We start from the raw sequence: 49,334 nt of genomic DNA, 5'->3' as shown, positions 1-49,334 counted from the left end.
GCTGAACTGGATTTTGAGAGAGGACATAAGCAGTCGGGCTGCCATGTGAGTTGTCAAGCAAGAGGCAAAAATCCTGGTTCTTAAATCAAACCATATACAATTGCGGAAATAGAGATGATGCCCATTACGGTAATAAATACATTGCTTAGTTGATTGCTGTATTTTTTCATTGCTGGAACTCTGGCAATGGCATACATAGGCATAATGAATAGAAGAATGGCGATTACCGGGCCACCTAAGGTCTCTATCATTTTCAAGATGTTGGGATTGATTGTTGCAATAATCCAGCAAGTCAGAACCATAAACACTTCAATTATTCGTTGCAGCGTACTGGTACTGATGGTCTTTCCTGATGACTTCAGCGATTTGACAATAATGCCACTGAGGCCTTCTTTAGCGCCAAGATAATGGCCTAAAAAGGATTTAGAAATGGCAATAAAAGCAATCACTGGCGCAATATAGGCAATAACTGGCGTATTAAAATGATTGGCAAGATAGGACAAAATAGAAATATTTTGTCGTTTAGCCTGCATTAAATCCTGGGGGGAAAGACTAAACACGCAACTGAATACAAAGAACATTACGGAGAAAACCATCAGTAAATGACTGTATTTCATAATAGCGGAGCTTCTTTTATCCGCGTGATTCCCGTGTTTTTGTTTTTGACTTACGGCAAAAGAAGAAATAATGGGAGAATGATTAAAAGAAAATACCATGACCGGAATAATTAACCACAAGGTCATCAATAATCCATGTCCTCCATTGGCTTGTAAGGAGTTATTTTGTTGAAAAATAGCATTATTCCAATTTGGAATTAAGTATAAAGACAACAGTAATAAAATGCTTGCAAAGGGATACACCAGTACTGACATCGATTTGACAATAATGTCTTGGCCAAAACGCACCACAGCCATTAGCGCCAGAATTAATACAATGGCTAAAAGGGCTCTTGGTGGGGCGGTAATTCCCATTTGGTTAACAAGAAAGCTTTCAGTAGTATTGGTTATAGCCACGCTATACATGAGTAAAATAGGATAAATGGCGAAAAAATATAAAGCGGTAAGCATCTTGCCTGCAAAAGAGCCGAAGTGCTCTTCCACTACATCGGTAATGTCATTATGGGCTGCAGATCCAGACAAGACAAATCGGCATAATGCACGATGAGAGTAGTAAGTCATAGGAAAGGCCAGCAAAGCCATAATCACTAAAGGCCAGATACCGTTTAGTCCTGCATCAATGGGAAGGAAAAGAGTTCCTGCTCCTATTGCTGTTCCATAAAGACTTAACATCCAGACCGTATCTTGTTTTTTCCATTCCGAAATGTGTTCGTTTGATTGAGCTGGTGACATTGTTGCAGATTCATTTAAAGACATGAAAGAACATCCTCATTTCATTACTAATCCAGGTTAGAGGTATCCCTCTATGGTTGGTTAATATTAACACTATTGAGTTAACATTTCAACAGACCAGTCTTAAATCATATCCAACTGGATTTAACAAAGCAAGTCATGAACCGGCAAAATTGCCCAAAATTTGGAATATGATCGAGATATCAGGTATAATTGATTCATTTTTGATTCTTTAGTGCATTTTATGTCTTTTCATTCCAGCTATTTAGCATTTTTTCGACAAGTTTATTTAAAAATAAAAGGGACTACCTCTAATTCATTAGCTTTAGGTGCTTTATTATCTCAAATAAATAGTGAGGAGGCTCTTGTAGAAGTCGATGAAATAGAATCTATTTTAACAGAATTGCAACAGATCGATAATCTATTGTTCGACCTGTCTTTAACTGGTGAATTAAGTGAAGCGCGGAATAATCTGGATATTCTTCTTGCGGAAGAGTTAAAAAAGAGCCTGGAAAAAAATCAGCATCCAATTCCGGGGGCTAAGTTAGAGCGATGGCTTAAAGCGAATATAAAAACAGGGGCGTTCTTAATAAATCAGATTGGGGGTTCAAGCTGGCTTAAACAGAAACTCATAGAAAAAGAGACTTTATTTTTAGCGGCCAATAAAAAAATATTAAAAGCTGATTTACTTTCCATAGTATTAAATTACATGTTGAGGTTGGGAGACCTGCCCGCTAAAGAATGGTACCTGTCTCTAGGGGCCCTTAAGGCATTTGATTCTCATGATGCTGTATTACAATTGGCTTTTAATGATCTGCAGGCCTTTCAAGATCTTGATGCGCGATTTCCAGGGTTCTTGGTCCATGCAGTGAGTAGCTTCGAAGAGTTAAGTATTTTTTGTCAGTTATTGCCTAATACTTTTGAGCGTTTATTGCATGCTCCTCGGGTTAAGCCCTTTATTCCTGATGCGGTGCATTATGTGCAAATCCTTGATAAGTTAATGGCTTTACCTCGGCCCAGATTTTGTAGATTAATTGAATCTTATATTACTCAATTAGATGACTTGGTCGCTGTGGTTAATGCTTATCCCTCGTTACATCTACTGATTGCCGGGGAGAGGAGAACAGAATCATCGTCTAAACGAATATTAGCAGAAAGACCTTGTGCTCGATTGATTCAAACCAGAGCAGATTTACTACGATTTGATTTAACTATTCCCGAATTACTTATCATCATTCAGAAGCTCCCCAGATTTAGAGATTTGGTAGGATTGGCTAATACGTTTCCATTGGATGCGACCAAAAGCATAGTAGAACAAACAAGACACACCTCTGTACCAACAAGAAAGTCCATCGCTTATGGTTTTTTCCCTGAACGGTTACCTAAACCGTTCATCCCTTTTAGTGAGCAGGTTCTTGACGAGCGTTTTTTAACTTTGGGACAAGCCATTAATTGCATGCAATATCTGGACAATGCTGGCTATTACTCCAGTGGCAATATTGAATTTACTAGTGACACTAATAAAGAAGGGCATTTTCATACCGAAGCCAGTGAGGGACATGTGCTTGCCATCGCTTTAAGCCATAGGGCATTTCAAATTTGGTTGCAGTTGCCCATAGAGGATCAAAAATGTTTTGAAATCCTGGAGTGTGGCGCTGGAGAAGGGGATCTCTGCTTTAAAATGCTGAGCTTTATAAAGGCTATGGCTGTTGAGGATAAGGATTGGGCGGAGTTTGCAAAAGCCATCCATTACACGGTCATAGAAATTGCCTCAGCCCTTGTTGAGCGACAGAAACAAAAGCTGGATCATTTTATTAAACAGGGAACTGTAGAAGTGATCCAGGATGATGCATTAAAAATGACTCATTATAATAAAAAAGCAGCATTACATCTTAGTAATGAATTAATGGATATGCTGCCCTCGGAACAGGTAGTTATTGATGAAGAAGGACGATGCCAGGTAAAGATGGCTATTCCGGTATTACTTCCGGAAGCCTATAGTTATTTACAAAAGCATTATCCTGAAAGCGTTGCCGGATTAAAGGAAGAATCAGCACGGTTTAAGTTGTTCTTGACGCAGCAAAAGATGAATATCGATCATCAAGGATTGGTTATTACCGCAGCACGATTCAAAAAATTACTGGCAATTACTGCCAATAAACAATTTGCTGGCCCATCCAATTGTTTTCTCTTTTCCTATCCGGTTTTGCCATTAAATTTATTTCCTGATTTGGAGCAGTACCTAGCCAAACATGATGAGATTCTGGCTTCCATGAGACCAGGCGATAGTAAAATAATTTGTCCCTACCTGGATACTTATGCCCAGTTAATGGCAGATAAAGCTTTGGTCAGTATTGTTATTGATTATGGTGAGCTTTCATTTAAATTAAAAAATGTGGATTACCGTTGTTACGGTTCCTCGTCCCCTCTGTATAGAAATATTCCATTTAGGCAGCCAGGAAAGTTAGACATTACTTATGACGTTGATTTTAGTGCTTTGGTTACGGGTTTAAAACAGCGAGCAGCCTCGGGAAAAGCATGTTTGACTTACTTGGGTACTTTGTTGCCAGAAATTAACGTTCTTCCTCAAGATTACCAAACTCACTGTACCGAGGGAGAACAGCTTGAATTTAGAAAATCACCGTTTTTTGCGGTGGTTTTTGTCGCTCCAGGAGTGAACGTGGTCTTGAAGGATATTGAAAAAAAGGCTTTTCCAGTGGTGACACAGCATCAATTTTTTGCTTTAGCTTTACAGCGAGCTAAATCAATTGTGGAGTTTAATGTAATGGTAGAAGAGGCAAGGACCAAGATTTTTTTGTAATCCCCCTGTGATTGGACCCCTTAATCTCGAGTATCTCCATTTCGAATGTCTATACGTCATCTGGAGCGTTTCCACATCATCCGGAGCATCTCCACGTCATCTCGAGCGTCAGCGAGAGATCTCCAAGTCAAGCCCAGTGCATGATTGATGAGATCTCTCGCTGACGCTCGAGATGACGTGCAGGGGATGAGATGACGAATGGTGTTTACTTGTTAGAAATAATTTTATCTTCTGCCCCTTTTTTCATGACAATAATGCTGATACGTCGGTTTTCTGGATTATAGGGATTGGCCTTATCTAAAAGAACAGTAGAAGAAAATCCTGAAACCGTCATGACTTTATTTTCGTCCATACCTGCTTTGATTAATGCGCGACGCGCAGCGTTTGCCCTTTGCGATGATAATTCCCAATTGGTGTACTCTAATTCTTCTGGGTTATGATAGGGATTGGCATCAGTATGTCCCTGAATCGTTATTTTATTGTTTACGGAGTTAAGTAGTTTAGCGATATTAGCCAAAATCGGTTGAATTTCGGGATTAATTTTATCTGAGCCCACATCAAACATTGGTTTTTTCTGGTTGTCTATTAATTGAATACGTAAGCCATCAGATACTACATCCATCAATAGCTGTTTTTTTAAGCCGGCAAGCGAAGGATCTTTTTCCAAACTCAGATTGATTTCTGCTTTTAATTCTTCAAGTTTTTTTATTTCGTCTTTATTGGAGTCGGAATCCTCAGCTACTTCTTTTTTAGTTAAAGGCTTATCAGTAGCCGAAACCTGCCCCTCTATCGCTTCTACATTAGGGCCGCCACCTTTAACATTTAACTTTCGATCGCCGATACCCTCACCACCAACGAGAGCAACTTTTATGGGTTGTTTAAAATAATTAGCAATGCCGGCTTTTTGAGATTTATTTAATGAAGCAATTAACCACATAAGTAAGAAGAAGGCCATCATTGCGGTGACAAAATCGGCATAGGCAATTTTCCAGGAGCCACCATGATGTCCATTTCCTCCTTTTTTTACTTTTCTAATAATTGGGGCGGCGTTGGCTTTTTCTTTTTTATCTTTTTTTTCTTTCTTATCGCCTAAGTCATCCCCTCGCGCATCACTAATGTCATTTATTTCGCTCATGGATATGCTCTAACTTGGTGTTGGTTCAGAAGCAGCTGCTTCAGCTGAAGCAGCCGGTTTTGGATTTTTTATTTCATCGTTAAGCTCGTTAAAAGAAGGTCTTTGAGCAGAGAATAACACTTTACGTCCAAATTCAATCGCAATAATGGGTGGATTATTATGTAAACTGGATAATATAGTTACCTTGATACACTGAAGTAATAATTGAGACTGATTAGCTCGTTGTTCCATAGCAGTGGCTATTGGACCAATGAATCCATAGCCTAGTAAAATACCTAGGAAAGTTCCAACCAGGGCATGGGCAATTAAGACCCCTAATTCTGAGGGGGGTAAATCAATGGACTCCATAGTATGGACCACGCCAAGGACCGCGGCGACAATACCAAAAGCAGGCATTGCATCGGCGAGCTTGGTAATCGCGTGAACGGGGATCATTTCTTCTTCATGATGGGACTCAATCTCCATATCCATTAAGGCTTCAAGTTGAAAGGGCTGCATGTTCGAGGTAATGATGAGTCGTAAATAATCGCAAATAAATTCAATGACATGATGCTGGGCCATCAAAGAGGGATAATTAGTGAAAATAGGGCTTTTTTCTGGCTCATCAATATCATTTTCAAGAGACATCAGACCTTGTTGTCTGGCTTTATTCAACAAGCTATAGAGCAGGCTTAGCAAATCGACAGAAAGCGTTTTTACCGATTGCTGTCCACGAAAGGCACCAGGCAATGCTTTTAATACTGATTTCAATACAGTAGCGTTGTTTCCCACGATAAAAGAGCCTACAGCTGCTCCACCAATAATCAGTAATTCAATAGGTTGAAACACAGCGGCCAGATGACCGCCGCCAATGGCAAATCCCCCAAAAACACAGAATAAGATGACAATGTAGCCTATTATAATGAGCATTTTTATTTTATCCCTAAATCACTTCTCAAGAATTATTTGGCCAGATAATCATGCACCACCCGCCCATAAGGCAAGGTGAGATCTGACTGCAAGTGAACAGCATTCACGATTCGACGTACAGGTAGACTTGCTACCGGTGCCAAAGCATGATGAGCTAATTCAAGTTGTGCTGGTCCTTGCCAGGCTCCCTTTATGGTAATTTCAGCTAAATGGTACTCTACCAGTTCACAAATTCGCGTACTCCCATCAACATGAGGAATTATTTTAAGTAAATAATTTGGATAAGTCATTGATTCCGCAATTTTTTTTACATCAAGCGTTTCATATTTATAACCCATGGTTGCAGTAGCAATGCGACAAGGCCCATATTCTAAAGTACCAATAATGGTTTCGTTTACCACTTCCAACTTGGGGTTAGCCATTTTTTTGGGAAAGCCCCAAATTTCTCTGCCGCCGGCTATTGGTGGATGGTCATCGAGGTACATGGCATGAGTATAGCTACCCGTTTTGCCTTTAAAACGCACTGGAATCACTTGCCCTGATTCAGTGTAATCTCCAAAGCCGGTGGAGTCTGGCATCCGGATAAATTCAAATTTAACCAAAGGCTCTGCTACTTCCAAAGGGGCGGGAACAATGTCGCGCAGTAAGTCCATATCGGTTTCATAAGTAATAATCAAATATTCTCTATTGATAAAACGATAAGGTCCTCTTGGATAAGATGGATTGGAAAGTGGCATGGCAAACGCTTTTTGTTTCACTTCTGCTTCATTCATCTTCTTCCTCCTGCATATTTATATTTAAATGGTTTTTGGCGCACATATCATAGACGGCAACCCCTAAAGTTTGAGGTACTGGTTCAAGCCAAGGGGATTTCTTAATTGCATTTCGACCATCACGGTAACCATGAGCTATCCGTTCAGCTATTGTTGTTTTGGAAAATTCATAATCTTTCGAGGACAGCTCAGTCCTATCTGCTTCATATAGGAAACGTACCAAATTGATATTGGAATCTTTGCCTCTGGAGATGCATAGTTTCATTTCAGGACTTAATTTTTGATCTTTAGGAAGGTGTTGCGCCAATAGATGAATGCTGTTTTTTAGCGCATGAATTTCCTGATAAAGTTGAATCACCTTGGCCATTCGACTGGAAAATTCAATATCTTTTTTGCGTTGTAATATTTCATCAAGATTGGTGGGGTTTAAGCCATAGGAGTCGAATAAGTGTATTGCAAAACAAAGTAAATCTTTTGGGCATCGGTGAGATAAAACGTAAGTTGCAGGGGAGTTACTGGAAATTCCCCCATCCCAGTACAGTTTCCCATCTACTTCAACAGCGGGGAATCCTGGAGGAAGGGCTCCACTGGCCATAATATGTTCTGGACCAATTTTTCGTTCATCAGAGTCGAAATACTCCATTTGACCGGAGCTTATTTCCACGGCGCCAAGGCTTAAGCGAGTTGTATTTTTATCATTGATGCGATCAAAATCAATAAATTGTTCCAGTGTACTGCGTAGCGGGGAGGTATCGTAGTAACTTAACAAATCCGCACTATCATGCCAGCCTAATTCTGGAGGGGGAAAGCGAGGTCGAAAAAAACCAGGCTGCCCCATGAACAGAGAATATTGAGATGACAATAAATGTTGAATTTTACGATTTTCCGGATCTTTAAAAGCCATGAATGGATGAAATATTTCTGGAGTGGATATGGTGTCCCAGAATTGATGCATTTTTTCTACACGAATCTGGGGAGGATTTCCTGCCGCAATGGCGGCATTCATTGCCCCTATAGAAGTACCGACAAACCAGTCTGGAGCGTAGCCCGCCTCGTCCAGTGCGTGAACAATGCCAACCTGATATGCACCAAGAGCACCCCCACCCTGGAAAGAACAAGCAATGACCGTGTTCCTCAGTTTTTTCTTCTTGTCCTGTCGGGGCATGGTTTACTCCATGAACCATCCATGACTGACGATTAGCGATTGCCCCGTTAATGCATTTGATGCAAACGATGCAAAAAACAAAGCGGTCTGCGCTACATCATCCGTGGTGGTAAATTGACCATCTACCGTATCTTTAAGCATTACTTTTTTAACTACATCTTCTTCGCTGATTCCCAGTTCTTTAGCTTGTTCTGGAATTTGTTTGTCTACCAGAGGGGTTCGCACAAAACCCGGGCAAATCACATTGGCTCTTACATTGTGAGCCGCCCCTTCTTTAGCGACTACCTCGCATAAACCAATTAAGCCGTGTTTTGCAGTCACATAAGGCGCTTTCAATACAGAGGCTTCTTTAGAGTGAACCGAGCCCATATAAATAACGCTGCCTCCTTTACCTGAGGCATACATATGTTTCAGTGCGGCCCGAGTAGTCAAGAATGCCCCATCTAAATGAATAGCCAACATTTTTTTCCAATCAGAAAATGCGAGCTTGTCTACTGATTCTATAATTTGAATTCCTGCATTGCTGACGAGGACATCCACACCACCAAACTGTTTTGCTACGGCATCCACACCGTCATTAACTTGTTGTTCGTCGGTGACATTCATGGTTACTGCCATGGCTTGTCCACCCATAGATTTTATTTCTTCTACAACGAGGTTGGCTTGAGCAAGATTGAGATCGGCAATGGCTACTTTTGCTCCTTCCTTGGCATAGACCAAGGCAATTTCTTTACCTATTCCACTGGCAGCGCCAGTAACTATGGCTACTTTATTTTTTAGTCGCATGGCTACAATCCTTGTATTATTTTTTGTGTTTTCAACAGTATAGCAATGGAATTTTCATATTGCTTATGATTCGTTAACAATTTTTTTGAAGGACTGGAGAAGGGGATTTTCTTATGGGGGTTTTATTATTACTTTGATTTAACCCTTTCAAATAAAGAAAGGGTTAAATCAATCAAGGCAAAATTATTACATGATAAAGTGAGCTACATCGTATTAGTGATAGTAGTATCCATTACGATAATACCCACGGTAATAGCCATTATTATAATAACCTGCTCGATAGTAGCGGTTACCATAATAGGCGCGTCTGTCTTGATCTCGACCAATAGAATTACCTATCAAACCACCTGCGCCTGCACCGATAACCGTTCCTAAAGCTGAACCTCCAGAAACTGCATAACCTATCCCGGCTCCAGCAGCAGCTCCAGTTGTTGTTCCAACTTCAGTATTGGTACAACCAACCAGTGCTGTGGTTGATACCCCCAGGCAAAACACAGTTGCTATTATTTTTTTCATGGTTGACTTCCTCTTGTTATTTGTCATGGTTCATATGAAGAATAGTACAAAATAAGTGAAAGGTGTAAATAAAATAAACATAATTTATTGAGGAAGTCTTTTTTGCGAATTAAAATATTATCCTGATCCCAGTTTTAAAAATTTACTCGGACCCCATTTTTCCAGTAGTATAAGGGTAAGAATAAAAAAATAGAGGACAACATGTTTAAAGGAAGTATAGTCGCTTTAGTAACGCCTATGCAGGACGATCAAGTAGATGTTCATCGTTTGCGTGAATTAGTTGAGTTTCACATAGAGATGGGTACTCATGGACTGGTGGCTGCTGGAACTACTGGTGAGGCTGGTACTTTGTCACACGAGGAAAAACTCCTGGTGATAAAAACGGTGATAGAACAGGCCAAAGAGAGAGTTCCTGTGATTGCGGGTACCGCGATGAATGCGACCAGAGATTGTGTTGCATTAACTCAGCAGGCTATGGAATATGGCGCTCATGCGGTGCTGATTATGACCCCTGCGTATATTCGCCCTACTCAAGAGGGGCTGTATTTGCATTACAGCCAAATTGCCCAGTCAGTCCCCATACCCATTATTTTATATAATGTGCCTGGAAGAACGGTCTGTGACCTGTTACCTGAAACGGTAGCGAGGCTGGCTAAGATTTCCAATATTGTAGGCATCAAAGAAGCTACAGGGCAGATGACTCGTTTGCAGCAAATTTTGCGTCTTTGTGAAGGCAGTATTGATGTGTTTAGCGGCGATGACCTCACCGGAGCACAATGGATGCTTGCTGGAGCCAAGGGAGTCATTTCTGTAACAGCCAATGTTGCGCCCAAATTAATGGCAAAAATGTGTGATTTGGCTGTGGACGAAGATCATGCTGCTTGTTTGCGTTTACAAGACGAATTGATGCCTTTACATGAGTTGTTGTTTGTAGAAGCCAATCCTATTCCGGTAAAGTGGGCAATGAATAAAATGGGTTTAATTGGCGAGGAAATAAGATTGCCTTTGACCCAGTTGTCTGAAATGCACCACCAGGCTTTAGAAAAAGTACTTAAGAGTTTAGAGTTGATTTAATTTGGGGAATGTTGTGAAAAAATTGGGTTTTATTGTTCTTGCTATACTGGCTTTATCGGCCTGTTCTTCTCGTTATTCCAGTAATGGTGAGAACATTTATTTAAAAAGTCGTAATGGGGTGAAACTTGAAGTTCCCCCACCGTTAACGAGTTCCAATATAAGTACTTTTTATGATTTACCCCCGCAAACTCAGAGTGCACAGGTGAGTATTGCACCACCTGTGGAAGTAATCACTACATAAGGGTTCATTATGACGCCATCAGAATCAGGTGAGTTGCTTATTATACAGGAGTTATCGAAGCGTATTGTGGAGGCGCAACGCAAAATCAGGATTCTTGATAGTATCAAATGGGATAGTTCCATCAAACAGGAATTTTTCAAAAATAAAGGAAATAAACTTCCCAATGTCGATAAGTCATATTATGACAAAAAACCTTTGCCCTTTGAGGTTCATGAGAAACAAGAAGAGTTCCGGATTATTCTACGGGATGCCCAGAATCAATTGGGACAATACTCTACCTTAACCCGTTTGCTTAGACGTCAATGCGAAGAATACAGTCGCGCGGCCCAGATGTTGGCCGCGCGAGGTACGCCAGCTTTTAGTGAGTTGGCAATGGAACTGTATGGCAGCCCCAGTGATGTATTTTATGCAGGTGGCCCACGCATGAGTCAAATGGGAACCCTGTTGTTTGATGTATTAACTGATTTGAATGTGCAGTTACAATCAGAAGCTGATTTAAAACGTCATACCCCGGAACAAGCTCAAGAAATTCTGCAAGCTCGATTAGGACATTTCTTTGATAAACATCCTGGCAAAGTAACCGTTATGATTAGTGATGGGATGGTGGCGGATGCATCAGCCGGTGCGGATAGTATTAAATTAAGTCAGCAGGCGATGTTTAGCGACCGGGATTTGCGCTATTTGGAAGTTCATGAAGGGTGGGTGCATGTGGGAACCACTTTAAATGGCGCCATGCAGCCTAACTGTTTTTTTCTTTCCAAAGGTTCACCTTCCAGCAGCGTGATTCAAGAGGGATTAGCTGTTATTACTGAAGTGGTTACCTTTTCTTCTTATCCGGGGCGAATGCTGAAAATTACTAATCGAGTCATCGCTTTGGATAAGGTCACCCAGGGTGCTGATTTTCTTGATATCTATCGTTATTTTATAGAGTGTGGTTTGAGTGAAGACGACAGTTACAATCAAACCGTACGTGTTTTTAGAGGCAGTACTCCCACTGGCGGGCCTTTTACGAAAGATTTATCTTATGCCAAGGGTTTTGTTTTAATCTACAATTATATTCGCTTTGCTATTAGCCAAAAGCGGGTTGACTCCATTCCGTTGTTATTTACTGGAAAATTGGTTTTGGATGATTTGCCTTTATTAGGGGAGTTGAAAGAACGTGGCATATTAACCAATCCCGTTTATTTACCTCCACCATTTCAGGATTTGGCGGCATTAAGTGCCTGGATGAGTTTTTCCCTGTACCTCAATCAGTTTGACCTAAACGAAATCCAGAAGAACTTCCGTTTTTTGTTGATTTGAATATCCAAAGCAACCGGGCTACGTGTTTTTTTGTAATGTAGCCTGGATGAAGGCGCCAGCCGTAACCCGGGATTGAGTGGCATGTCCTCCCGGTGTACGACAGCGTCTCTACCTACGCTACGCAGATAGAAACATAATGGAGAAGGGCTGGAATGCACTTAATGAGTCTGCATTTCCCCCAAATGAAAAGGATAATCATGTCGGCAACGGGCGTAGGATGCGCCTATTTGTGATGGATTGGCATAAAAGGCATAGTGAGTCGCGTTATAGGCGCAGCAAGGCACCGAGCTGATAAAACAACCTCTTTTGGCGTTCCACACATACCCCACTTCTGACAGAGCCAATGTTCTTCCATCAAAACAGACATAATGAGGCTGAGAAGGGCGACCTCCGACGATGCAACCCTGAGCCTGAACTCCATTTGCCATAATTAGCCCAATAAGGATTATTTTTATTCTCATTTTTTCGCCTTAAAGTTGCTATACTTCTATTAATAAAGTTAGTTCATGTTTTTATCTATGCAAGGGACTGAGACTAAATAACGACAAAATTTAAGGATAAGTTAAGAAATAAAGCATAAAATGATTATATAACGATTCGCGGAGCATATTTATGGCTATGAATTTAGAGCTTTCCCAGGCGCTACAAAGCATTTATCAGGTAGCACAAGACCCTGATTTGTCACTACGTGCGATACGAGAAAAAATGCGTGATGACGCTTTAGATGCTATATTAAGAAGCGATCCTGGAAATGCTAGTGAGTTTAGGAACGCAATTATTGCTCACAAAGATTTTTGGTATCTTTTTCATAGTATGGCTAATGCCAAGTTGATGGATCAGAATGCTTTAGATAATACACAGTTTCTAGATCCCAACGATCTTAATCCGCAGGTATCATTCCAAAAATTACATCAAATGGCTGCTGAGCAACGAGTTCGAAGTAACTTATATAAAGTAGATAATAATGTGTTAATCGGAATTCTTGCTAATAATCCCGATGAGTGTCGCGCTTATCTGGCCGAAAAAGTAGAATTTGGTTTGTTAAAGGAGGCCAAAGGCTGGCAGCCAAATGTCATGGTTCCCGGCCCTACAGGTCCTGTTCCACACAATAAATCCGTCGCCGTTTTACCTGATACAACAGTAAAGCAAATTCAAGAGCATGCCAGTCAAATTTTATTATCCAGATTAATAGCAACTTCCACTGATAAAGTAGCCTTAAAACAGTTATTGGATGCGACCAGTCAGGATCAGCTAAATCGAGCCATGCAGGCCTTGGGCTATCCGCAAAGTGCGTCTATTCACATCACTCATCCATTAACAACCTCAGTACCAGGGATACATAATCAAGCCCTAGAACGGGAAACAGAAGTAAGGCAAGCCTGGGTAAAGGAAAATTTCGCAACCTATGTACTTAACCTTTCAGAAGAAGATCTTTTAGCAAAAAAAGATACTTTAGAGAGCAAGAAGCAATACTTCGCCGAAGGTTTAGACGAACCGTTTAAATCTGAGTGTCGTGACTTGTCTGAAGAGGAGATAGCAGAACTCAGAGGCATTTTAGGTGCTCGTTATTTACAAGTTGCACTCTCTATTACTGGGGGAGATGTACTGGATGCATTGAATGCATCTGACGACGAGTTAGAAGATGAGATAGATAATCTTTGGGGGACAGAGGAAGATCAAGACGGAGGATATCCTTATATAGAGGAAGCTGTAGCCTCCAATCCCGCTTTAATTAGACAAGGAATATTGCAAAATTTAATTCAGAATCTGGATACTAATCCGGCGAATTTAAAGATTCTTAGCGAAATTAACTCAGCACAAAATTTAGAAGAATTTAAAACAGGATTAGGAAAACTAGGTATCACCAATGTTGATTGGATAGAGGAAGAGGAATGGCGGGCGATGCAGGAATGGAGCCATGACCAGGCTTTGGATATGGTCCAAAATCAAATCCTTCATCTACCGAATAATCCCGTTAATCAGGGTATTTTAAAAGAAATTAATACAGCAAAAAACATAGAGGAGTTTAGGGCCGGATTAAAAAAAGCAGGTATTGATCCGGTTGATTGGATAACCCGTGCCGATAAAGACGATATTCAAGCAGTAATCCGTCCCCATGCTTTTAAAATACATTTAGCACAGGCTCAATTTGGCGCGGAGTTTCGTCCCGAATTACTTGCTGCTTTAGATAAATTACCTCCAGAAAGGCAAGCAGCTTTATTAGAAAAACCGGAACAAATACGTCATTTAGCCAATGCTAAAGATGCTAATGCAGTGAAGTTCTATTTAGGAAGAGATGCTGAGGGCATTGACGAAGTTGTAAACGAAAATGTAAGGCTGGCAGGTTTTCAACAACTTCATAATGTGCCCATAGCGAAAGCCTTAGAAAAGACCGGGTTTATTTTAGATAAGTCAAAAATTACAGCTCTTAATGATCTTATTGAAACTATAGGTCCTAATGATTTTACTTCAGTAAAGAAATATAAAGATCTGGTCGATGATATTAGTGAAAAATGTGGCATTCCTCCGGGTAACGCTATTGTTTATGACGCATTTGGGTTAAATCCTACAGGTACGGCTTATCTAGTAGACAACGATATAACAGCCTCTATAAAACAGCAGCGTGAGTTCAATGAGGAATTACATAGCGCAGCTCTTAATCCTCGTGATCGGAATAAAGAGTTAATAAACATCCTACTGCGCATAGAAAAAACAGCTCTTGTTACCGATGCTAATATTGCCAAGATAAATGATTACTTTAAGAGCTCCAAGGATCTTACAACATTTATTGGTAAGATTGGCAATGATTCCACTCTAAAAGGATTAAAAGCGGGAATGGAGCATGAATTAACGGCTATTGCGTTTAACCAGCTCAAAATTCAAAGTGTGGCAGCTCCATTGCGTGGAACTAATATGACCGCCTTTAATACCGCCATAAGCCAAATGGACGATTTAGTAGAGACTTTTAATAAAAAGCGTGAATCTTTTGGCGATACTGCGGCTAAATTGCAATTTGTCTCCGATGTTAATCCAGTTCATTTAGCCGCACCTCAATTTATAAGGGAGTGTAAGGATGATCCCAATGGCATGCGGGCCAAATTTGGGGATATGGCAGATAAATGTGATTCAATCGTGGATAGACTATTGCGCAACCAAGCCTTGCTTGAGGCACAGTTGGCCAGTATTCCCAAGGTCATTCCCCGAGGCCCTGATGAAGATGAGCGATGGGAACAGGCCAATGATTTAGTTGATAAAATAAAACAAGAACTGGAGGAAACCAAAAAAAGCCTGGCGATTTTTCGCGATTATCAGCAAAAACTGTCCGGCCCATCAGGAATTTTAAAAACTATTGATGATAATATTGCTAATAAGAAAAATGATTATTATGAGCCTGCTTCATTTAAGGCTACGATAGTAAAAGCGGGTAATACTATTACCACTTCTCCTCCTGTCGGAGCCCCTGCGCATCGAGCCGCTGCAACAATAGGTACATCAAGTAAGGTCAACAACTTTTTAACAGGCGATCGCTTAGGTCCTGGTGATAAGTGCGAGTACGAAATGGATCGTCCGGTAACCAGCGGGCAGCCACCAACTACTTTTAACGCCAAAGGCAAATTTGTTGAAAGACATGATACAGCTCCTCCCGCTCCATCTAAATTGAAAGACGGTCAAATTACGAAACAACAACAATGTACCTTTGTTGTCGAGGATCCTCCTCACCAAACCCAGCCGCCTGTCGGTCCACGTGGTCAACTCGATCCAAGACTGACTGACGCGAAAGTGAATTTTTACATGGGGATGGCGGTAGCTATATTGTCTCGTTTTGATCCTAAAAATCCACCTTCTAAAGACAACCCTATCCGTCTGAATGGTACCAGTGAAGAGGATATGCGTCATTTATGGACAGCGCTGGTTATAGTTGGCGAGAAAAATGCGAAAAATATGCGCTTTGGCCGGGATGCAATAATAGTAGAGTCTGGTCCTTTTAATCCGGCGAAAGAAAGAGGTCTTCTCGGATTTACAAAAGACTCGCTTTACACTAAATATAAAAACGATCATAGCGCTGCAATAAATGCAAAAGTAACAGATGCTCAAGGGATGGTAAAAAAACAGACCGATCATATAGACTCTGTGAAAGGCGCTGAAAAAGGCATAGACAAGTTCAAAAAAGGAATAAACGAGATTAAGGCGACTGTTGATGAGGCAGAAAAAACCAGGGCAGAGCAAGGGCCTGCGCCTGAGACTCCTTCAGTGGTATTTAAGCCTTAAAGTATTTAAGGAAGAATGAGATTAAGGTCTCTTGGCAGCAGGATATAAATGCTGCCAAGAGGCTTTTTTATTTTTAAAGAATACTCAATTCTGAGAAATAATGATTTTGTTGGGTCAAAATGACCCAACCTACTTGCTTCATGCTAAAATGAGCTTAAGACGTTAATGAGTGAACTAAAAACTGATGTGTAGCCTGGGTGAAAGCGAAGCTGTAACCCGGGATTGGGGGGGCACCTCATCTCAGAGTATGACTGCGTCTACATCCAGGCTACAATTAACCTAAATTCGGTGAGGCGACTGAATAATAAGGAGAATGCAATTGAATTCCAAGCAATTGGCGATTGGTGTATTTGATTCAGGAATGGGGGGATTAACTGTATTAAAAGCATTGCGAGCCCGTTTACCACAAGAGTCATTTGTCTATTTGGGTGATACTGCCCGTCTTCCTTATGGAACTAAAAGCCCTGATACCGTAAAACAATACGCCATGCAAATGGCAAGGCTTTTGGTTGAGCGTCGCATTAAAGCGTTAGTGATCGCTTGTAATACCGCTACCACCGCCGCCTTACCCCATTTACAAAGCATGCTCCCGGAAATTCCCGTGCTTGGGGTGGTGACACCTGGAGCATCGGCAGCAGTTGCCGCAACCCGCAATCAACGTATTGCTGTTTTAGCGACGGAAACAACTATTGCTTCCAAAGCCTATCAGGAGCTGATAACGCAGCAACTCCCGCAAGCGGTAATAACCAGTCGTGCCTGCAGTGTCTTGGTGGCTTTAGCGGAAGAAGGAATGGTGAATAATTCCGTTGCTCGTGAGGCTTTAAAGCATTATTTGGAAGACTTCAGTAATGAAGATGCTGTTTTATTGGGTTGCACCCATTTTCCGGTATTTAAACCTTTGCTCGAGAGTCTATTGCCTGCAGGCGTTGCTATTGTTGACTCCGCACAAGCTACTGCTTTATCTCTTCATGCCTTATTAGAAGAACAGGATTTACTCAACATTGATTTTGGTGTACCCACCAAAGTAAATTATTTGGTGACGGATTCCGTGAAGCGATTCCAGACCGTGGGCAAGATATTTCTAGGTGAAGAGCTTGCGATTCGGGATATAGAATTGGTCGATGCCAAGGGGTAATTCGTAGCCCGGTTGCTTGCAACCGGGAACACTTATTCTTCCTTGGGCGGACGACTCATTAAAATACCCACTGCTTGCTTGGCATTAATTTTATTGGCTAAAAGGGCGTTGATTTGCTCACAAATAGGCATTTCTACAAGCTTTGCTTGTGCTATAGCACAGACTTGGGCGGCATTATGTTTCCCCTCTACAACCTGCCCAATTTGTTTTTCTGCTTCTTCTATAGAAATATTACGTCCTAAAAGTAAGCCAAACCGGCGATTGCGAGATTGATCATCCGTACAGGTGAGTACCAGGTCCCCTACACCAGCTAAACCTAAAAAGGTATCCTGGCGTGCTCCCAGACTAAGTCCTAAACGACTCATTTCAGCTAAACCGCGGGTAATTAACGCCGCTTTTGCATTGGCACCATAACCAAGACCATCGCTGATACCACAGGCTATAGCTAAAATATTTTTAACGGCACCACATAACTGAACTCCAATAAGATCGTCACTTAAATAAACACGAACATTATGATGATGAAGGAGTTGATGGATGTTTTTTTGAAAGGCTAGATTATTGCCTGCTAAAGTCAGCGCAGTAGGTAAAAAACGTGCGACTTCTTTGGCAAAAGAAGGGCCTGATATAACTGCCACAGGAAATTCAGCTCCAAAACGCTGAAACACCAATTCACTTAATAAGTGATGACTTTGAGGATCCACCCCTTTGGTAAGCCAGGCTAAACCTTGTGGGGGCTGTTCCATTTTTGTGATGAGCTCAGCAAATGCATGGGAGGGTACAGCAATGATCACATAATCTGCTTCTCGAATGCATTGATTTAAATCTTCCACGGGAATCAGATTATCAGGAAAATGAATCTCAGGCAGATAGCTCAAATTAGCACGGTCTTTGGTCATAAGGGCGACATGCTGTGGGTTATGTCCCCACAGCAAAACGCGATGCCCAATTTGAGTTAAATGTATTGCAACTGCAGTGCCCCATGAACCGGCACCTAATACGGCAACAGTATGTTTATTCATCGTTTTAATGTGACGTTTCTTCTGCTTTAACTCCAGCCGCTTTTTGTTTTTCTTGCAATTGTTGCATGTATAACGCATCAAAATTTATTGGTGCTAAAACGAGTTGCGGGAAGCTGCCTCGAATCACTTGAGAGGTAATCGCTTCACGGGCGTAAGGGAAAAGAATACTTGGGCAGAAACTGTTGAGCAGATGATCAAGCTGGTTAGCTGCAGCACCTTGAATGGTGAAAATTCCTGCTTGTTTCACTTCAACCAAGAAGGCTGTTGTTTTTTTATTGGCAACGGTCGCAGTAACAGTCAATACTACTTCAAACACTCCATTTTCAAGTTGAGTACTGGTGGTATTCAGATCCAGGTTCAGCTCTGGTTCCCATTGTTGCTGGAATACAGCTGGGGTATTAGGTGTTTCATAGGATAAATCTTTCACATAGATTCGTTGAATCATGAATTGAGCTTCGTCATTTTGTTGTTCTGGATTGGTTTGTTCAGTCATGATATTTCTATCCTTTTAAAAGTTGGTTCAGTTTCCCCTGATTTTCCAGGGCATATAAATCATCGCAGCCACCAATAGCTTGGCCATTAATGAAAATTTGAGGCACCGTATGTCTGCCGCTTTTAGCAATCATTTCGTCGCGTAATTCAGGTTGTAAATCGACACGAATGTCAGTAAACGCAACATTTTTTTTATGTAATAACTCTTTAGCTCTAGTGCAGTACGGGCAATAACCAGTACTGTACATGATGACTTGCACCATAGTATTATTTTCCTTTAACCAAGGGAAGATCGGCATTTTGCCATGCCGCAATACCACCAGCCAGCACTACAGGTTGGTAGCCTTGAATGCGAATTTTGGCAGCCGCAGCCGGAGATTGCAAGCCACGAGCACAGACTAAAATGATATTTTTATTTTTATATTTCGTCATTTTAGGTTGTTCAAAATCTTCAACTGTCGCATTAATTGAATCAATTATGTGTCCACTTTTAAATGCTTCTTTATCGCGTAAATCAATAACTGTTGCATTTTCATTGTTGATCATGGCTACCGCTGACTGGGGAGTTAATTCTTTTGCTTTCTTTTTTTGCGTTATTAATTCATTAATAAAGGTTAAAGCCAAAACGACAATAAAAGCCAGCCAAAGCAGCCAGTGATTCATAATAAATTGACTTAAGTGTTCCATAGTGTACTCGAGAAATTGGGATGATTTGGCGAATTATCCTTAGAATGGTGAGTGAACGCAAGTAATGTATACTTTTGTCACTAATCTTCTCTGTTTCTTTTTAGTAGAACATATACTGCCCCATGCCCTCCGTCTTTGGCCTGCGCACTGTGAAAGGCTAAGACTTCGTCAAATTGCGGTAACCACCGATTGACCAGATTTTTAATAACGGGGGGGGCACCCTGGTGTCCTCCTTTACCATGGATAATAAGCAGGCAGCGTTTGTTCTTATTGGCTTCATTTTGAATAAAATGACTTAAGGCCTCGCGAGCGGCCTCAGTTTTTAAACCGTGTAAATCCAGCCTGGCTTCCCAAGGAATCAGTCCATTCTTTAGCGCACGAAAACGCTTGCTTGGAACCCCTGGATCACAGTGGGATAAAAGAGTGTTGGAAAGGACTGTTTCGCTAATAAAATCGGACAAATAATAGTCCTTTTTAGCTACTGTTTTTTTACTCAACGCAGAGGGAGTCATTGTTTTGGGGATTTTTTCGGCTGATGGTGAGGTGGGGCGGCTAACCCGTTTGGTTGTTTCGTTTAAGGGCTTTACCGCTCGCATTTGATCGCGAAACAAAGCCTTGTCCTCATCGGACAGAAAATCATCAGCCATTATCTATATCAATTTAATAATTATAATCAAAGTATAACTTAGGTTAGGGAAAGGAGGACATCTTTTCTAACATAGAGTAGACTTCTTTTTGAAATGGTAGTTTTATAAGAAGTCCCGTATAATTGTGTACTTTTTCTATCCTCGACTTTGGCCTTTTTTGAAAATTGGCAAAAAACTGTCGTCTTTGCGAATGAAGTGAAGCAATCCAGCTTGGAATTTCCATTTAAACTCGGTCTGGATTGCTTCGCTAACGCTCGCGACGGTTACTAATCAGCTTTGTAAAAAAGACCAAAGTCCGGCTATCCAAAGATTGAAATGCAAGCGGAGCATTAATGAGTAGTTATATAATGAAAGAAACGGACGAACTGGTTACTATCCTTGATTTTTTACGTTTCAGTTTAACGAGTGCTACTAAAGCACATTTGTATTATGGTCATGGTACTGATAATGCGTGGGATGATATGCGTTCGCTGATTTTAAGAAGTCTGTCCTTGCCTTATGATATAGATCCCCATTTACTCAATGCAAGACTCACCACGAGTGAAAAAAAACATTTATGCCAGCAATTGGATAAGCGCATTAATCAGCGAGTACCTGTTCCTTACTTGATTAAAGAAGCTTATTTTTGTGATTTGCCATTTTATGTTGATGAACGTGTGTTGATACCTCGTTCACCCATAGCTGAGTTAATTAATAATCAATTCTCTCCCTGGATAGATGCCGAAAATGTGAATCACATTTTAGATTTATGCACAGGAAGCGGCTGTATTGCTATTGCTTGCTGTTATGCTTTCCCGGATGCTCAGGTGGATGCTGTTGATATTTCATCAGAAGCCCTTGCTGTAGCTGCCATTAATTGTGATGCGTTGGAGGTTGAAGAACAGCTCACTTTAATCGAGTCAGATTGTTTTAATAACGTCCCACGGCAGAAATATGATTTAATCGTTAGTAATCCCCCATACGTGGGCAAAGAAGAGATGCAGACTTTGCCGGACGAATTTCGGCATGAACCTGTTTTAGCTTTGGAAACGAATAATAATGGTTTGGCAATTGTTGAAAAAATTCTTAATAACGCCCATGCTTATTTAAGTGATCAAGGTATTTTGGTGGTTGAAGTAGGTAATAGCGAAGAAGCTTTATGTGAGGCTTATCCTTTGGTGCCTTTCACTTGGCTTGAAATGAGTCATGGTGGACAGGGTGTATTTTTATTAACTAAAGCACAGTTAGAAGAATTTTTTAAGTAAGTGAGTACTGCATGTCAGGAAACACGATTGGAACATTATTTTCCGTAACTACTTTTGGTGAAAGCCATGGCCCCGCTATTGGCTGCATCGTGGATGGTTGCCCACCGGGTATGTTTTTGCAAGAGGAGGATATCCAACCTTTTCTGGATAAACGTAAACCCGGCCAATCTAAATATACCACTCAAAGACGCGAAGAAGATAAGGTACAAATTCTATCCGGCGTTTTTGAAGGTAAAACAACGGGTGCTCCCATTGCTTTATTGATTCATAATACTGATCAACGTTCTCGTGATTATGAAGAAATTAAAAATTTATTTCGTCCTGGACATGCCGATTATACTTATCATCACAAATACGCCCATCGAGATTATCGAGGCGGTGGGCGATCTTCTGCCCGAGAGACTGCGGTACGGGTTGCTGCAGGAGCAATTGCACGCTTGTATTTGCAGCGAAATTTAAATTTGGAAATAATTGGCCATTTGCAACAAATGGGTGATTTGGTATTGCAATTTGAAGATGAAGCAGAAATCAATAATAATCCTTTTTTCTGCCCAAACAACAAACAAACTCAAGAGCTTGCTGATTATATAGAGCGTTTGCGGCGGCAAGGTGATTCGGTTGGGGCTCGGGTTAAGGTAATAGCTAAAGGGGTACCCGTTGGACTAGGAGATCCGGTTTTTGATAAATTGGATGCGACCCTAGCCTTTGCGATGATGTCTATCAATGCCGTCAAAGGAGTAGAAATCGGGGCCGGTTTCAGTGCAGTAACCCAACAGGGCAGCGAACATCGGGATCAAATGTCTCAACATGGATTTTTGAGTAACCATGCCGGCGGCATCCTGGGAGGGATTTCTACTGGACAAAATATAGAAGTAAGCATGGCATTGAAGCCTACCTCGAGTATTACGACTCCTGGACAGACAATTAATACTCAGGGAGAAGAGGTGACAATAGTGACTAAAGGACGTCACGATCCTTGTGTGGGAATCAGAGCCGTGCCAATAGCTGAGGCGATGATGGCTTTGGTATTAATGGATCATTACTTGAGACATAAAGCTCAATGTAGATAATTATGATGAAATAAAGAGGTAATAATGAGCAGACAATTAAATGTAGCCATAGTAGGTGCCACTGGTGCTGTTGGGGAAGCTTTTCTAACCGTATTAGCAGAAAGAAATTTTCCTATAAAGACCCTTTATCCCTTGGCCAGTTCTCGCTCTGTAGATAAAACAGTAACTTTTAAAAATCAACAATTAGAAGTGCTGGATTTGGCTGAATTTGATTTTAGCAAAGCGGACATAGCCTTATTTTCTGCTGGTGGTTCCGTATCTAAAGAATATGCTCCTAAGGCAGTTGCTGCGGGTTGCGTGGTTGTTGATAATACCTCCTGTTTTCGTTATGACGACGACATTCCTTTGGTTGTACCTGAGGTGAATCCCCATCGAATTGCCGATTATACCAAAAGAGGCATCATCGCTAATCCTAATTGCTCCACGATTCAGATGGTAGTGGCTTTAAAGCCTTTATATGATGCTGCAGGAATTTCCCGGATTAACGTGGCTACTTACCAGTCCGTTTCTGGAACAGGCAAGAAAGCAATTAGCGAGCTCATTGCTCAAGTGGCGGATCTGTTGAATGGAAGACCTGCAACGACTGAAGTGTATCCTCAGCAAATCGCTTTTAATGCTCTTCCTCACATCGATCAGTTTGAGGACAATGGTTATACCCGCGAAGAAATGAAAATGGTTTGGGAAACGCGTAAGATTATGGAGGATGAAAACATCCTGGTTAATCCAACGGCAGTCCGGATTCCGGTGATTTATGGTCATTCCGAAGCGATTCATGTTGAATTAAAAAAACCAATGACTGCTGAGCAGGCACGTACTCTACTTGCAAAAGCTCCAGGGGTCAAAGTGGTTGATAATATTGGTAAATCAAGCTACCCCACTGTAATCAAAAATGCTATAGGAAAGGATGAAGTATTTGTAGGACGTATTCGGCAAGATATTTCTCATCCCTGTGGTTTAAACTTATGGGTGGTTGCAGATAATATTCGTAAAGGTGCTGCAACGAATGCGGTACAAATTGCTGAAATTCTGCAAAGAGAGTTTTTGTAAGACCTATTTTAGATGTAGTCTGGGTGAAAGCGATTAAGGGCTACCTTGCTAACTCAGGAAACTCATAAGAGGGTAGGTTGGTGCTGAGCGTAGCGAAGCCCAACAGCAGGGCCTATCTGCCAAGATAATGCCATGATTCTAATTTATTGTTGGGCTTCGCTACGCTCAGCACCAACCTACAATATTAATTTGGCTATCCTACCCCGTTATTATTAGAGATGTAGCCCAGCTGCTTGCAGCCGGGATCTGGTTGAAAACCGTAAATTGGCACTCCCGGTTGCAAGTAACCGTGCTACGCATTTGTGGAGCTAAAGAAATGACACAAAGTCCATCAGCTTGTTGTTAATAAAGGAAAGATGTGCATTGTTAATTCTTATTTTTTAGGTATATACTCAATTTATGAGCATAATAAAAGAAAGAGTGCTTCATTGTTTCGTATTATTCTGTTCTCTTTTTATAAATAATGTTCTACTTTCTTTAACCTAAGTTATACTTTAAGTTATAACTGTTGAACTATAGAAAAAAATGGCTAGAAATTATTCTTTATCTGATTTTATTAGCGAACCTGTTTTTTCTGATACTATTTTGTCTTACTCCAATCCGGGAGTTCCGACGAAACGATTCCACTCGCTTAAAAGTGGTGACATTTCTTGGGATGGAATGCTTGATTTAAAAGGCTTTAAAACGGAAGCGGCTCGAGAGACCTTATCTCAATTTATTCAGAAGCAAGCGAAAAATCATGAACGATGTGTACTAATTATTCATGGAAAGGAAAGCACTCATGGTGCACCGCCTTTAGTAAAAAATCTTCTCAATCAATGGTTACCCCAATTTGATGAAGTGTTGGCTTTTCACAGTGCCCAAGCAAAAGATGGCGGATCTGGAGCGCTGTATGTATTACTGAAAAAAGCATCTCATGCTGATTTGCCTACACGCTTGCCCCCTAAAAACCGCGAAAGCTCTTTTTTAGTGGCTGAAACAAAGTCCATGGAAAGAAAAAGGCGCCTTGCTGAACAACAAGGGGAGCGACAATTAGGACCAGTTAAAGCGCGGGAACACTCAGAGGAAGAGATAAAGATGAGTCCGGAAGGAGAGTTGCAAAACAGTATTTTGCAGCATCCTGAATTGGATAGTCAGCGTTTTGATGGAATAGATCCTAATTTAAATCCCGAACCGCCACTGAATACTGAAGCGCGACGGGAATTTGATAATGAGAAAAGAGAACAAGATAAAGAAAAACAATTGCGCCTGGGTAATATGCCTAAATTCACTTCAACACCTACCCCTCGGGGGCCCTAAATGACGATTGCGAATGATATTATCAGTCATCGAATGCCTGAGTTCGAGGCCTACCTGCGCGAAGGGGATTCTCTGGATGACATTGATGAATACGGCTTTACTCCATTAATTGAATGTGCGATCACCCGCCAGGTTAAAATTGCCGAACAATTAATTAATTATAAAGTAGATGTAAACAAACCGGACGTCACGGGACGAACTCCTTTACATTGGGCTGTAGATAATAACGATTTGGATATGACCCGCTTATTATTAACGCATGGCGCCGATGCCAATGCGTATACGCGAAATGGGCTTGCTGTATTAGTTTATCCTGTATTGCGCGGGCAAGACTCCTTAAAACATTTACTCTATCAATTTGGGGCGAAACTTGATTTTGCCCAGGATTTTATTAATGCCAAACTGTTAGGACATCGATTTGAGCTCCAGGGCGATGTGGACATCGTTAATGCCGCGGGAGAATTTATTGAGTTAGATTATGAAGGCTTTATTTTAGAGTTCACAGTTGCTGTCGTGAAGGATTCCTTACGTCGCTTCATCAGCAGTTATTCTACCCGTCATTTAAGAGACTATTTTCCCCTTATCCATACCATCATGGATGCATTCACCGATGCTGCTGAACTTCTGCAATATCAACATCAACCCAGGCTTAATGAGAATCATCTTAAACGGATTGGTGAGCTGTTGAACTCACCCATGTTAATTCTTCCTGCGGCCAGTCGAGGGCATGCACTTTGCTTTGTTCGTTTTCATCAGTGGTGGGCAAAAATTGACCGAGGTGAAAATAGTTTAAAAGAAGGCAGCGCTAATATTTATAGAATAACCAGGCCGGAAGTACTGACTCCCCAATTCATCCAGAATTTTCTTTATAAAAAACAAAACCGGCGTTATTTCCATCACGTAATTAACCAGCAATTAGGTTTATTGCCTATAGCACAGTTACCGATTAAGCCACAGATTAGCGGTAATTGCTCCTGGGCTAATGTTCAAGCCGTAGTTCCTGTTGCTTACGCAATGCAAGAATTAAGTACAGTTGATAATTTTACTCCTGATGTGGCGATGTATGTGCATGATCAGTGGGTCGAATGGGATAAAGACAGAGCTCTTGATGAATGTATTCAACGATTTTACATAGCCAGTCCTGAGCGAAAAGCAAGCATTGTCGCCATGCTGGGCGCGGTTTTGTTTCAAGCGTGTGATCATGGGATGGTACTGCATTTGGAGCGCGCAGAGAAAATACTGAGTATTATGACCTTGCCTGATTATTATTATGTTTTAAAGAGTTATCTGGATGAGTATTGTATTAAACGACTGACTCGGAAAGGCAATAATTTACTTAAGCTGCTTGATGATTGTGGGGTAAATCCCAATATAGGAGTCAACCCCATTGCTACTGGCTTGTAAGTAACTGCCAGGATTAGGTAACTTCCTATCTCCACTGCCATTGACTTAAGAAAAGTTATCCAGAGCGAAATAAACATTATCCAGAGCAAAGCGAAGGATCTGCAAAACGTACCTCATGCCTATTTCAGAAGCTTCCTGGTTGCAGCTCTTCGGGATGACGGGAAAGCAGCTTAAGTCAATGATATTGCTCCCCATCTCCTATACAAGGGGTGGGGAGTTACAAAAGATTAATTTAACTTTGGAAATTCATTTTTAATCTTGTAAAACTGATCCCATTCAAAATCTATATAATCTTTAATTATTTTTTTTATTTCCTCTTGAGCTCCATCTCGGGTAGGAAATTCAGTAGTGAAGTTTATTTGGGGGTTATTGGCTTTTTTGTTTTTAAGACATTCAACATAGCCATATGCTTTATATAAATTGATATAATTCTTTTCAGGTTTAATATCGTAATTTATTTTAAATCCTCTATATATGTATTCTTTCATTTTAAATTCCACTCTCCAAAAGTTGCTTAATTATTGTTTAATTATAGCTTATTTATATCTTTTTGGACTTTCCAGCCATCACCTCAATCTAATGCGGCAATGACTTAAGAAACGTCATTCAGAGCGAAGCGAAGGATTTGCATAATGTGGCTCATGCCTATTTCAGGAGATCCCTCGTCGCAAGCTCCGCGGGATGACGTAAGCAGCTTAAATCAATGGCTGTGCTCCTCACTCCGGGCGAAGCGAGTAGATAAAGACGGGCTAGTTCCTTACTGGCCGCTATGGGTCAGGCTCAACCATCTTAGCCAGCATGCCTACCGTTTAACGCTTAAATAAAAAACAAAAAGAGTCTTTATGATATAATCCTGCCAGTTTTATTATTTAATTGGTAGTTTTATGTCTTGTAGTCAGTTTCATTGTACCGGTTTAATCAAATCCTTTATTTTTTTAGTTTTAGGCTTATCCTTACCAGTTGCCTCTGCATTTGAAGTCCCTATTTATGATTTTTCAATTAAAGCGTACACGCAAAACATCGATGATCACATCTCGTCTGACAGTTCGGATTATTTAACCCCTCTATTAAGACCAGAATATCAAACTGCGCAATTAAAAGAATTTTACAATCACTATTTTTCGAGTGATTCTCAAGGTCTCTCTCCCTGGAGTGAGCAAATGGTCAGATCGTTACTGCCAGTTGTCAAAAAAATTGAACTTGAGATATTGGATGATTTTGATAATCAAAAAGCAGGAGCGAATCGACATTATGCTGAGAACTTTAAAGAACATGATGAAGTTTGGCTCAATCAAATCAAGCAAAATATGGGATTACAAACGCTTGATTCTTTAGAATTTAATGCAGAAAACAAAGCCATTGCCGTAGCAAATACCTTTGTGCGTGCTTTACCTGACGAAGCCCCTGATTTTTTTCATCTCAGTTTGGCGGGACAAGGGTTTCCTTTTGATAACTTGCAAGAATCAGTTATCTGGTCGGGAACACCCCTCTATGTTTTTAGTGTGTCACAAGATAAGTCCTGGACCTTGGTGTTAACACCGGATGCTTATTTTGGTTGGGTAAAAAGCAGTGACGTTGCTTATGCTTCAAGTAGATTTATTAACCAATGGCAAACGGCAGCACAGAAGGGGCTTGTTGCCATCACTCAAACAGGCGTGAGTATTGTTGATAAAAATCAGCATTTTAAGCTTAAAGGGTATATTGGTGCTGTATTTCCCTATGCACAAGAGGATGAGCTTAGGACATTCATCTTCATTCCTGCAAAAAATGAACATCATCAAGCAATCGTTACCATTGGAGCGGTGAGTAAAAAATCAGCTGGCCTAATGCCTCTTGTAGCGTCTAAAAAGAATATGGCCAAGATCATGAGACAGTTGCAGAATCGTCCTTACGGCTGGGGAGGAACTTTCTTTTTTAACGATTGTTCACAAGAAATAAAAAGTATTTTTACTCCATTTGGTATTTGGTTGCCAAGAAATTCGGCTCAGCAAGCGCAATTGAGCTCTGGCTTGGATTTGTCAAAAAATAACATGGATGAACGCATCACCACGTTAAAAGAAAAGGGGCATCCATTAATGACAGTTATTTATATTGGTGGCCACGTCATGCTCTACGTGGGTAATAAAAAAATGGATGATCAGCAATTTGCCCCTATGACTTATCAAAACGTTTGGGGTCTTTCTCCCGAGAGCAGGGACAAGCGTTATGTAATTGGGCAATCACTTTTTTTTCCATTGCTTAAATATTATCCAGAAAATCCAGATGTGAGTTCTCTTGCCAATAAAGCTTATTTTAAGCTGGTTTACCTTGATGAATTGGGGGCTAATGCGACTTCTCCCCAGGCTTTTGCAAAACAATTTACTAAAATCATTTCTGCTGCGGATTTATAATAATGACCCTACATAAAAGAAATAACCTGTTTTACATCTTGGTCGCGTTTTTAGGCCTGATTGCAATTTTTATGATATTTAAATCAGTTAAAAATTCAACGGACAGTTGCCAGATATTGGTGAACTCTGCTTATGGCAACCCTCCTGGTTCTTCCTCTCAAGTGATTGTGGTTCAGTCTTTGGGGGAATCTAAAGCACAGGTGACCGCCTGCCAACGAAAAGGGCGCTCATGGCAGGGCTCATTGATTCCTACTTTTCCTGCCGTTATTGGTAAGGGGGGAATTGCTCCTATCGGAGAGAAAAAAGAAGGAGATTTAAAAACACCTGCCGGTTTATACCCATTGGGTGAGGCTTTTGGTACTGTTCCTTTGTCACTTAAAATGGATTATAAGTACATTACAGCCGATGATAAGTTCATTGATGACGTGACCAGCAACCGTTATAACACTTGGGTTAACGGCAAGACAGAGGCTAAAAGTTATGAGCAGATGTTGATTGAACCTTATAAAATAGGCGTCATAATAAACTACAACATGGATCCCACTATCAAGGGAGCTGGAAGTGCTATTTTTATGCACTTATGGCGTTCAATAAATGTTCCAACTGCCGGATGTGTTGCGATGGAGAAAAAAAATTTGATGGCTCTTCTTCGTTGGCTTGATAAAAAAAAGCATCCTTATATTTATATAACGCGATGATTCAATATGAGGGGATAAACGCCAATTCTTATAATTTTAACTGTTACAACTAAGTACTTTAATCACTCTGTTAGAACTGTTCTATAATTGATTATAAATAATACAGTTGCAGGTTAAAAATGAAAAATATCTGCTGCATTATATTAGTTTGGTGTATTGCTTTCTCCGCCAACGCCGTCGTTAGAATTGGAACGCCGTTTTATGATCCTCCTTATGCCATTAATAACGATCCAATAAATGGAGTTTCTGGATTTGATATTGATTTTATGAAAAAGATTTGCAGTCGTTTAAATTGGGATTGCAAATTCGTTCCCATGAAGTATTTAAAATTATTAACGGCCCTCCAGGAAAACGAAATTGATTTGGCAATGGGGGCTATTGTCATCACTCCCGAAAAACAAAAAAAACTCATTTTTAGCATTCCTTATTTACCCAGTGAGGCCGGTTTTCTTTTGAAGGCAGACTCTCCTATTAATGCGGTGAATCAATTGCAAGGAAAATTAGTGGGGGCTGTGCGTGGCAAAGACTATATTAATTATCTACAGGAACATTTTATAGGACAAATGAACATCATTCCTTATGATGCATTTCAAACTTTAGCACTTGACGTCAACAATGGTAAGGTTGACGCTATTTTTATAAATTACATCACGGCACTTTATTTACAACACCAATTTCCAGAGCGAGTTAAAGTATTAAATGAACATTTTCAGGTTGGAGAGGGGCTGGGGATTGCTGCTATGCCTGCTAATCAGGATCAGATTAACCAAATCAACCAAGTTATCCTGCAATTCCAGTCAGATGGCACTTTTACTGCCTTATATGACTATAATTTTCAATTTTTTATCCCTCAATCTTCGAAATAGAAAGGGGCTCCTGGAACTACTGCCTTTGTAGCCTGGATGGAGCGCAGCGTAATCTGGGATTTCAGTGCTCCGGAATAATGTCTTTCCCGGATTACGCTGCGCTCCATCCAGGCTACGTTTGACACCAATTTAATGAAGGCGACTCCTGGATCTTCTTTATTTTTCTTAAAAAAGAACCATAATAAATATATCCTGTGCTTTTTTTCTCATAACCGCGCTAAAAGGATTGAAATGGACTGCAAAGGAAGTGAAAAATACTATCGTTCTGTCTTTGAACAATCGCCTGAAGGAATATTTATAGCCGATGCGGATGGGCATTTCTTATTAGTTAATCCTCGTTTTTGCGACATGCTGGGCTACAGCAAAGAGGAACTGCTGCAGATGGGTATTAGCGATATTTATAATGAGTCAGGGATGGATTTAAAAGTACAACTCAATGAAAAAAAAGTGATACGTCTTGAACACTTTATGAAACGAAAACATGGAACATCGTTTTATGCCCAATTAAATCTTAAACTTCTTGATGATGGATGCATGCAAGGAATTGCTCATGAAATCAAGATGCGAACAGAGTTAATGTTGCAACTACATGAAAATCAGCAGCGATTTCAACAGCTGACTTCCCACATCCGTGATGTATTTTTTCTGATTGATTTAAGTACCGCTAAATTCCTGTATATCAGCCCCAGTTATGAAGAAATTTGGCAACAATCTATTGACGATCTTATGAAAGATCCGACCGCATGGATGGCTTCTATACATCCTGATGATCAGGAACAAGTAAAGCAATTATACATCCAGCATTTGCATACCGGTAAACTGGAGGCTAATTATCGAATTGTACGTTCTGACAGCACAACACGTTGGATTCATGCGCGCACGTTCCCTATCTATGATGAACATCAATTATTATGTCGCAGCGCAGGGGTGGCAGAAGACATTACTGAGCATATGCAAATGATGCAGGAACGCCTGGAGTATGCTGAATATATGGAGCGTAGTTTGCATGACACGATTGTGGCAATATCCCGGGCAGGGGAATACCGTGATGCATATACTGCCGGTCATCAAAGTAATGTTGCCTATTTATCAGGCGCCATCGCTCACGAATTAAAACTGTCGAAAAATACCATTGAGGGTTTAAAGGTTGCTGCTCAAATCCATGATTTAGGAAAAATTGGCATTCCAATAGGATTGCTGATGAAGCCTGTCAAGTTGAGCTCTATTGAATTTGAACTCATCAAAACTCACGTGCAAATTGGTTATGACATCATAAAAGATATTCATTTTCCCTGGCCAGTTGCTGAAACTGTCCTGCAACATCATGAACGGATAAATGGCAGTGGATATCCTCGCGGACTTAAAGGAGACTCTATCAATATTGAAGCCAGGGTTTTGGCTGTTGCAGACACAATTGATGCCATGTCTTCGCACCGGCCTTATCGAGCGGCATTAGGTCTAACTGCCGCGAGATCTGAAATAAAAAAATGGCGAGGAATTCTCTTTGACCCGGCAGTAGTCGATGCATGCGAAAAACTTTTTCTAGAGAAAAAAATCACTTTATATTCTTAAACCGACTATCTATATGATGCGTGGTATAAAACAGGCCAAGGGGGATTTTGTTCTCCTCACCCCCATCTTGACTTGCATATTAGAGTTGATATCGTAGAACAGAATAAAACGCGATGAATGAGATAAGGTAATCCTGAATGAGCGAATTTTTTCAAATACCTCCCAAGCTGGGCAATCAATACGACGAAGATCGAGTACTCAAATCTTATCTTGAGTGGAAGCTTCCTCGTCATGTTCTCAATGAGATTCAGCCGGAGTTGCGTCGGATGGGGCTGAGGGCGATTACCGATATCTATCATTTAGGCCAAGCTGCGGAGGCGGAACCTCCTCGGCACATTCCTTATGATCCCTGGGGTAGGAGAATAGATTTAATCGAAGTGTCTTCGGCATGGAAAGAGCTTGATAAAATTTCCGCGGAAGAAAAGCTGGTCGCTATAGGCTATGAACGCAAACATGGCGCTTTATCCCGTATTCATCAATTTGCCAAATTATATCTTTTTCACCCTTCTTCAGCGATTTACACCTGCCCCCTTGCCATGACTGATGGGGCAGCTCGCGCACTGGAGCTTTATGGGGACGAAGCGCTGAAGCAAGGCGCTTTGCGCCATTTGATTTCCTCTGATCCAAGCCTGTTCTGGACCTCTGGTCAGTGGATGACAGAACGTACAGGTGGCTCTGATGTAAGTAACACTTCGACGATTGCCATACCTGATGGGTCGCAATTTCGTCTTCACGGTGTCAAATGGTTCACCTCAGCAACGACTTCGCAAATGGCCATGACGCTTGCTCGTATCGAAGGGGCCCCGCAAGGAAGTAAAGGACTCAGTCTTTTTTATCTGAAACTTCGCGATCACGAGGGGAACCTTAATGGCATCCGAATCAATAGATTAAAAGATAAACTAGGTACCCATGCTCTTCCAACAGCAGAACTCACCTTAGAAGGGGCAGCTGCCACCCTGGTTGGTGACTCGGGTGATGGGGTAAAGAAAATTTCTTCATTGTTTAATATTACGCGAATCTACAATGCTTGCTGTGCTGTGGGGTACATGCGTCGGGCCATTGCTCTGGCCCGAGATTATGCCTCCAAGCGAATTGCGTTTGGCCGTCCGCTTTCTGAACATGGACTACATCTTGAAACCTTATCCGATCTGCAAATGGAATTTGAAGCTGCTTTTCATCTGGTATTTCATGCTATTGAGCTCTTGGGGAAAGACGAGCTTGGTGAGACAAGCAAATCAGAATCTGCTGTCTTAAGGATTTTAACGCCGTTGGCTAAGCTTTATACAGCAAAGCAAGCTATTGCTGTGGTTAGTGAAACCCTGGAAGCTTTTGGTGGAGCAGGGTATGTTGAAGATACCGGTCTTCCACGACTGCTTCGTGACACCCAGGTTTTATCCATTTGGGAAGGAACTACTAATATTTTAAGCCTGGATGTTTTACGAGCCATCCGAAAAGAGAATGCAGCAGAACCTCTCTTTCAAGATATTCTGGAGCGACTCAATGGAATTGACTTGCAAGGGCTTGCCTCATCTAAAGAAAGAACCCTGGATGCGGTGATGAGACTTAAAGAGTATATGAACTTGCTGTCGACCATGAGTGAAGAGAGCCAACAGGTTGCTGCGCGCCGTTTAGCGTTTAGCATGTTTCAAACTTATGCGGCTAGCCTACTACTCGAGCATGCTAATTGGAGTGCCCAGAAAGGCAATAATCCATTGCCTTTAATTACAGCCATAAGATGGTGCTGCAAAAATTTGACTCAAGTGCTAAATCCTTCAGAGGTGTATCGCAATGAGTCGCGAATGCTAGGGCTTGATGTAGTGGAGTGATCCAGGTACCTCCCCGAAATTTCTATACATCTTCCGCAAAATCACGGGCTAAATAATTTAACAAGGCAATTATAGCTGTTGTTATGGGGGCAATGAGATACATGCCAAAGCCCGTAGCCATTCCAATAGCTACAGTAGCCCACATGGTGGCTGCGCTGATTGTTCCATAAATCCGTTGTTTGTCCCTAAAAATTAAGCTGGCACCAATAAAACCAACTCCAGTAATCAGTCCGGTAATACCTGACATCACATAGGGATTATTCAAAATGATAAAACCATGGAGCATGACCACCGTAAACAAACACGATCCGGAACAAATGGCGCAATAAATAAGAGCTCCTACGTGGTATTTCTGTCTGTTGGAAATGCCAATAAGTATTCCCAATAAAGAGGCAATAATTACTCTAAATGAAAAAAGAAGTTCAACAGGATAGTCTGAGGCCAGTGCCAGCCCCTTCCATCCAGGAATGTCTGCAGAAAACATCAGGGAGGGCATTAAAGCCATCAATAACAACAATGAAATTCTAGGCATATTTATTCTACCAGGCAGTTGATCCATTACTAAATAATTCCTAAGTCTCGCCGTCGAGAGAATACCGTCATCCTTAACTCCGTGAAGGATCTCCAGACGCCGGCATTAAGCTCATGCTAGGAGATCTCTCACTGCGTTCGAGATGACGTTTTTTGAGATCCAGAAAATCCCGTCATCCTGAACGCAGTGAAGGATCTCCAGATACCGGCATTAGGCTCGTGTTAGGAGATCTCTCACTGCGTTCGAGATGACGTTTTTTGAGATCGAGAAAATTCCGTCATCCTGAACTCCGTGAAGGATCTCCAGATGCCGGCATTAGGCTCGTTTCCGGAGCTCTCTCACTGTGTTCGAGATGACGTTTTTTGAGATCGAGAAAATCCCGTCATCCTGAACGCAGTGAAGGATCTCCAGACGCCGGCATTAGGCTCGTTTCAGGAGATCTCTCTTTGTTCGAAATGAGTTTTACAATATAGTCTGGCTTAACTTTGATATCAAAGCAACACCTGCATTTTGAAATAAAATATCAACGTTAGTGCTGTTTTATGAACAACAACAGCTTAATTTGCAATAAAAATGTCCATTAATGGCTGATTAAAATCTTTTTTTAGATTAAAATCTGCCTTCATGGCTTATGCTTGACTGATGTAACTAGAGAGAGAACTGGTGAAAAAGTATACGTGGATTTTATTTGATGCCGACGAGACTCTGTTTCATTTTGATGCATTTAGTGGTTTAAAACTAATGTTTTCCCATTATGGTGTTGCTTTTACCCAGCAAGATTATGAAGAATATGAAATTATAAACAGGCCTTTATGGGTAGATTATCAAAATGGCTCTATTACTGCTGAGCAATTACAATGTCAACGTTTTAACCTCTGGGCTAATAAACTTCAATGCGCTCCCCAAGACTTAAACAGTGCTTTTATGGCAGCAATGGCGGAAATTTGTACTCCTCTGGAAGGGGCTGTTAGCTTGTTGAATGTTCTAAAAGAGCAAGCTAAATTAGGAATTATTACTAATGGTTTTACTCAATTACAGCAGGTTCGTCTTCAGCGTACGGGGCTTAGAGAGCATTTTGAGCTGATAGTCATCTCAGAAGAAGTGGGTTTTGCCAAACCACATCAGGGTATTTTCGATCATACCCTTGCTATAATGGGGCATCCTGTGCGCGAGCAGGTGTTGATGGTTGGTGATAATCCTGACTCTGATATTTTGGGGGGAATTAATGCCGGGCTGCATACTTGTTGGCTTAACAGGCATAATAAGCCTGTTCCTGAAGGTATAAAACCTCACTATCAAGTTTCTTCTTTGGCTGAATTGGGATATTTATTGGTGGGTAAACGTTATGCCCAGGTTGAAGAACTCTCATCATAGCTAGATGTAGCCTGGGTGAAAGCGAAGCTGTAACCCGGGATTTAATGGCACCGCAACTCGGGTTACGGCTGCGTCTCCACCCAGGCTACATCATTTAATTTGAAACAATAAATTTCCAGTCAACAGGCATTGCTTAATCCAGTGGTTCAATGTCATTAAATCGAACGGCAACTGGATCTTGTACTTTCTGGTTTTGAATATATCCTGCTCGTAAATAGAGATCCCCTTGAGGAGGCGATGCGAATCCTCCCCAAAGAGTGTCTTTAGACTGTTCAATAGTACCCACAACTTGTGTTTTTATGTTCAGAGGCCCCCCGTGAGGCACACCGCAGGGAGCTAACAAACATTCATGAATTCCCATTTCTAGCCAATGATTATCCAAAAATCCGCGGGCTGAACCAGCCCAAACAATGACGCACTCATCGGAAACGGGATGCGTATGTGCTGCAAACAAATCACCTGTGGCGCAACGCGTGAGATGAAAACCACATTGACGCGATCCGTGCCCTGGCCATAAAATAAATCGCATCGGGCTGCCGTTAGCGTTAAATTCTGCCCCTTTAAACATATTAAATAATCCGCCATTTTTTCTTACATCATTTGCTTTTAAATTCCAGGCACGAAGCTCGGAATGAGTCTCTCGATAACGAAGATGATTTATCGGGGACAGTTTACCTGGAGTACTGGCTTTTTTTGCTGCTTCAGCTGCATCGAAATCCATTTTTCCCAGCTCCTCAATATAAAAGCCGGAATCAATATATAAGCTTACCAGGGGCGGAGTAATGGAGCTGACTAAAATGAAATCGTCGCGATTTTGAGTCGCATTTCGGATACCATGCTTGATATTTTCAGGGAAATAGGCGATATCACCAGGTTCAATTTCCACCCATTGATCTCTGAGATATACTTCTCCCTTACCTTGAACACATAACAAGGCTTCCTCAGAAATCTGGTAATTATAAAGAGGACTTTCTAAACCTGGCTTAACCGTGATGACGTGTACGCTTTCAGTTTGAAAACCATTCCCAGGCCACGCGATAAGCCGGGTGGGGAGGTTGTTAATCATTATTTCAATCCCCTCATTAAGATTACCGATGGCGCCACTACTTCGGATTTGAGCATGACTGCGATTTTGAGCTAAGTAATCCTCTTTACTGTCCATGTTATAACTCCCTGTGCAAGAGAAGATGCATCTGTTTGATAAGGCGGGAAAATGGGTATCTTTTTTCTAGAAACTTTTTTCTAGTATAGAGTATCTTTTTGCAGTTTTCTTATTTCAGGAGAATCTGGTTCAAAAATTGGATTCGGTCGTAATCCAAAGCTGTCAAACAAAGTTAATGGAAATCATCAAGATCAAATGTAGGTTGGTGTTGAGCTTGCGAAACCCAACAATGGAGCGTAGTGATCTCCTTATTGTTGGGCCGCACTCTGTTTAGCCCAACCTACAATTCTTTTACATATGAATCGCTTGCGATTATTCCTTTATATTTATTTATTAATAACCACACGTAATGCCTGAAGTTTTAAGGTCGCACTGTTAATATAGTGTTCACTATCGACTATTTGCTTTTTGAAGAACATGATTTCTTCATCACGAATAGTCGGATTAATTTTTTGCAATGCTTCCAGTCGGCTGACCTCATGACTTATACTTCTTTTCATCTCGGAGTAGGCACTATCAATAATTTCTCTCATCTGGGCTTCGGCAGCTTTATTACTCTGCCCCAGTATTTTTTCAAGATCATGATGTACCTGCTTCACAATCGGGTAGCCTAAATGCCGCTTTACCGTATCACACATTTCATTTAGTTGCGTATAACTCAGGATTTTGGAAAGATTTTTACCTGATACATCCATTAAAATCCTGATGGGGATAAACGGCAAAAATCGATCGAGTTGCAGCTCTTTGGGCGCCGCGCAATTGATCGTGTAGAAGGCTTCCAGAAATAAAGTTCCTGGCGTGATGCTTTTAACAGAGATTGTGGTGAGGGTCGCATTACCTACTTCCGAGCCCAGAATCATCTCCATGGACTCACTAACCATGGGGTGTTCCCAGCTTAAGAATTCCATATCTTCGCGAACTAAGGCTTTAGTTCGTGAATAAGTCACCGTGATGCCATCTTCTTTTAATCCAGGAAAATGACTTGTTTTCATATGTTCGGTAGGACGCAAAATTTCTGCGTATTCAGAGTGATACTCATGATCTATAGCGTATTCATGAAAAACTTTAGTCATGTAGTTTTCCAGCTCCAGGCAATTTTCTTCTGCTTCTATGGCCGCAATCAACTCTCTTGCTTTGGGCAGATCACATGAATTCATTTCTAATAATTTATCGTGCCCAGCCTGCAGCTCCTGATTTATTTGTTCGGTGTAGGCTTTAGTATCAACAATAAGGGCATCAAGATCAGTTCGATTGCTTTCGTCTTCCATGGCTTTTTCAAGAATGGGCAGGAGCCGGTCTTCAAAAGTCTCATAGATAGAAAAGCCAACTGAGCAGCTTTTTTCAAATAAGTTGATGCCTTCATGGTACCAACGAAATAACAATTCTTGTGCAGTATTTAATAGGTATGGAACATGAATTTCAATAGCATGCCGCTGGCCTATACGATCCAGTCGGCCTATACGTTGTTCCAATAAATCCGGATTGAGTGGTAAATCAAATAACACCAGATGATGTGAAAATTGAAAGTTTCTCCCTTCACTTCCTATTTCTGAACAAACCAACGTTTGCGCCCCATTTTCTTCTTCTGCAAAATAAGCTGCAGCACGATCGCGATCGACAATCGATAAGCCTTCATGAAAGGCGGTACTGCGAATCCCTTTTTTTAATTTTAAGTGTTGTTCCAGTGCAATGGCAGTTTTAGCTTTTGCACAGATGACCAAAACTTTTTGGGGGTAAAGATCATTTAATTGATTGGCCAGCCATTCAACTCGTGGATCTTGTGCTATCCAGGTTGCATTATTGAGGGCGCTTTCAGGGTAAAGGCTAACGACTCCTGATTGTTCACTTAGTGAGGAGTAGAGCGCAGGCAGTGGTAAAGGGTAGGAGTGCAAATGCCGTTCCGGAAACCCCTGAATGGCTGCACGTGTATTGCGAAAGAGCACTCGTCCTGTTCCATGTCTATCAAGTAAATTTCTTATGGTATCGTTGATATTGGAGGAAGTCTGTTCTCCAAGATAGGTGCTTAGTTGAGATTTCAGTTCACTGCTTAATTCATCCGTCTGAGTTTCATCTCTATAGGCAATTAAATTCTGAACTATTTTGTTGATTTCCTGATAATGTTCTTCTTCTTTTTTAAAGGCAGAAAAATCATAAAATCGTGAAGGATCAAGAAGGCGTAAACGAGCAAAATGACTTTGAATACCTACTTGCTCCGGAGTCGCGGTTAGCAGTAACAGTCCCTTGCTTTGCGCTGCCAATTGCTCAATACAACTGTATTCAGGACTTTTTGTTTCTTCTGACCAATGTAAATGATGCGCTTCATCAACAACAAGAATATCCCAGTTACTCTCTATGGCTTGTTGGCGTGCTTTTTCATTGGCCATAAGAAAATCCAGACTGCATAAAACAAGCTGTTCAGTTTCAAAAAGATTTTCTTCAGTACGGGGTTCAAGGAGTTCAATATCATCATCTTCTTCATCATCATAGTCAGGCATACTGTCTTGCATGAGATCGAATCGATTTTGATCAAAAATTGAGAAATACAAATTAAATCGCCTGATCATTTCCACAAGCCACTGATGAATTAAGGTATCAGGAACAACAATAAGTATCCGACTGGCTCGTCCCGTGTGCAGTTGGTAATGCAAAATCATTCCCGCCTCTATGGTCTTACCCAGACCTACTTCATCAGCAAGCAGAACACGTGGAGCGTGTCGTTGGGCTATTTCACTGGCTATATAAACCTGGTGAGGAAGATGGCTGGTTCGCGAACCTAATAAGCCTCTTACGGTTGACTGTTGCAATCTGCTGGTATGCTCCAGTGTTTCAATTCTTAATTTGAAAGCATTTAATTTATCCAATAAACCGCTAAAAAGTCGTTGTTCGGGGGTGCTTAATTTGATGAAACAATTGAGGGCCAGTTCTTTCACCTGCATTTCATTGCCTGATTCATCAATACCCGTATAAAGCACAAGACCTTGGTGTTCCGTTACCTGAGTAACGTGTAATTTTCTCTGATCGTTGGTGATAATTTCTTCACCTTCTTTGTAAATGATTCGGCTCAGAGGTGCATTATCGATAGCATAAATACGTTCTTCGCTTGCTGCAGGAAAGATAATACTTACTTGTCTGCCTTGGAGAGCGGTAATAATACCCAAGCCGAGTTGTGACTCAGTATTGCTTATCCAGCGTTGGCCAATGGTAAATGTCATAGGGAAAAATGTCCTATTTTATAGTTGATTAAATAATGGAATTAATTATTTATTTAGTCCGCAGGAAACCTTATTTATTACGGATTTTATTCAGGGATTGTATCAATTTTTAGTAGGATAGACATTATTTTTTCATCTTTATGAAATAGAAAACTTAAAGGTACAGTTTTTATGTGGGCAGGGCGCATTTTTTGAGGGGATTTGAAAATCCCCTCGGCGCATATTGTTTTAATATTAGAGTCATTTTTCAGACTAAGCCGCGTTTACAATTTATTGAGGCACCATATTCTCTGGAAAATCCAATGACTTTTCACAAATTGGTTGTCTATTTTTATAAGCCCCTGCTGCAAATAATCCCATTCCTGAGAGGGCTAGAGCAACACCAGCGCTGGCTACTACTATTCCTGCAATACCAAAAGTTGCTGCATTGAGGACGGTAAATGCTATAGCCACAGCGGCAATTCCTGCTGCAGCGATAAAGCCACCTAAAACCATCATGCTGATATTTTTCAAAGAGGGGGATGGGATGTTTTTTTCAACCTGTTCTGTTGGTTGCTCTTCAATTACCTCTACAACCACTTGTTCTTCTACTTCACCTTTAGCAATTGCACGACAATGGGCCGGCATAACTTCAAAGAACAATTGGGCTTTTTTATGTCCTTGAGTGGCGGCAAGGTGAAACTGTACTGCTGCTGCTTCCTCATCTTTATCCACGCCAAGACCATTGGCAAGCATCCATCCCAGGTTGAATTGAGCCTCTACATGTCCTTGAGCGGCAGCAAGACGATACAGCTCCACTGCTGCTTTCTCATTTTTGGCTTCGCCAAGACCATTGGCAAGCATAAATGCCAGGTTGTATTGAGCACTTGCATGTCCTTGAACGGCAGCAAGACGATACAGACTCACCGCCTCTGCTTCATTTTTGTCCACTCCACAGCCATTGGCAAGAAATATCCCCAGGTGGTACTGAGCCTCTGCATTGCCTTGATCGGCAGCAAGGCGAAACAGTATTACTGCTTGTTTTTCATTTTTGTCCACTCCACGGCCATAGGCAAGCATTACTCCCAGGTGGTATTGAGCCTCTGCAAGTCCTTGTTCCGCGGCGAGAGTATAGAGCGCCACTGCTACTGTCTCATTCTTCTCAACGCCATCACCAGTAACATATCGTTTTGCTAAATCACATTGAGCATTAGCGTCCCCGTCTCTGGCTTTTTGAATTAAAGTTACAATAGTATCGCTGGGCATAATATACTCCTAAATTCATCTATGAATGTAATCCAATCGACATCAAGGATATTGATGATTAGTTATAAAGCCTTTTGATTTGTGGCTTAGTCCTAATACGTATTCAGAATGTCAATGAGAAATAATAAGACTTAATGAGTTAGGTGATGCCAAGAAAAAGCTTACTTCGCTGAATCAAAGCTCAATGAGTAAGGATGTAACGAATCCACCTTTACTTCATTAGGTCTTTACCTCAGCGACGTACCCGTTTAATGATTAAAACTAGGAAGTACCAGTTCTCCATTAGATCCTTGGGGAGAAGATAGGTCGCATTCCTGACTGAGTTTTAATTGTATTCAGCAGGAATGAAGTTAATTATACTGGTTGAGCAATTATTTGTCAATTGTTTATTGATTTATCTTGATGGGAATTTATCTCTATGGAGAAAAGGCTAATGGTACTCTTGACGAAATTGAAATTCTTGCGACCCCTGTTTTTGAAAAGATACAACATTACTAAATCAACATCTCTTTGTGAATCTTATGAACAGGTTAAGTGTATTTAATGATTGATGTTTGATCATTTTTTCTTAATAAGATGGTTATTTTTTAATTGTTGATAAAATAGTTAACCTTTTCAATAAGTTAAAACATTGTACGCAAATTCTTCACTTACTAGGGCATTTTAATTTGATTAAAAAGCAATTAGTTCTTGTTTTATTCAAGTTTTATGATTAAAAATAAATAGACAACGGAAGATTTTTAATAGCAAGGAGCGAAAAATGTCTACTGTAGAATACGAACTTCAAAGCTTATTAGCGAAATCCAAAAAATCAGAGCCTTTAGTAGGTACAGTAACAAAGAAACAAAAATCTGCTCAACAAGAACAAGACATTGAAAAATCTACCAAAGACGCAGGACCAGAACAGGTCAGTCTGGAAAAAATTGTCGAGGCAAAGCAACAAATTTCCCAGGTTAAGGCAAGTCTGGGAACCATAATTGATACCATGGCTCAAAATCCAAGTATATTTAATCGGGTAGCCACCTATTACGGTGAATTTCCTTTATGGCAAAAAATTGCTATTGGTTTGGGGATATCAGTGCCCACTTTGGCTTTGGGAATATTTGCCGAGATTGGTGCGCTTCTCGTTATTGGGGGAGTCACTGTAGTGGCTTATACCGCCACGGGTATTGTTCTTGATGATCATCATCATTGCAATGTTAATATTGCTGAGCGTTTAAAATCAGGAATTATAAGTTTGGCCGATGTGCTCGAACTGACAATTAAAGCTTTGGATAGTATTGGTAAAAAATTAGCAGAGGAAATTGCAAAATTTAAAGTAGAAAATTTAAAACTCGCGGAACGCGTATCTGATTTAGGTGATCAAATTGAGACCCTAAGTTCCCAAGTAGAACTTTATATTGAAACAGAAAAATTGTTGCGTGCAACTAAAGAAGATCTTGAGGAAACAGCGGATAAACTCAAAAAATCGGTCACAGATCAAGGCGATTTATTACAGAAAAATCAAGAAGAGTTATCTCGAGTTACTAAAGCATATAACCGAAGCCAGGAACAATTATCTGAAAAAATTGTGGAATTAACCTCTGTTAGAGTATCAATGGGAAAAGAAGTTGATAGAGCAAAAAAATTAGCCACCACGTTGGAACGCACAATAACTTCCTTGTCTGGAGCAGTTATAGAGGATAAAAAGAAACGAGAAGTTTTTCAGAATAAATTAGAGGAATTTCTTGGTGAGAAAGAAACAGGTTTTGAATCAGTAGCTGGCCGTTTGAATGATGCCGAGAGAGAACTTTCCCTTGGAAAAGATGAGTTTAAATGGGCAAATGACCGTTATAATGACCTATTAAAAAGACAAGAAGCTATGGTTGTGCGATTGGAGGAGCTGGATAAAAAACTAGGTATCAAACAAGTAAAGCCTAAGGAGCATTTTGCACAATTATTGACTCTCAAAGGTATTTATGCATCAAAATCAGGATCGGATCTTTCGGCAAGTGAGATGCCAGTGGAACTGCGCATCTAATATCTAATACTGTAGAAGCAGATTAAAGCAAATAATCACAAGTAGGTTGGGTCATTTGACCCAACAAAAAATACTACATCTAGAGATTTTTCCCAAATGTTCGAGATGACGAAGACGTTATTTAAGGTTGAGAACAACTCAACCTTAAATAAATTGATGTAACTTATTTCTCAGCCTGCTCTTTAGCTAATGAAGGTTCTCTTTTTTTGTTACCCTCATTTTTTGCCGCAGATCGATTACCCTGTTGTCCACCTTGATTTTGTTGATTAGGGTTGGGCCTTTTGCGTTGCTGATTTGGATTAGCATTTGGATTGGCATTAGGATTAGTATTGCCACTGCTACCTGTATTAGAACGCTGTTGTTGCGGTCCCCCTGGACGACGTCTACGATTAGGATTGCTTTGTTGTCGTCTATCGCCTGGACCACGAGATCCTGGTTTTGAATGGCTCTGTGAACGAGGTTGAGTCTTTCTAGTCTGATCCTGAGTTGTAGTACTAGACTCGGTATGCCCGCCAAATAAACTGGTCCATAAGCGTTTGATAAAACTACTGGACGGGTGTTTGCGGGTGGGTTGGCCAGCAAAAGGTTTAACAGCTGGTTCGTCATGAGTCGCAACCTGTTGATCACCGCTCGTTACATGTAATTCAGGTTGTTGAATTAAAGTATAACTGGGCTTTTTGGATTTACCTACATTATCTTCTTTCAAGCGGGTGATAGAGTACTGAGGTGATTGCAGGTAAGGATTGGCAATAATAACCACACTTACACTGTGTCTTTTTTCAATATCTCTAATGAAATCACGCTTTTCATTCATGATGAAAGTAGCCATTTCAGCTGGAAGTTGTACTTGTATTTCAGCGGTTTTTTCTTTTAGCGCTTCTTCTTCAATAAGGCGAGTAATCGATAGGCCATGTGACTGAATATTACGAACCGTGCCACGTCCTTCACAACGAGGACAAATTTCCTGGGCGGTTTCACCAAGAGATAATCTCAATCTCTGACGAGACATTTCCAATAAACCAAAGCGTGAAATGCGACCTACTTGTATTCTGGCTCTGTCTGCTTGTAATGCTTCTTTCAGACGATTTTCAACATCACGTTGGTTCTTGCTCGAGCTCATGTCAATGAAATCGATAACCACCAAACCACCTAAATCGCGTAAGCGTAATTGACGTGCAATCTCATCAGCTGCTTCAAGATTGGTGTTTAAAGCAGTTGCTTCAATATCTGATCCGCCCGTTGCTTTTGCCGAGTTGATATCGATTGAAACTAAAGCCTCTGTTCTGTCTATGACCAAAGCACCACCAGATGGCAACATGACCTGACGTTGGAATGCGGTCTCTATCTGACTTTCTATTTGATAGAAATTGAATAAAGGAACACTACTGTTATATAACTTCAGATTAGGTAGAAACTCAGGCTTTACTCGCTCAATGTATTGTTTGGCTTTTATATAAGAAATCTGATCATCGATAATAATTTCACTAATGGATTTGCGTAAATTATCACGAATAGAACGAATAATTACGTCACCTTCTTGATGAATCAAGCAGGGGGAAAGTTCTGAGTTGTATGCCTGTTTGATTGACTGCCATTGATTGCACAGCATATTCAAATCATCCTGCAATTCTTCCTGACTTTTTCCTACGCCAGCGGTGCGGATAATAAGCCCCATATCTTCGGGCAACGTTAATGCATTCAAGGTTTCACGTAACTCGTCACGTTCCTCGCCTTCTATACGTCTGGATATTCCACCAGAACGAGGATTATTAGGCATTAGAACCAAATAACACCCAGCAAGAGTAATAAAAGTAGTTAGCGCTGCGCCTTTATTGCCGCGCTCTTCTTTATCTACTTGAATCAGCAACTCCTGACCTTCACGAATTAATGTTGTAATAGGTGGTTTGTCATCGCCAAAATCATCCGGATTTTTGCTTAGGTATTCAGGTGCGATTTCTTTAAGGGGTAAAAAGCCTTGGCGTTTAGAACCGTATTCAACGAAAACGGCATCAAGACTGGGCTCACGTCTGGTGACTATTGCTTTATAAATATTACCTTTTTTCTTTACTTCTCCTGGACATTCAATATCCAGATCAAATAAATGCTTGTCTTTAATTAGTGCAACACGAACCTCTTCAGTTTGCATTGCATTGATCAACATTTTTTCCATCTGTAACCCCGTAATTAGGGCGCAGACATTTAAGTTAAGATAGTGTAAGGCTCAATACAGGGACCGATACCACTTCCACTTGACTTGACACCAATCCGTTACCTCCTGAACTCCCTTACTCGCATGTTACTTTTCATGCTGAATTAGGGGGCGCGGAAATCAACGGCTTGGTATTCATTCTTGCGAAATGGCAGCAATCCTCTTTCTAATGGTTCAATTTGGTGTTTTAAAAACACTCTTTTTGAACTAGAAGAAAAGCGATCTTTAAGCTGACCCATGACCTTGTGGACAGACCGTACGCATGTTCCTTGGATAATCAAAGGTGCACACTGGGAAATGTACTGTTTACGAATTAAGTGAGTTGAAAAATGAAGCCTTTTGATAAGGCGTGCGGAAACCCTGAAATAATTCGTAATCGGTATAAAGCATGTCTCACATGCGTAGGTATCTGTTGAAAAAATAATCAATTTAGCTCTGGTATTGGGTCGCTTCCTTATATCTTCAACTTAAATGGAAGCGCGTCTGTTTTTTCTTTAAGCATCTACCCACTCATCTTGAATATGGTAACAATCTTGATTTTCAATTTTTGATTCAAGTTGCACTATAAATTCAAGCTGTTTTCTCTTACTTGGATAGTTGCTACTTTGGTTTGATTTATTATCAAATTAACTAAAATTATGCTACCCTGTTAATTTTTTATTCTAAATTTGATAGAAAATTAAGGGGACATCATGTATTTTAACAAATTAACAACAAATCTTTGTCGATAATTAATCGACTATTAAACTTTTTCTTTGTTTATGCGTTATAATTCGGTCGCTAGGGACTATTCCCATGCGATATATAATCATATCAAAAAATTCACGCTCAGCAAACAGGTTTATTGACAATGAGTGAAGTAAGCTATAAAGAGATCAGTAGTGAAGAAGAGGGACAACGTTTAGATAATTACTTAATTCGTATTCTAAAAGGAGTTCCCAAAAGCCATATTTATAGAATTATAAGAGGTGGCGAAGTTCGAATTAATAAAAAAAGATCTCAAGCGAGTTCTCGTCTACACGCAGGAGATATGGTTCGTATTCCTCCCATTCGTATTTCCGATGCCAAAGAAGTTTTTGTTGGAGATGCTTTGGCAAAACGCCTTAAAGAATGTATTATTTTTGAAGATCCTTGCCTTTTGGTTATTAACAAACCAGCCGGTATTGCCGTACATGGGGGGAGCGGTCTGAGTCTTGGGGTTATTGAGGCATTAAGAAAAACCAGGCAAGACTTATCTTATTTGGAATTGGTTCATCGCTTGGATAAAGAGACCTCAGGTTGTCTTTTGTTGGCTAAAAAAAGAAGCACGTTAAGGGCGATTCAAGCTTTATTAGAGGCACGTGAAGTTCAGAAGACTTATTGGGCGCTATTAACTCATCCTTGGGAAGGTAAAAAGAAAGTGACAGTTAATGCCGCCCTTGAAAAAAATATATTGAAATCCGGTGAGCGCGTGGTTTCAGTTAAAGATGAAGGTAAGGCCTCTGAAACAGCCTTTAAACTGCTTGAGAATTATCAGCAGGCATGTTGGGTTGAAGCATGCCCTAAAACCGGGCGTACGCACCAAATCCGTGTTCATAGTGCACATTTAGGTCATGTTATTGTCGGTGATGAAAAATATGGTTCACTTGCAGGCGAGGTAGAAGGGATAGATAATCACCCCAATCGTCTTTATTTACATGCAAGAGCCATTCAATTTGAGTTGAATGGTACCAAACAATTATTTCAGGCTAATGTAGATGACCGATTTGCTAATACACTAAAACAATTGCGCGCAAGGAGCTTAGTGAGCAATGAGTAATCCGTATCAATTGGTAGTTTTTGATTGGGAAGGTACTGTTTCTGACACCTTAGGGTTGATTTTACATACCGTTTCCTCTGAAGCAAATAGACTTGGTTTTGGCGAGGTAGATCCTTATGTAGCAAGAAAATACGTTGATTTAGGTTTGGTCCAGGCCTTAAGGAAAACATTTCCTGAGTTGTCTGCCAAACAACATGACGAGTTGTTACAAGCGGTACATCAAGCCATGATTTCTCGGCCCGCAGAGGTGTGCTTAATTCCTGGTGCGCGGGAGTTTATACAGCAATTGCATGATGCGAAAATAGATATAGCTATTGCAACTAATAAGGGACAGCAATCGCTCCTTCGTGCACTTCAAGCTGCCGGACTTGACGGCTTATTTAAAATAACACGCTCCGCTGGACAGACACTTCCCAAACCTAATCCGCAAATGTTAGAAGAAATTATGGAGGAGTTTGATAGAGATCCTTCTTCGACTTTGATGATCGGGGATTCGGCTTCCGATATGGAAATGGCAAAAAGTATTAATGTTACTGCTATAGGTGTAGATTTTTACCATCAGCAGGAGGCAGCACTTAAGGCCGCTGGCGCTTTGGCCGTATTTGATGATTATCAGCTATTGGCGAACTATTTAGGATTGCCAAAAGTGTAAATGGAGGTATTAAGTAGTGAGTACATTAACTAGTTTGCCAAATCTGTTAACTTTGATGCGCATAGTACTTATTCCGGTATTTGTCATTGTGTTTTATTTGCCCTTTAAATGGTCGCCCGCCATTGCCGCTGGAATTTTTGCTGCAGCCGGTTTTACAGATTGGCTGGATGGTTATTTAGCGCGGAAACTTAAAATGATGTCTCCTTTTGGGGCTTTTCTTGATCCAGTTGCTGATAAATTACTGGTCTCTACCAGTTTATTGCTGTTAGTCGGCGCAAAAGATATTAATTATATTACCATTCCCGCCATAGTGATTGTAGGGCGTGAGATTGTCATTTCAGCCTTACGAGAATGGATGGCTGAAATTGGACGTCGTGCAAGCGTTACAGTTGGCTATATCGGTAAAGTGAAAACATTTCTGCAAATGATCGCTTTATTTTTGTTGCTTGCTTTTAGCCCTGGTGTTTCCTGGTGGGGAAGTCTTGGTTTCATATTGCTTTATGTGTCTGCAATTTTAACGATTTGGTCTATGGTTATTTATCTGGCGATTGCCTGGCCAGAATTAATGAAAAAAAATTGAATTTTTGATTGACAGGATCTTTATTTTCGGTAGAATCACACCCCGTAGAGACGCGGGAATAGCTCAGTTGGTAGAGCACAACCTTGCCAAGGTTGGGGTCGCGAGTTCGAGTCTCGTTTCCCGCTCCAAATTAAAGCGACGACAAAGTCGCTTTTTTTTTAGAGCAGCGAAGATACATAAAATGAGGCTGTGTGGCAGAGTGGTCATGCAGCGGCCTGCAAAGCCGTGTACGCCGGTTCGATTCCGGCCTCAGCCTCCATATACCACCTGCCCAGGTGGCGAAACAGGTAGACGCAAGGGACTTAAAATCCCTCGGACCAAAAGTCCGTGCCGGTTCGACTCCGGCCCTGGGCACCATTACACATTATTGCTATTTCAAAACGAGCCAAGCACAGAACTTAGAAAAATAGCAATTCCAAGTGCAGTAATTGAGCCAATAATTCCAACCGCCATGTTATCAAAATAACTATCATGATGGTGTTGTTTGGCATACCGCAAGGCTTACATTCCCTCATGCAATACATTGAAAATCAGAGCGCTCTGGTTCTGCGTAAGGACATTGCCATGAAAATGTAAGTCCAACCACTGACGATCATATCAATTGCAATAAACAATCCAATGACCCATAAGCCGCTCATCGGCCAGTGCAATAGAATCAGGATACCAAGTATTAAGGAGCTTATCCCTGCAAATAAAATCCAACCCCGACCCTTTGTGTCTCGTAAGGATATGGACATGGTAATGCGGGTAATGCCAATAACGATAAGCGTCCACGCCAGTAAGGCAGTAATGATGGTGGATGCCAATAAAG

41 protein-coding genes and 3 tRNA genes (1 of these 44 cut by a window edge) are annotated in these 49,334 nt (G+C 40.9%); 24 read left to right on the top strand and 20 right to left on the bottom strand.

Translation table 11 applies throughout. The features are described from left to right. Positions 1–80: 80 nt before the first annotated feature. Positions 81–1,373 carry a serine/threonine transporter gene (locus LOX96_RS08010; RefSeq protein ID WP_250422144.1) on the bottom strand — a complete coding sequence of 431 codons (1,293 nt, stop codon included), beginning with the start codon at positions 1,371–1,373 and terminating at the stop codon, positions 81–83. Between the two features lie 220 nt (positions 1,374–1,593). Between LOX96_RS08010 and LOX96_RS08005 the strand changes: the two genes are divergently transcribed. Next, the gene (locus tag LOX96_RS08005; protein WP_250422145.1) at positions 1,594–4,170 is read left to right on the top strand and encodes an SAM-dependent methyltransferase; all 2,577 of its coding nucleotides are present in this window, start codon (positions 1,594–1,596) and stop codon (positions 4,168–4,170) included. A 205-nt stretch (positions 4,171–4,375) separates the two neighbouring features. On the opposite strand, the gene motB is transcribed toward LOX96_RS08005, so the two are convergent. The 6 genes from motB to LOX96_RS07975 all read right to left on the bottom strand — a co-directional run bounded on the left by motB (position 4,376) and on the right by LOX96_RS07975 (position 9,454). After that, the gene (gene motB, locus LOX96_RS08000; protein WP_250422146.1) at positions 4,376–5,305 is read right to left on the bottom strand and encodes a flagellar motor protein MotB; all 930 of its coding nucleotides are present in this window, start codon (positions 5,303–5,305) and stop codon (positions 4,376–4,378) included. A 9-nt stretch (positions 5,306–5,314) separates the two neighbouring features. Next, positions 5,315–6,214, bottom strand: a complete 900-nt coding sequence (gene motA, locus LOX96_RS07995; RefSeq protein ID WP_250422147.1) for a flagellar motor stator protein MotA — start codon at positions 6,212–6,214, stop codon at positions 5,315–5,317. A 32-nt stretch (positions 6,215–6,246) separates the two neighbouring features. Beyond that, entirely contained in the window at positions 6,247–6,987 is a 741-nt protein-coding gene (locus LOX96_RS07990; protein ID WP_250422148.1) for an acetoacetate decarboxylase, read from the bottom strand. After that, positions 6,980–8,152, bottom strand: a complete 1,173-nt coding sequence (locus tag LOX96_RS07985; RefSeq protein WP_250422149.1) for a patatin-like phospholipase family protein — start codon at positions 8,150–8,152, stop codon at positions 6,980–6,982. The genes LOX96_RS07990 and LOX96_RS07985 overlap by 8 nt, the downstream gene beginning before the upstream one ends. A 3-nt stretch (positions 8,153–8,155) precedes the next feature. After that, positions 8,156–8,938: a 3-hydroxybutyrate dehydrogenase gene (locus tag LOX96_RS07980; RefSeq protein ID WP_250422150.1), complete on the bottom strand. Its 783-nt coding sequence runs from the start codon at positions 8,936–8,938 to the stop codon at positions 8,156–8,158. Between the two features lie 213 nt (positions 8,939–9,151). Next, a complete protein-coding gene (locus tag LOX96_RS07975; RefSeq protein WP_250422151.1) occupies positions 9,152–9,454 on the bottom strand; it encodes a YMGG-like glycine zipper-containing protein in 303 nt (100 codons plus the stop codon). Between the two features lie 201 nt (positions 9,455–9,655). Between LOX96_RS07975 and dapA the strand changes: the two genes are divergently transcribed. Genes dapA through LOX96_RS07960 form a run of 3 tightly spaced genes read left to right on the top strand, consistent with a single transcriptional unit; the run spans position 9,656 to position 12,071 of the window. Beyond that, on the top strand, positions 9,656–10,528 hold the full coding sequence (dapA, locus tag LOX96_RS07970) for a 4-hydroxy-tetrahydrodipicolinate synthase (RefSeq protein ID WP_250422152.1): 873 nt from the start codon (positions 9,656–9,658) through the stop codon (positions 10,526–10,528). Between the two features lie 13 nt (positions 10,529–10,541). Next, complete coding sequence (locus LOX96_RS07965) at positions 10,542–10,769, top strand: hypothetical protein (RefSeq protein WP_250422153.1); 228 nt, start codon at positions 10,542–10,544, stop codon at positions 10,767–10,769. Between the two features lie 9 nt (positions 10,770–10,778). Further along, positions 10,779–12,071 (top strand): flavohemoglobin expression-modulating QEGLA motif protein, encoded by a 1,293-nt coding sequence (locus LOX96_RS07960; RefSeq protein ID WP_250422154.1) that lies wholly within the window; start codon positions 10,779–10,781, stop codon positions 12,069–12,071. Between the two features lie 158 nt (positions 12,072–12,229). On the opposite strand, the gene LOX96_RS07955 is transcribed toward LOX96_RS07960, so the two are convergent. Then, a complete protein-coding gene (locus tag LOX96_RS07955) occupies positions 12,230–12,532 on the bottom strand; it encodes a hypothetical protein (RefSeq protein ID WP_250422155.1) in 303 nt (100 codons plus the stop codon). 151 nt (positions 12,533–12,683) lie between these two features. Between LOX96_RS07955 and LOX96_RS07950 the strand changes: the two genes are divergently transcribed. Both LOX96_RS07950 and murI read left to right on the top strand, forming a co-directional pair. Beyond that, a complete protein-coding gene (locus LOX96_RS07950) occupies positions 12,684–16,340 on the top strand; it encodes a hypothetical protein (protein ID WP_250422157.1) in 3,657 nt (1,218 codons plus the stop codon). A 319-nt stretch (positions 16,341–16,659) separates the two neighbouring features. Next, a complete protein-coding gene (gene murI, locus LOX96_RS07945; RefSeq protein ID WP_250422158.1) occupies positions 16,660–17,475 on the top strand; it encodes a glutamate racemase in 816 nt (271 codons plus the stop codon). 32 nt (positions 17,476–17,507) lie between these two features. Here murI and LOX96_RS07940 read toward each other — a convergent pair whose 3' ends face one another. The 5 genes from LOX96_RS07940 to LOX96_RS07920 all read right to left on the bottom strand — a co-directional run bounded on the left by LOX96_RS07940 (position 17,508) and on the right by LOX96_RS07920 (position 20,323). After that, positions 17,508–18,497 (bottom strand): NAD(P)H-dependent glycerol-3-phosphate dehydrogenase, encoded by a 990-nt coding sequence (locus tag LOX96_RS07940; protein WP_250422159.1) that lies wholly within the window; start codon positions 18,495–18,497, stop codon positions 17,508–17,510. Between the two features lie 4 nt (positions 18,498–18,501). After that, a complete protein-coding gene (secB, locus tag LOX96_RS07935) occupies positions 18,502–18,990 on the bottom strand; it encodes a protein-export chaperone SecB (protein ID WP_250422160.1) in 489 nt (162 codons plus the stop codon). Positions 18,991–18,997: 7 nt separating this feature from the next. Then, complete coding sequence (gene grxC / locus LOX96_RS07930; RefSeq protein WP_250422161.1) at positions 18,998–19,252, bottom strand: glutaredoxin 3; 255 nt, start codon at positions 19,250–19,252, stop codon at positions 18,998–19,000. Between the two features lie 4 nt (positions 19,253–19,256). Further along, positions 19,257–19,676, bottom strand: coding sequence for a rhodanese-like domain-containing protein (locus LOX96_RS07925; RefSeq protein WP_250422162.1), 420 nt, complete (start codon positions 19,674–19,676; stop codon positions 19,257–19,259). Positions 19,677–19,756: 80 nt separating this feature from the next. Next, a complete protein-coding gene (locus LOX96_RS07920) occupies positions 19,757–20,323 on the bottom strand; it encodes a Smr/MutS family protein (protein ID WP_250422163.1) in 567 nt (188 codons plus the stop codon). A 332-nt stretch (positions 20,324–20,655) separates the two neighbouring features. On the opposite strand from LOX96_RS07920, the gene prmB reads away from it, so the two are divergent. The 5 genes from prmB (at position 20,656) to ankH (ending at position 26,387) form a co-directional block, all read left to right on the top strand. Beyond that, positions 20,656–21,567 carry a 50S ribosomal protein L3 N(5)-glutamine methyltransferase gene (prmB, locus tag LOX96_RS07915; RefSeq protein ID WP_250422164.1) on the top strand — a complete coding sequence of 304 codons (912 nt, stop codon included), beginning with the start codon at positions 20,656–20,658 and terminating at the stop codon, positions 21,565–21,567. Positions 21,568–21,578: 11 nt separating this feature from the next. After that, positions 21,579–22,637, top strand: coding sequence for a chorismate synthase (gene aroC / locus LOX96_RS07910; RefSeq protein ID WP_250422165.1), 1,059 nt, complete (start codon positions 21,579–21,581; stop codon positions 22,635–22,637). 24 nt (positions 22,638–22,661) lie between these two features. Beyond that, positions 22,662–23,684, top strand: a complete 1,023-nt coding sequence (locus LOX96_RS07905; protein ID WP_250422166.1) for an aspartate-semialdehyde dehydrogenase — start codon at positions 22,662–22,664, stop codon at positions 23,682–23,684. A 525-nt stretch (positions 23,685–24,209) separates the two neighbouring features. Continuing rightward, entirely contained in the window at positions 24,210–24,983 is a 774-nt protein-coding gene (locus LOX96_RS07900) for a Smr/MutS family protein (RefSeq protein ID WP_250422167.1), read from the top strand. Further along, positions 24,984–26,387 carry a Dot/Icm T4SS effector AnkH/LegA3 gene (ankH, locus tag LOX96_RS07895; protein WP_250422168.1) on the top strand — a complete coding sequence of 468 codons (1,404 nt, stop codon included), beginning with the start codon at positions 24,984–24,986 and terminating at the stop codon, positions 26,385–26,387. A 227-nt stretch (positions 26,388–26,614) separates the two neighbouring features. Here the strand turns inward: ankH and LOX96_RS07890 are convergent, their stop codons facing one another. After that, on the bottom strand, positions 26,615–26,875 hold the full coding sequence (locus tag LOX96_RS07890; protein WP_250422170.1) for a hypothetical protein: 261 nt from the start codon (positions 26,873–26,875) through the stop codon (positions 26,615–26,617). A gap of 396 nt (positions 26,876–27,271) precedes the next feature. Between LOX96_RS07890 and LOX96_RS07885 the strand changes: the two genes are divergently transcribed. From LOX96_RS07885 to LOX96_RS07865, 5 genes are all read left to right on the top strand, one after another. Beyond that, entirely contained in the window at positions 27,272–28,777 is a 1,506-nt protein-coding gene (locus LOX96_RS07885; RefSeq protein ID WP_250422171.1) for an SH3 domain-containing C40 family peptidase, read from the top strand. A 2-nt stretch (positions 28,778–28,779) separates the two neighbouring features. Further along, a complete protein-coding gene (locus tag LOX96_RS07880; RefSeq protein ID WP_250422172.1) occupies positions 28,780–29,475 on the top strand; it encodes a L,D-transpeptidase family protein in 696 nt (231 codons plus the stop codon). Positions 29,476–29,594: 119 nt separating this feature from the next. Next, a complete protein-coding gene (locus LOX96_RS07875) occupies positions 29,595–30,341 on the top strand; it encodes a transporter substrate-binding domain-containing protein (RefSeq protein ID WP_250422173.1) in 747 nt (248 codons plus the stop codon). 231 nt (positions 30,342–30,572) lie between these two features. Continuing rightward, on the top strand, positions 30,573–31,913 hold the full coding sequence (locus LOX96_RS07870; protein ID WP_250422174.1) for a PAS domain S-box protein: 1,341 nt from the start codon (positions 30,573–30,575) through the stop codon (positions 31,911–31,913). A 137-nt stretch (positions 31,914–32,050) separates the two neighbouring features. Then, on the top strand, positions 32,051–33,739 hold the full coding sequence (locus tag LOX96_RS07865) for an acyl-CoA dehydrogenase family protein (RefSeq protein ID WP_250422175.1): 1,689 nt from the start codon (positions 32,051–32,053) through the stop codon (positions 33,737–33,739). A gap of 22 nt (positions 33,740–33,761) precedes the next feature. On the opposite strand, the gene LOX96_RS07860 is transcribed toward LOX96_RS07865, so the two are convergent. Continuing rightward, positions 33,762–34,271, bottom strand: coding sequence for an MgtC/SapB family protein (locus LOX96_RS07860; RefSeq protein ID WP_250422176.1), 510 nt, complete (start codon positions 34,269–34,271; stop codon positions 33,762–33,764). 663 nt (positions 34,272–34,934) lie between these two features. Between LOX96_RS07860 and yjjG the strand changes: the two genes are divergently transcribed. Beyond that, the gene (gene yjjG, locus LOX96_RS07855; protein ID WP_250422178.1) at positions 34,935–35,645 is read left to right on the top strand and encodes a pyrimidine 5'-nucleotidase; all 711 of its coding nucleotides are present in this window, start codon (positions 34,935–34,937) and stop codon (positions 35,643–35,645) included. Positions 35,646–35,778: 133 nt separating this feature from the next. On the opposite strand, the gene LOX96_RS07850 is transcribed toward yjjG, so the two are convergent. The 3 genes from LOX96_RS07850 to LOX96_RS07840 form a co-directional block, all read right to left on the bottom strand. Next, entirely contained in the window at positions 35,779–36,807 is a 1,029-nt protein-coding gene (locus LOX96_RS07850; RefSeq protein WP_250422179.1) for a cupin domain-containing protein, read from the bottom strand. A gap of 326 nt (positions 36,808–37,133) precedes the next feature. Beyond that, positions 37,134–40,019, bottom strand: coding sequence for an RNA polymerase-associated protein RapA (rapA, locus tag LOX96_RS07845; RefSeq protein ID WP_250422180.1), 2,886 nt, complete (start codon positions 40,017–40,019; stop codon positions 37,134–37,136). A gap of 270 nt (positions 40,020–40,289) precedes the next feature. Continuing rightward, on the bottom strand, positions 40,290–41,264 hold the full coding sequence (locus LOX96_RS07840; protein ID WP_250422181.1) for a tetratricopeptide repeat protein: 975 nt from the start codon (positions 41,262–41,264) through the stop codon (positions 40,290–40,292). 760 nt (positions 41,265–42,024) lie between these two features. Here LOX96_RS07840 and LOX96_RS07835 point away from each other — a divergent pair. Further along, entirely contained in the window at positions 42,025–43,284 is a 1,260-nt protein-coding gene (locus LOX96_RS07835) for a LegC2/C7 family Dot/Icm T4SS effector (RefSeq protein ID WP_250422182.1), read from the top strand. Between the two features lie 163 nt (positions 43,285–43,447). Here the strand turns inward: LOX96_RS07835 and LOX96_RS07830 are convergent, their stop codons facing one another. Next, positions 43,448–45,454 (bottom strand): Rne/Rng family ribonuclease, encoded by a 2,007-nt coding sequence (locus tag LOX96_RS07830; protein WP_250422183.1) that lies wholly within the window; start codon positions 45,452–45,454, stop codon positions 43,448–43,450. An 889-nt stretch (positions 45,455–46,343) separates the two neighbouring features. Here LOX96_RS07830 and LOX96_RS07825 point away from each other — a divergent pair. The 6 genes from LOX96_RS07825 (at position 46,344) to LOX96_RS07800 (ending at position 48,880) form a co-directional block, all read left to right on the top strand. After that, complete coding sequence (locus LOX96_RS07825; RefSeq protein ID WP_250422184.1) at positions 46,344–47,291, top strand: RluA family pseudouridine synthase; 948 nt, start codon at positions 46,344–46,346, stop codon at positions 47,289–47,291. After that, positions 47,284–47,943, top strand: a complete 660-nt coding sequence (locus LOX96_RS07820) for an HAD family hydrolase (protein WP_250422185.1) — start codon at positions 47,284–47,286, stop codon at positions 47,941–47,943. Before LOX96_RS07825 ends, LOX96_RS07820 begins: the two co-directional genes overlap by 8 nt. Positions 47,944–47,959: 16 nt before the next feature. After that, positions 47,960–48,523, top strand: a complete 564-nt coding sequence (gene pgsA / locus LOX96_RS07815; protein WP_250422186.1) for a CDP-diacylglycerol--glycerol-3-phosphate 3-phosphatidyltransferase — start codon at positions 47,960–47,962, stop codon at positions 48,521–48,523. Between the two features lie 52 nt (positions 48,524–48,575). Beyond that, positions 48,576–48,651 (top strand) — tRNA-Gly (locus LOX96_RS07810). A gap of 57 nt (positions 48,652–48,708) precedes the next feature. Continuing rightward, positions 48,709–48,782 (top strand) — tRNA-Cys (locus tag LOX96_RS07805). Between the two features lie 10 nt (positions 48,783–48,792). Further along, positions 48,793–48,880 (top strand) — tRNA-Leu (locus LOX96_RS07800). Positions 48,881–49,053: 173 nt separating this feature from the next. On the opposite strand, the gene LOX96_RS07795 is transcribed toward LOX96_RS07800, so the two are convergent. Beyond that, positions 49,054–49,334: the 3' portion of an HdeD family acid-resistance protein gene (locus LOX96_RS07795; protein ID WP_250422187.1), read on the bottom strand. The gene runs 274 nt beyond the window's last position; the window shows 281 of its 555 coding nt (coding positions 275–555); its start codon lies off the right edge, out of view; the stop codon is at positions 49,054–49,056.

It is taken from the genome of Legionella maioricensis (assembly GCF_023618015.1).
GTDB classification, from domain to species: Bacteria; Pseudomonadota; Gammaproteobacteria; order Legionellales; family Legionellaceae; genus Legionella; species Legionella maioricensis.
Note: the sequence above shows the minus strand (reverse complement) of the source record. Positions and strands in the feature narration are given on the sequence as shown.

Bases quoted from the DNA above. Each gene is read 5' to 3' on its own strand.
- LOX96_RS07840 (WP_250422181.1), bottom strand. From the start codon at position 41,264: ATGCCCAGCGATACTATTGTAACTTTAATTCAAAAAGCCAGAGACGGG.
- LOX96_RS07990 (WP_250422148.1), bottom strand. From the start codon at position 6,987: ATGAATGAAGCAGAAGTGAAACAAAAAGCGTTTGCCATGCCACTTTCC.
- LOX96_RS07825 (WP_250422184.1), top strand. From the start codon at position 46,344: ATGAGTGAAGTAAGCTATAAAGAGATCAGTAGTGAAGAAGAGGGACAA.
- LOX96_RS07925 (WP_250422162.1), bottom strand. From the start codon at position 19,676: ATGGAACACTTAAGTCAATTTATTATGAATCACTGGCTGCTTTGGCTG.
- motB (WP_250422146.1), bottom strand. From the start codon at position 5,305: ATGAGCGAAATAAATGACATTAGTGATGCGCGAGGGGATGACTTAGGC.
- LOX96_RS07865 (WP_250422175.1), top strand. From the start codon at position 32,051: ATGAGCGAATTTTTTCAAATACCTCCCAAGCTGGGCAATCAATACGAC.
- LOX96_RS07830 (WP_250422183.1), bottom strand. From the start codon at position 45,454: ATGGAAAAAATGTTGATCAATGCAATGCAAACTGAAGAGGTTCGTGTT.
- LOX96_RS08005 (WP_250422145.1), top strand. From the start codon at position 1,594: ATGTCTTTTCATTCCAGCTATTTAGCATTTTTTCGACAAGTTTATTTA.
- aroC (WP_250422165.1), top strand. From the start codon at position 21,579: ATGTCAGGAAACACGATTGGAACATTATTTTCCGTAACTACTTTTGGT.
- LOX96_RS07875 (WP_250422173.1), top strand. From the start codon at position 29,595: ATGAAAAATATCTGCTGCATTATATTAGTTTGGTGTATTGCTTTCTCC.
- LOX96_RS07905 (WP_250422166.1), top strand. From the start codon at position 22,662: ATGAGCAGACAATTAAATGTAGCCATAGTAGGTGCCACTGGTGCTGTT.
- secB (WP_250422160.1), bottom strand. From the start codon at position 18,990: ATGACTGAACAAACCAATCCAGAACAACAAAATGACGAAGCTCAATTC.
- grxC (WP_250422161.1), bottom strand. From the start codon at position 19,252: ATGGTGCAAGTCATCATGTACAGTACTGGTTATTGCCCGTACTGCACT.
- LOX96_RS07975 (WP_250422151.1), bottom strand. From the start codon at position 9,454: ATGAAAAAAATAATAGCAACTGTGTTTTGCCTGGGGGTATCAACCACA.
- LOX96_RS07955 (WP_250422155.1), bottom strand. From the start codon at position 12,532: ATGAGAATAAAAATAATCCTTATTGGGCTAATTATGGCAAATGGAGTT.
- LOX96_RS07850 (WP_250422179.1), bottom strand. From the start codon at position 36,807: ATGGACAGTAAAGAGGATTACTTAGCTCAAAATCGCAGTCATGCTCAA.
- LOX96_RS07900 (WP_250422167.1), top strand. From the start codon at position 24,210: ATGGCTAGAAATTATTCTTTATCTGATTTTATTAGCGAACCTGTTTTT.
- LOX96_RS07820 (WP_250422185.1), top strand. From the start codon at position 47,284: ATGAGTAATCCGTATCAATTGGTAGTTTTTGATTGGGAAGGTACTGTT.
- LOX96_RS07880 (WP_250422172.1), top strand. From the start codon at position 28,780: ATGACCCTACATAAAAGAAATAACCTGTTTTACATCTTGGTCGCGTTT.
- LOX96_RS07980 (WP_250422150.1), bottom strand. From the start codon at position 8,938: ATGCGACTAAAAAATAAAGTAGCCATAGTTACTGGCGCTGCCAGTGGA.
- LOX96_RS07890 (WP_250422170.1), bottom strand. From the start codon at position 26,875: ATGAAAGAATACATATATAGAGGATTTAAAATAAATTACGATATTAAA.
- LOX96_RS07985 (WP_250422149.1), bottom strand. From the start codon at position 8,152: ATGCCCCGACAGGACAAGAAGAAAAAACTGAGGAACACGGTCATTGCT.
- motA (WP_250422147.1), bottom strand. From the start codon at position 6,214: ATGCTCATTATAATAGGCTACATTGTCATCTTATTCTGTGTTTTTGGG.
- LOX96_RS07860 (WP_250422176.1), bottom strand. From the start codon at position 34,271: ATGCCTAGAATTTCATTGTTGTTATTGATGGCTTTAATGCCCTCCCTG.
- LOX96_RS07960 (WP_250422154.1), top strand. From the start codon at position 10,779: ATGACGCCATCAGAATCAGGTGAGTTGCTTATTATACAGGAGTTATCG.
- LOX96_RS07920 (WP_250422163.1), bottom strand. From the start codon at position 20,323: ATGGCTGATGATTTTCTGTCCGATGAGGACAAGGCTTTGTTTCGCGAT.
- ankH (WP_250422168.1), top strand. From the start codon at position 24,984: ATGACGATTGCGAATGATATTATCAGTCATCGAATGCCTGAGTTCGAG.
- LOX96_RS07940 (WP_250422159.1), bottom strand. From the start codon at position 18,497: ATGAATAAACATACTGTTGCCGTATTAGGTGCCGGTTCATGGGGCACT.
- rapA (WP_250422180.1), bottom strand. From the start codon at position 40,019: ATGACATTTACCATTGGCCAACGCTGGATAAGCAATACTGAGTCACAA.
- LOX96_RS07950 (WP_250422157.1), top strand. From the start codon at position 12,684: ATGGCTATGAATTTAGAGCTTTCCCAGGCGCTACAAAGCATTTATCAG.
- LOX96_RS07835 (WP_250422182.1), top strand. From the start codon at position 42,025: ATGTCTACTGTAGAATACGAACTTCAAAGCTTATTAGCGAAATCCAAA.
- LOX96_RS08010 (WP_250422144.1), bottom strand. From the start codon at position 1,373: ATGTCTTTAAATGAATCTGCAACAATGTCACCAGCTCAATCAAACGAA.
- LOX96_RS07870 (WP_250422174.1), top strand. From the start codon at position 30,573: ATGGACTGCAAAGGAAGTGAAAAATACTATCGTTCTGTCTTTGAACAA.
- dapA (WP_250422152.1), top strand. From the start codon at position 9,656: ATGTTTAAAGGAAGTATAGTCGCTTTAGTAACGCCTATGCAGGACGAT.
- LOX96_RS07885 (WP_250422171.1), top strand. From the start codon at position 27,272: ATGTCTTGTAGTCAGTTTCATTGTACCGGTTTAATCAAATCCTTTATT.
- prmB (WP_250422164.1), top strand. From the start codon at position 20,656: ATGAGTAGTTATATAATGAAAGAAACGGACGAACTGGTTACTATCCTT.